Source organism: Streptomyces sp. NPDC018693 (assembly GCF_044391385.1).
Classification (GTDB): Bacteria; Actinomycetota; Actinomycetes; order Streptomycetales; family Streptomycetaceae; genus Streptomyces.
This window is the reverse complement of record NZ_JBIRZZ010000005.1, coordinates 452476-509240: the sequence shown is the minus strand read 5'-3', so window position 1 is coordinate 509240 and position 56765 is coordinate 452476. Positions and strand designations below refer to the sequence as shown.

Genomic DNA, 56765 nt, shown 5'->3' with positions numbered 1-56765 from the left:
GGACGCAGCCGGCCGCGTACCGCCGTCGTCGCCACCGGGGTGTGACTCCATCGGGTCACCGACACCACCGTTGATACCGAGATCGCCGGCGCCGCCGTCGGTGCGGCTGCCGTCGCCGTAGCTCGGCACCAGCCAGCCCTCGATGTCACCGGCACCACTCGCCACGGCCACCGCCCTGACGGCCGTCGTGGCGGCGGTCTTCGCCGTCGTAGTGGTACCGGAGCGGGTCAAGGCGAAGTCCTCGATCCCGTCGCCGTTCAGGTCGGCGAAGCTCCCGAAGGTGCCCTGGAACGGGTCGTCGGAGCGGATCACCCGGACCTCGCCGGTGGTGAACTCGACCCGAACCGTGTCGGCCTTGCCGTCACCGGTGATGTCGGCGAAGGCGACCTGCGCGCCGCGCGCCTCACCCGGGGTGGCGAAACCCGAGATCCTGGTCCAGCCGCCCTCGGTCGGCATGCCCTTGCCCTTGTTCTGCCAGGCGGTCGGGAAGCTCATCCGGTCCAGCGTGATCAGGTCGTCGCGACCGTCACCGTCGAGGTCGGTGAAGTACAACTCCGGCTCGTAGCCGAGGTTGTTCGCGACGATCGTCGCACTGCCCCAGCTGACCTTGTCACCACTGCTGGTGTTCCGCGACATCCGCATCGCGGCGATGCCGGTCGGCGAGTCGGCCGCCGGCAGGATCCGGACGTAGTCGTCCTTGCCGTCACCGTCCAGGTCGGCGAAGTAGACCAGCGCCGGGTTGTTCCCCCGGTCGGCCGGGCTGATGTCGCCCAGCGAGACGGCTTCCTTGGTCGGGTCGTCGTTGCGCCAGCCGGTGACCTTGCCGTCCGTACCGACCACCGCGTAGTCGGCCTTGCCGTCGCCGTTCAGGTCGGGGAAGGCGATCTTCGAGCCGGTCGCGGCGGCGTCCCGGATCTTGCCGATCGGCTTCCATACGTACGAGCGGTTGCTGATCAGGCCCTGCAGGACCGCGATCCGGGTGCCCGCGCCGAAGGCTTCCGCGATCTTCTTGTAGCCGGCGTCGGTCGGGTAGATCTCGTTGGTGATGTCCTCCGTGGTCACCGCGCCCAGGTCGACCAGCACCAGCCGTGCGCCGGCCTGGATCTTGGCGTAGGCCATCGTGCGGAGCGCGCGGTTGTAAGCGTCGATTCGAGCCTGGTACGTCGGGTTCGTCGACGGCGGCAGGGTCCCGAGCAGGATCGTGGTCGTCGGCGAGGTCCGGTGGATCGCGTCCACGAAGCCCTGCATCTTCTCGGCCGTCGCGGCGCCATCGGCACCGCCGGTCAGGTCGGCCGTGCCCGCGAGCAGGGTCATCATGTTCGGGCGCAGTGTCTGCAGCGCGGGGATCGTCCGGGCCTTGATGTCGTCGATGCCCTTGCCGTCGAAGCCCATGTGGTCGGGGTCCCCGCGCGTGCCGTTCTTCAGCTCGCCGACGAAGTCCGTGCGCTTGAAGATGAGGCTGGCACCGATCACCCCCGCGGTGGTCATGCCCTTGACGATGGTGCCCAGGTAGTCCCGGAAGCCGGTCTCGTCGGTGCTGTTCACACCGGCCGTGATCCCGTCGCCGACCGCCATCACCCGGGCCTCGTCGATCTCCGGGCCGGCGGCGGGCGACGGAGTGGGCCCGGCCGCTCTGAGCTGGTTGGCCCGGACCGGCCAGTGGTCGGAGGTGCCCTCGCCGGTGACCGTGACAGGCAGATTGAGGGTCTGGTGGGTGGTGACGAAGTAGTCCAGCTCACCTCCATGGACGTGGGTCGCCAGACCCGAGCTGTGGATCCGCATGTCCTGCGACGGGAAGCTCGCCCGCTGGCCGAGGTCCTCCGGGTCGACGTTGAAGTCGCCACCGACCGTCGCGTGGTAGGTCACGCCACGCTGGGTCGCGAGGGCCCTGATCCGGTCGTGAACGGCCCTCATCATCGGCCCGGAGTCACCGCCACCGCCGGACAGACCGTGGAAGGTGAAGTACCACTCGTTGCCGAACCGCGCCCCGAGCGCGTTCCGGCCGGCGTCGATCGGGTTGCCGACGACGATCAGCTCGTCGGGCGTGTCGCGCAGGACGAGCGCGATGTTGACCCGGCCGCCGATCCGACGCGGGTTGGTCGCGTCGTCGGCGGTCTGCAGGTAGTAGACCTCACGGGTCGGATAGGGGGAGCGGCCACTGCTGTTGACGTCCCACCTGTGGTGCAACACGGTGTACTGATGCGTGGCGCCCGTGCTGTCGGTCGTGGTGAAGGTCTGGGAAGGCTGCGCGACGCTGTTCTCGGGCGGCTGCGGGCCGACCTCCTGAAGCATCAGGATCGGCGACTCCTGCGCAAGCCCCACGACCGTGTTGGTCCACTTGCTGCCCGTCTGGTCGTCGTTGTTGGCCCCCTGCATGTTCCAGGAGATCAAGTGCGTGCTGCCCGCAGGGAAATCGGCGGCGGAGGCCGGAACGACAACAAGTGCGGTTGCCAGCCCGGCCATCACCACCACTGCGGCGAATAAGCGGCGGAACAAGAGTTCCCCCCGTTTCTCACATCCAACAGATCGGGAGCAACCGGATCGCTGGAAACTAATTGACCTCTCAACTATAAGCCTCGATCGTTCATGAGGCCCCGTCAGCTTGCCGATCGGGCCTTTGCGGCGAGGCGGAGGATGCGGCGGCGGCCGGTGGTGACGAGTTGGGCGGCGGCGGAGAGAGGGCGGAGCCGCGGGCGGCGGGGCTCCCAGAGCCGGGCCTTTGCCGCTGGATGATCTCCAGCCAGATGTGGTTCTGCTCGGCGTCGTGCAGCGGCAGACTACGCAGACCAGTGGCGCGGGCGGCGCGGATGCGGTCCTCGACCCGGGTCCGCTGCCGGCAGGTCAACCGCATGCCGTTCGGCGTGGATGAAGCGCAACTGGGCGCCGGGGTGTGGCCGTTCCTTGCGCACGCAGCCACAGCCCCTTCGGCCGGCCGGTCAGGCAGTCGCCGGCGAGTTCGCCTACCCAGGCGCCGTCGCGGATGTCGCCGTCGGGTTCAACGGCCGGCGTCCAGGCCGAGGCAGGGACCTTCGAGACGGCCTGGTTGATGGCGTCGGCGAGCGATGGTCATGCCGACCGAGTACGACAGCCACCGCCCGCGCCGGGTGAACCGGGCGACGAACTCGTGGGTGCCGCCGCCGGAGTCGGTTGAGGGTCCGGCGTCCCCGCCGGAGGTGTTTCGGCATCTGGGCCGGGGCCAGTTTCGTGACTTCGACGTGGTCGGCGGCAGGGTCGGAGCCCGCGTTGGCAGGCCGCAGCAGGCCCACGAGCGGCTCGCCGGAGCCGCCCCGGGCATGTGGTCGACGAACCCCGTCAGCGGGTGGTGGCCGAAGGCCGTCTTCCAGGTCGCGGCGTCGTCCCGCGTCCGGCATCGCATCACCAGCCAACTTACAGACATGTTCGCGCACTTCGGCGCGAGCGGTGCGCGGCGCGGCCAAGACCCGCTTGCCGCACGACGCCAGCTGGCCGGCCAGGCGGGAGACCGTCGGGTCGGAGGCCACCGTCCGAACACGGCCGGCTCGGCCCGCAGCAGCGCCACATCGGCCAGGCAGTCCCCGCCCAACGCGGCCGCGAGCGCCAGATCCAGCAGGATCTTGCCCGGATCGTGCACCGCCCGGCATTCCGCCACGGCTCAAGCGCCGCCGATATCGCCGCATCCGGACCGGACTTGCGGACCGTCTCGGCAAGCAACACCGCCCCGGCCTGCGAAACCACTCCTCGACCGCCGCCCTCCCACCTCGTGAAAGCGCGAGGCGAGGAGATCCACCGCCGCACCGACGTCGTCAGCATTACCGGTATGAGCACGAAGACATGTCCGGACCGTCGCAGAGCGGGCGGGACGCCCGGATCCCTGGCCGCCCAAGCAACCGTCGCCGTCGGGTGGCCGAACGCCGACCCGGCACGCCGTCACTTGGCCGAGCGGCTTCGGCGTCGGCGGCCACGGCACAGATGCCACCGCAGCGCTGTGGCAACCCCGGGCGGCAGCGGGGGCAGGCGTGCGCTGCGCATGCCGCTGAAGGGACTGGATGCGCATCATCCGCCCGGCACCGGCGGCCCCCATCGTTTGCCGCCCTGCGGGCAGCCGGCCGCCCCGGGCTGCGGACCGAGTCAGGCGCCGAGCGCGGTGAAGCCTCCGACGATGGCGCCGTAGCCGATGTGGGCGACGACGGTGACCACGGGAGTGCTCAGTCCGTAGTTGAGCATCAGGAAGCCGGGGGGTTCCAGAAGGGCCACCTCGGGAGCGCTGGTGAGCGGGCTGCCCATCCGGGGGTGGACGAGCGGCAGGAGAACGCTGACCAGCGCGGTGCCGGCGAACAGGCCGTGCAAGAGACCGAACATGGCGCCCTGCCACCATCCGGCCATGCCGATCGCGAGGAAGACGGCGTAGTACATGAAGGCGAAGATCTCGCCGTTGAGGAAGTGCATCAGGTAGCCGAGGGCCTTGGCGCGCGTGCGGTTGACGGTCACCGCCGTGCCGAGCAGGAAGGGCAGGTCCATCCGCGTCAGACGCATCTCGCCGGCGGCGCGCAACGCAGTGGTCAGCACCAGCGTGCCGACGAACGCCCCGGCGGCCGTCCCCCACGCGCTCACCCGCTCGCCTCCCTGTCGGCGGCGCTGACGGCATGGGCGGCGCTGATCAGCGCCAGGTGGCTCAGACCCTGGGGCAGGTTTCCCAGGAAGTCACCGGTGGCCGGATCGATCTCCTCGCTGTACAGGCCCACGTCGTTGGCGAGTTGGATGAGGTCGTCCATCAGTTCGACGGCCTGGGCGAGCTGTCCGGTGCCGGCAAGGGCTTCGGCAAGCCAGAAGGAGCAGGCGAGGAAGGCACCCTCGGGCCCGTTCAGGCCGTCTTCGCCGGAGTAGCGGTCGACGAACGGCCCGTGCCGCAGATCTTGCCCCACCGCCGTGATCGTGGCCCGCATCCGCTGAACGTCACCGTCGTAGCCGTAGAGGTGACCGAGGAGGACGGCGGCGTCCAGGTCCTCGCTGCCGGCGGAGCGCACGTAGCAGTTGCGGTGTGGCAAGACGCAGCGGGTCTCGATGAATGTGGCGACCTCTTGGCGGGCGACCTGCCAGCGGGCCAGGTGCCGGTCGGGAATCAGGCCGTGTTCGGCGAGGTGTGCCGCACGGTCGAGGGCGACCCAGCACATCATCTTCGACTGGGTGAAGTGGCGCGGTGCGCTGCGTACTTCCCAGATCCCCGAGTCGGGCTCCTGCCAGGTGGCGCAGACGAGGTCGGCGAGTTCAGCGAGGCGCCGGGCTACGTCGGCGTCCAGCCTTCCGGCGGCCTGGGCGTACAGCCAGGCGGTCTGCATCAGCTCGCCGTAGGTGTCGAGCTGGACCTGATCGGCAGCCGCGTTGCCGATGCGGACCGGCGTCGAGCCGCGGTAGCCCTCCCACGGCAGGGTCTCCTCCCTGGTGTGGGCACCTCCGTCCAGCCGGTAGAGGACCTGCAGGCGGGGGTGGGTGAGCTGGGAGGCGTGCATCAGCCACCAGAAGTAGGCATGTGCTTCCGCGGGGCAGCCGAGCCGGAGAAAGGCGGCCAGGGTGAAGGCCGAGTCACGCACCCACGAGAAGCGGTAGTCCCAGTTCCGCTCGCCGCCGACGTGTTCCGGCAGCGATGTCGTGACCGCGGCCGCGACCGCACCCGACGGGGCGAACACCAGCAACCTCAGCGTGAGCAGGCTGCGCATCACCGCCTCATGCCACCTGCCGGTGGAGATCCGGTCGTCCGCCCAACGGCGCCAGGAAGCGCACGTACGCTCCAGGCGTGCCTCACATTCGGCCCGGGCCGGCAGGACCAGCGGCTCCTGATGAGCGAAGGGCATGGCGATCAGAGCGCTCCGGCCCGGCGTCGCAAGGAAGCTGCCGCTGATCGCATCCCCCTCAAGTCGGGGTTCGCCGGCATCCCAGGCGCAGATGGCGAGCGCGTCGCTGCCTGCCGTCGCAACCGGGACTCCGGCGCGCCGAGCCAACCGCGTGGTGCGGGTGCCATAGCCGAATCGAGGCTGCGCCCTCCACCGCATCGGCACCCGCCCGGACACACCGTCGATACGCCGTTGCAGCTCGCGCATCGGGGCGAGCAGGCCATCGTCGTGCAGACTCAACGCGTCGGTGACCCGGACGATGCCCTGCGGCGTGACGAACGTGGTCTCCAGGACGTTCGTCCCCGGCACATAGCGGCGCTCGCTGCGGTACGGCACCGCCGGCTCCAGGAGGAACCGGCCGCCGCGGTCGGCGTCAAGCATGGCACCGAACACCGGCGGCGAGTCCAGATCCGGCAACCCGAGCCAGTCGACCGACCCGTCGCGGGCGATCAGTGCCGCGGTCCGTCCGTCGCCGATCACCGCGTAGTCGCGCAGCGGAACGTAGCCATCGGTCCGCGAGACCACCGGGCGATGGCGATCGGTTCTGGGAGAAGCTCCCATGACTTCACCATCTCATCGGGCCTGCTCCATCGCTCCGCACGAAGCCGATCATGATTCCACGCGGAGGGGTGGCCGGGCGGGTGGGGCGGTGAGGCTCCACCCGCCGGACGGGCTCAGTGCGCTCGTCGTCCGTCCACGGCCGCTACCGCTTGGCGTGGTAACGCTGGGCGAGCCGTGCCAGCGCGACGGCGCCGAGGAGCAGTCCGAAGTCGCGCAGGGCCACGTCGTAGTGGTCCGGGATGGTCAGCAGGTTGACGATGATGCCCGCCAGCCATCCCGCCACCAGCCAGCCCCCGAAGCGCGGAGCCAGCGCCACGGCGACACCGGCCACGATCTCGACCACGCCCACGGCGTACATGGCCGCCTGGGCGCTGCCAGGAACGATGTCGTCGATCCACGGCGCGAGGTAGGTGGGCCAGTCCACGAGCAGGTTGGCGAACTTGTCCAGCCCGAACAGGATCGGCGCCACCGTGAAGCCGGTACGCAGGATCACGAACGCCTGGTAGCCGGGGTCGGCGAGCTCCGCCCGCCGCGAGGTGCGGGTTGTGGTGTGTGTGGTTACGGAGGACATGGCTTGCCATCTCCTTCTATCGACAACGTTCATTTCCTATAGAAGACCACTCTCGCTCTTTAGTCAATGACCGTGGGTTTTACACTGGTGTTCGTGGACACTCCCAAGGAAGTACGCGACTCCGACGTCTCCGCCGTCGCCGCCCTCGACGAGCCGACCCGCAGGAGGCTGTACGACCACGTCGTGCGCCAGCCGAGCCCGGTAAGCCGTGACGAGGCGGCGGCCGCCCTCGGGCTGGCCCGGAAGACCGCCGCGTTCCACCTGGACCGACTGGCCGACGAATTTCTGCTCGACGTCGTCTACGAGCGCCGCAGCGGACGCTCCGGGCCGGGCGCGGGAAGGCCGGCCAAGCTTTATCGCCGCTCGGCGAAGCAGATCGCCGTCACCCTGCCGGACCGCCGCTACGAGCTGGCCGGGAGGCTGCTCGCCCAAGCCGTGGAGGAGTCCGACGCGACCGGCGAGCCGGTGCGCGAGGTGTTGCACCGCAAGGCCGACGAACTCGGCACACAACTGGGCGAGCAGAACAGGACGAACGTCTTCGACCTGCTGGAGAAGTACGGCTTCGAGCCACGCCGCGAGGGCGATGTCATCGTTCTCTCCAACTGCCCCTTCCACACGCTGGCCCAGGAACACACCCAGACCGTGTGCGGCATGAACCTCCACCTGCTGAGCGGCATCCTCAACGGCCTGGACGCGGCAGGACTCGAGGCATGCCTGGCACCCGGTCCCGGACGCTGCTGCGTCCGGCTGCAGCCGGCGGCCTGAGGAAAGCTTCGTCCGTCAGCGGGCGACTTCCCGGTTCGTCAGCACCGGCAGGGCCCGCACCAGAGCGCCGCGGGTGCCCGGGTCGCCGGGGTGGAGTGGTGGCGCGGCTACCGTGGGTGCACTGCGTAGGTCAGGTGCGTCACCCGCGACGACGGCTCCGAACGGACCGGCTCCAGCGCGACCCTGGACGCGTCCACGCCCTCGAACAGACGGATTCCGGAGCCGAACAGCACGGGCGACAGCGCGATCGAGAACTCGTCGACCAGGCCGGCGTTCACGTACTCCAGGATCGTCGCGCCGCCGCCCGCGATGCGGACGTCGCGGTCGCCGGCGGCTTCACGGGCCTGGTCGAGCGCGGTCTCGATGCCATCGTTGACGAAGTGGAACGTGGTCCCGCCCGGCCGCTCCCAGGGATCACGCTTGGTGTGCGTCACGACGAAGACCGGCGTGTGGAACGGCGCCTCCTCCGGCCACATCTGCTCACCGGCGTCGAACATGCGCTTGCCCATGACGCTCGCGCCGGTGCGCTCGAACGTCTCCCGCACGATGTCGTTGTCGCGCCCCTCCTCGCCGCCCTCGCCCAGCTTCAGGTTCTCCCGGAAGAACCGCTGCGGGAAGATCCACTGCTGGAGTTCCCTCCACCGCTGCCCCATCAAGTCCCCGAGGGAATCGGGCGCGAGGAACCCGTCCAGCGACATCGACACGCTGAAGAACACCTTCCCGGCCATCAGCCCTCCACCCCCTTCCGAACGATCTCGGTGACGTAGGCCGCCAGGTTGCTCAGGGTCTGCCGGCCGCCCTCGATCGCGTGGTACTTCTCGACCGCCTCGTCGCGCAGTTCCTTGGTGGGGAACACGGTGCGCATCACGATCCGGGTCGCCGCGCCGTCCGGCGCGAAGGTCAGGACCGACTGGAAGGCGTTCGGGTCGTCGCGGTACTCACCGTGCAGCAGCACGATCCGCTCCGGCGGGGCGATCCGCAGCCAGCGGATCCACTCGGAGTAGTCGGTCCCGTCCGGCCCGTGCAGCACGAAGTCCCACTCCCCGCCCTCGCGGAACTCGAAGGACCGCGTGGTGGTGGTGAACCCCTCCGGACCCCACCACCGCGACAGGTGCCGGACCTCGGTGAACGCCTCGAACACCAGCTCCCGCGGGGCGTCGATGACCCGGGTGATCACGATCTCCCGGTCGGCCGTCGCCGGCTCCGCCCCAGTTTCGTGCCTTGCTGTCCCTGCCATCGGTCATTCCTCCTGCCGTGTCTGCTTGAGGTCCTGCACGTAGGTGTCCAGCCGGTCGAAACTCTCGTTCCAGAACCGCTCGAATCCGCCGACCCACTCGTGGACGGGCCGCAGCCCGCGGGCATCCAGGCCGTAGAGGCGCTGCTTGCCCGCCTCGCGGACCCGCACCAGCCCCACCTCCCGGAGCACCCGCAGGTGCTTGGACGCCCGCGGCTGGCTCATCCCCAGCTCCTCGGCCAGGTCGGTCACCGGCCGCTCACCCGCCCGCAGCAGCGCCAGGATGTCCCGGCGCTGCGGCTCGGCGATCGCATTGAACGCGTCCGACGTCGTCGCTGCTCGTGCCATGCCCCCCATCATATTCCCATATCGGAATATGATCAAGCCGGTTGGGAATCGGGCAAGGACTTGTCGGATGGCGATTGCAGGCGGTGGGGATCGTCGTCAGGTCGGTGACCCACAGCCGGTTCGGTCCAGACGGCATGGGCGCGGGGCGAGCCGTGGATGCCGCCGGAGTCGGTGCGGATGTGCCGGATCCGCTCGGTCAGTACGGCATCCTGACGCTTGTGCGTCCTCGTCGAGGAGCGCGGTCACCTGGCCCCGGTCGGGTCGAGTTGCGCCGCTCCCTGCGCAGCGCGGCGGGCTCGGCGCGTTCGTCGGCGGTCAGCCGGTCCGTCACGCTCGCCGGCATCCGCCTCGGCCTGCCGGATCCAGCCCCGCAGAGCCTCGGGATGCACACCGAGCTGGATGGCCAGGCGCTCGATCTGCGGCTTCGGGTCGACGTCCGATACATCCGCACCGCACGCTCACGCAACTCCAACGAGTACTTCCTGGGCCAGCCAGGGTCGGAGCCATCTGACCCCCTGTCACCGTCCTCCACATCTCGGGGGAACCTCAGACACGAACATGCAGCCGCCGGGGCCCGGCTCGGGGTACGAACCGCCGAGCGTGTCGGGTGATCAGATGCCGGGGCCGTGCGCTCGGCGGGTCTTGTCGCGTAGCAGGTCGTGGACCTGCTGGGTGGTGCCGCCCACTTCCCACTTCGCGTTGTCTCCCGAAGGTCACGCACCCGCGCCGAAGAGCGGCTCGACCGCCGGAGGATCACGAGCCCGACGGCCGGGAGTGCCGGCTCGGCTCGCACCTCGCCCGAGCAGCGGAGATGATGGAATAGTCGCTTTTGCGGGGTTTTGTCACAATCGGTTGAAGGGAGCGCTGGATGCCCTTCACAGCGGAACTGCGCGGTCTGCTTCCCCTGCGCCCAGCCGGACTCCTGACCCGCCCCGTCGACATCGGGGTCGCCCGCCGCCTGGCGGCCTCCCTCGGACCCGATGACTCCATTCACGACGACCCGCGCGGGACACGGCGCACTGTCTCCGATCTCCTGGTGTTCCACCTCGATGCGGGAGCGCGGCCCGCGGTGGTCAAGCACCCCCGCAGCAGGCGCGCGGCCGCGTCGCTGGAGCACGAATGCGCCGCCGTACGGCAACTGGCCTGTGACGAGCGCCTGGGCCCGTGGCGGCGCCTGCTGCCCGAGGTGGAGCAGTGCCGCCTGGAGGGACCGTTGCCCGTGGTGGTGCAGAGCTGCCTGCCCGGCGTGGAAGCCGACGCGCTGCTGCGGCGTTCCCCGCAACTGGCCCGCCGGGTCACGCGGTCCGCTCTCGGGGCGATCCGCGAGCTGCACCGGGCCACCGGGCGGACGGAAGAGGTGACGGCCCGTGTGGGCGACTGGGTCGACCCCCGGCTGGCCGTCCTGGCCGACGAGGTCCGCTGGTGTCGCCGCGGCAAGGGCGCGGAAGCCATGGCCATCCTGCGCGAGCACATGGTCCGTGCCCTGGCCGGACGTCGGCTGCTGGTGGCGTGGACGCACGGCGATTTCCATCCGGGGAACGTTCTGCTGGATCGGGGACAGGCGGAGCTGAGCGGGGTGATCGACTGGGGAGGCGCCATCCCCGACGGTCCGTCCCTGCTCGACTGCCACACGTTCGTCCTGACCTTGCGGCACCAGCTCGGACGGCAGCAGTTCGGGCGGGTTGTCGCCGACGCGCTGCGGGACGCCTCGCTCCTGCCCGAGGACCGGCAGATGCTCGCAGAGGCGAGCGCGCTGCCCTCCGATGCCGAGAGCGAGATCGCGTTCACGTTGTTGACGTGGCTGTGGCATGTCGCGGGAAACGTCGCCAAATCGGCGCGGTACGGGCGCAGTCACCGCTGGGTCGCCGACAACGTGGTGCCCGTGCTCAGCGAGGTGGCCACGCACCCGCCCCGCTGACGGCCTGGCGGCGACGCTACGAAATGCCCGGCCCCGCCCCCCTGCATACGATCGATCCATGGAGGCAGGTGGGCCTTCAGCCGCAAGCTTCGTTCCGGAACCCACGCCCTGCGGGAGAGAAGGCCGTGAACACACCTGCTGAACTCCTGGACCACACTCCGGCCGGCACCGCCCGCATCACGACTCCGGCACCACGGGAGACCTGGTGGGAGGTGTGCGGACAGGACGCGGACGCACATGTCAGCCAGACGCCGGCCTGGATGGACTGCCTGTGCGGCACAGGGCCGTACCGGGACGCGAGCCGGCTGTACGAGTTCGAGGGCGGGAGCCGGATCGTCGTGCCCCTTGTCCGCAGAAGACGGCGTGCGGCTTGGGCGGACGCGGAGGAGTCCTGGCCGGCCGACTGGGGCATCGGAGGACCGCTGTCCTCCGGCGGAGTCGGTCCGCCTGAGGCGAGGGCGGTCTTCGAGGACCTCGCCCGGCGGCCGGCTCTGCGGGTCGGCGTGCGTTTCCGGCCGGAGGGCAGCGACCTCTGGGAGGCGGCCGCGCCCGGGGGTTTCTGGCGGGAGCACCACATGACACAGACGGTGGACCTCGACGGCGGATTCGGGACCGTCTGGGAGCGTCGCTTCCGCCCGCACGTGCGGCGCGAGGTCCGCAAGGCGGAACGCTCGAAGGCCGAGGTCGAGGTCGATCGCACCGGTCGGCTCGTTCCGGAGTTCTACCGCCTGTACGAGCAGTCGATCGAACGCTGGGCCGCACAGCAGCACGAACCCCTGGCTCTGGCGCGGTGGCGCAGGAGAAGGGCGTTTCCCAGGAGCCGGCTGGAAGCGGTGGCCGCTCGCTTCGGCGAGTCGTGCGCCATCTGGATGGCCTGGAGCCACGGGGAACCGGCCGCCGCCATCGTCGTACTGGGCCATGGCAGTCACGCGCGGCTGTGGCGTGCTGCCATGAACCGGGACCTGGCCCACCCGCTCCGGGTCAATCCGCTGCTGCAGAGGCTGGCGATCGAGGACGCCTGCGCCGCGGGCTACCGGTACTACGACATGGGTGAGTCGCGCCCCGGATCGTCTCTCGCTTCCTTCAAGGCGGGGTTCGGCGCGGCGAGTCGCTCCTCACCCCGTTACGTCCGTGAGCGGCTTCCCGTCTCCGCGGCCCAGCACCGGCTGCGCAGGGGCGTCAAGAAGGTACTGCGCTTCCAGGACGCGTGACGCGCCTTCCCGGGACCGGCGCGCGGGTCAGGCGCTGTCCTTCCAGACGTCGAGGGGCTTGGCCTCGGCGCTGTGGCCCAGCGGATCGAGGTCGTAGGCGTCGAGCAGGGTGCGCAGCAGCCCGTACAGGTTGTTCGGCTGGTCGTGGTCGCCGGGCCGGACCCGCTCGCCGACCAGGATGGTCGGAATGTGGTTGTCCTCGTCCCCTCCGCCCTCGTCCTCGTCCCAGGTGACGACCAGCAGACTGTTGTGCGTCATCGCCCAGCGGACGTAGTCCCCGATGTTCTGCCGCAGCCAGGTGTCGGCCCGTCGGACGCTGCCGTCGTGCATGTCGTTGTCGAGGTTCGGGATGACGAAGGACACCGTCGGCAGGTGCGAGAAGTCCCGTGGGAAGTCGGTCCACGGACGGTTGATCGAGGCCGGCAGCTGGGTGAAGTTGACCCAGGGGCTGTGCCGCCGCACGTAGGGACCGCTCGTGCAGCCGGTGTAGCCGACGTGCGGCAGGCTCTCCGCGTATCCGACGAATGTCAGGTCGGCCCGGATCAGTTCGGAGGCCAGGTTGCGGCCGGTGAACTCGTTGGGGCAGTCGTTTCCGTCGACACCCTGTGTGGAGCCGGAGAACAGGGCGAGATAGTTGGGCTGGCTCGGGTGGGTGATGGCGTAGAACTGAGTCAGATTGGCACCCTGCCGGGCGAGTTCGTTCAGGTACGGGGCTTCGGGCGACCCGATGACGTCCTCGTAGTTCCGGTTCTCCTCGATGACCACCACGACGTGGTCCGGCCGGGGGACGGCGCTGCCCTTGTCCGACGCGCCGCACCCCACGGTCGGCGGGAGCGCCGCCAGGGCGGCCGACGCGGCGATGAGCGTCATCTTCGTACGGCGCGGAAGCCGCCGGCAGGACGTCACTCGTAGTCTCACTGCTCTCCCTCTGACGATCGGTCGGTCCGACCGGTGAGGACCGACCCGACGCGCGTCTCCCCCGCACCGGACGGTCTGGCCACACTGCCAGTCACATCGAACAGCAGTAACGTACGGTTTGGCAGCATATGTCCCTGATCGGCCGATATAGGTCGCTGGTGAACCGACGAATGGAGCACGCGTGTTCCGACGACGGACGGGAGCGCCGCCGGACTCCTCCCCCGGTGCGGTCGTCGTACCCCTCGTGCGGGAGGCGTCCCCGTGGACAAGCACTCGACGCTGACGGACGGCCAGGGCACGCCGGAAGCCGGCGTCGAGTCGCGGCGACCGAGTGCGTTCGCCGCCACCGCGCGGGGTCCGCGCCGTACCACAGCAGCCCAGTGGGCGGTCCGGGCCGCGCTGCCCGTCGCGCTCATCCTGTGGTTGGCGTCCCTGCGCGGGGTGAACCTCCGCGGAATGAACGACTACGGCCTGCTGCAGGTGCTGCCGGTGCTCTTCTGGGTCGGCCTGGGCCTGCTCGCCGTGGGGTTCTGTGTCGCCCTGTCCGACCGGCGGACACCCGGTGGCTGGTACGCGGCCTACGTTCTCGGCCTGATCGCGATCGTCCACGCCACTCCCTCGCTGCTGTACCCCACACTCCGCTACGGCTGGGCGTGGAAGCATGTCGCGGTCGTCGACGCGATGGTGCGCAACGGCGGCAGCGTGCCGGGCGCGGAGAAGCTCGACGTCTACGACCAGTGGCCCGGCTTCTTCCATCTCAACGCCTTCCTGGTGCAGACAACGGGCCTGGAGTCGTCGCTCGGCTACGCGGTCTGGACCCCACCCGTCCTGAACGCGTTGCTGCTCGCCCCCCTGCTGCTGCTCTACCGGTCCGTGACCCGTGACCGGAGACTGATCTGGGGGGCGGCATGGGTCTACTACTCCTGCTCCTGGGTGGGGCAGGACTACTTCGCGCCGCAGGCGTTCGCTTTCCTGCTCTTCGTCACGATGATCGCTCTCGTCATGGGGCAGTTGCCGTCGTCGGAGCGCGGAGCCGCGGATTCCAGGCCGACGGGGTGGTCCGTCGGCAGGCTCGTCACGGTGCTGCTGGTCCAGGCCGCGATCGTCTGTTCGCATCCGCTCACGCCGCTGATGGTGATCAGCGCGCTGGTGGCGCTGTCGCTCGTGCGCCGCAACAGACGTGTGGTGCTGCCCGTCCTGGCTTCCGCGGTGCTGCTGACCGTGCTGTGGGACGCGACGGTCGCGCGGCCGTATGTCTCCGCACACCTCAGCGAGTTCACGGGGGCGCTGCTGGAGCCGGACGCCAATGCGGTCTCCGGGCTGGCGGCGCTCGGTACCGCGGCCCCTGGCCAGGTGCTGGTCTCCTGGATCGACCGCGGCCTGTCCGCCGCGGTGTTCCTCATGGCGGCCCTCGCCTTCGCGATCCGGCCCTGGATCCGCCGCACGGGGATCTGGCTGCTGGTACTCGCCCCGCTGCCGATCCTGGTGGCCAACTCCTACGGCGGCGAGATGATCTTCCGCGCCTATCTGTTCGCGCTGCCCGCGGCCGCTTTCCTGATCTCGGCACTGCTGTTCCAGTGGGGAAGGCGGCCGCGGCTGCGGGCGGTGGTCGTCCTCCCGGTACTCCTGGCGATGCTCGGCGGGCTGCTGTTCGGCTATTACGGGAAGGAGGCCGCGAACTACTTCACCCAAGACGAGGTGGCCGCCGTTCGCTTCGTCACGGCCACGACGCCACCCGGCTCACTGATCGTCTCACTCACCGCGGACGTTCCCGGCCTGGAGATGAACTACGACAAGCACCCGCGGATCCAACTCGACGAACAGGACATCGAGGACAGGCGACGACTGGTCAGGAACCCGCTCGAGGGACTGGAACCGTTCATCGAGGGTGCCACCGAGCGTGAGCCGGCCTACATCGTTCTCAGCCGCGCCCAGGCCGCAGCGTGCTATCTCTACGGGACACTGCCCGCGGACACGATGCAGCGGCTGGAGTCCGCGATGTCGCAGACATGGGGATTTGTGCGCGTTTACCACAACAAGGACGCCGTGGTCTACCGGTACCAGAACCCGGACGCGAGGCAGGAGCCATGAGCACGCTGCGTACGGCGCTACGACCCCACTGGGGATGGCCGCTTCGTGTGGGCCTCGCCCTGTCCGGCTGGCTCGCCCTGGCCGTGACCGGCGCCCTGCCGGACGCGGCCGTCCTGCGCGTGCTGATCACCACGGCGTTCCTCGTGCCGGCCCCGGGGCTGGCAGCCGTGCGGTGGGTCCGGCCGGCCGCGAGGGGAGAGCGGGGCCGGCCGGTCGTCCTGGAGGCCGCCTTCCTGGCCCTGATCCTCAGCATGTGCCTGGCACTTCTCACCGTGGAGCCCTTCTATCTCAGCGGCTCGTTCACCACGACGCGAGCGCTGGCCGTCCTGGCAGTCGTCACCTCCGCCCTGGCTCTGCTGCCCGTTCCCGCACGCGCCCGGCACCGGGCAGTACCCGTCGTCGAGGAGGGGGCGTCCGCCGGGCCGGCCACCGATCCCCCGTCCGGGCCCGCGGCGGACGGAGCGGAGGCCACCCTGGAGGCGGTTCCAGGCATCCGCTCCGCGCCGACAAGGGGTCCCGCCCCGCGAAGCCGGGGAAGGTCCGCCGGCCGCCTTCCCGTGGCCGTCGTCGGAGCCGGCCCGTACGGGCTGGCCACCGCCTGCCATCTGCGCGCCGCCCGCATGCCGATGAGAATCTTCGGCGAGGTCATGGAGTCGTGGCGGGTCCACATGCCGCAGGGCATGTTCCTGAGGACCACCGCTGCGGCGTCGGCGATCGCGGCGCCCGAACGCGGACACACGTTCGCGGACTTCCGCACGGCGCAGGGCATGCCCCCGGCCGACGACCGCCGGCCGGTGCCCCTGGCGGAGTACGTCGACTACGGACGGTGGTTCCAGGAACGCCTGGTACCCGAGCTGGAACCGTCGCGGGTGCGGCGGATCCAGCCGGCCGACGGCGGCTTCGGCCTGCTGCTCGACTCCGGTGAGGAACTGCTCGCCGCCTCCGTGGTGCTCGCCACCGGCGCCGTTCCCTTCGCCTACGTCCCCCGCGAACTGCACGAGTGCGTCAAGGCGGGCATGGCCTCGCACACCAGCGCACACCCGGATCTCAGTGCGCTCGCCGGCCTGCGAGTGGCTGTCCTGGGAGCGGGCCAGTCCGCCCTGGAGAGCGCGACGCTGCTGCACGAGGTGGGGGCCCACCCCACGCTGATCGCCCGCAGCGCGACCGTGGTCTTCGAGTCCCCCCCGCCGCCGGACGGAACGAGCGGCCACCCTCGTCCCGCGCAGCAACCGCTGAAGCCGGACTCGCCCCTTGGGCGCGGATGGCTGCGGCTGGCCTGCCACCACGGCGGCGCGGCGTACCGCCGTCTTCCGGCACCCGCGCGCCTGCACCTGTTGCGCACCGTGCCGAAGCCGTCCGGCGCCTGGTGGCTGAGGGAACGGGCGCAGGGCCGGTTTCCGGTTCTGTGCGGCCGGACGCTCCTGTCCGCGCTGCCCCGAGGCGGGACGGTGCGTCTGCGCCTGACGGACGCGCACGGACGCTCGGAGACCCTGGTGGCGGACCACGTCCTGGCCGCCACGGGCTACCGGGTCAACGTGCACCGGCTGGGGATGCTGGAGCCCGGCCTCGGACAGGCGGTGCGGACCTTCGCCGGCGCACCGCTGCTCTCGTCAGGTCTTGAGTCCTCGGTGCCGGGCCTGTACTTCACCGGTCTGGCGGCCGGTCCCACGTTCGGTCCCTCGCTGAGATTCGTCAGCGGCACCGGGTTCGCCGCCAGGCGCCTCACCGGCGCGGTCGTGGCCCGCAACACGGAGCGACCGTGAGGTTCCGCCGACCGGGAACGGCGCTGGCGGCAGCCACGGCGCTGCTGCTGGCGACGGCCTGTTCCGACGGTGATCCGAAGCCGCCCCCGCCGCCGGTCATAGAGGGCTGGAAACTGGCCTTCCACGACGAGTTCGACGGCTCGGAACTCAACACGGGCCGGTGGGCCACCTGCTACGACTGGAATCGCGAGGGGTGCACCAACAGCGGCAACGACGAGGAGCAGTGGTATCTGCCCGGCCAGGTGTCCGTGGGGCGGGGTGTCCTGACCCTGACGGCGGAACGACGCACCACACAGGGCAGCGACGGCGAGACGTACCCGTGGAGGTCCGGCATGATCTCGACCGGCCGCGACCACTGGGACGCCCGTCCGCGGCGGACCTTCACCTACGGGTACTTCGAGGCGTCCATCAAGATTCCCGCACAGGCCGGTATGTTCCCGGCCTTCTGGATGATGCCGGTCTCCCGGTTCACGCCCCCGGAGTTGGACATCATGGAGTTCCTCGGGGACACCCGGCAGGTCTTCATGTACACCCACTGGCGAACCCCCGAGGGCGACCGCAGCGCGCGGGGCACCTACGGACCGGTCGCCTTCCCGGCCGAGTACCACGTGTTCGCCCTGCTGTGGACCCCCGACGAACTGACCTGGTACGTGGACGGTGTCCGGCGGTTCCGGGTGACGGAGCCCGAGCGCATCCCGCACGTCCCCATGGAGGTCCTGGTCAATCTCGCCGTAGGAGTGCCGCAGTCCCCGCCCCGTGACGTGGACCGGGCCGAGATGAAGGTGGACTGGGTGCGCGTCTGGCAGAGGTGACGGGCCGTCTTCAGCACGCCGTGTAGGGCCGGTTGACGGCGGCCCGCAGGCGGCGGTAGGTCCGCCAGGCGCGCGTTCGCGGCCCCTCGTCGAACGGGGCCACCCGGGCTCCCGCACCACCCGTCCACGACAGGAACCGCTTGCGGCCGGTGTCGGCCCGCACCATCAGCCGGGCGATGCGCAGCGGCTCGTCCGCGTCCGAACTGAACCCGTCGCGGACGGCGGCCGCCGAGGTGAAGCCGGCCGCACCGACCGCGCGGCGCACCGCAGGGCTCGAATACCCGTGCGGGTAGGCGAAGGAATCGACGCGATGCCCGAGCACGTCCTGGAGCTGCTCCCTGCAGCCCTCGATCTCCTCCCGGACACGGTGCCGGGGCAGGGCGTCCAGTTGCGGATGGGTCCGGGAGTGCCCGCCGATCTCGACGCCCATCGAGTCCAGCTCCACGACCTCACGCCACGTCAGCATGGCGGCGGGCGGGAAGCGGCTTGCGCCGTCCGCCGCAGCGACGGGCTCGCGCAGGGCGTCCGTGGTGACGTACAGGGTCGCCGGCAGTTCCCGTTCGGCCAGCAGCGGAGCCACGGTGGTACGGAAGTCGGCGAACCCGTCGTCGAAGGTCAGCACGGCGGACCGGGGTGGCACGGGCGGACCGCCGTACAGCGCCGCCACGAGGTCCCGCAGTGGGACGACCGTCAGCCCGCTGTCCTGCAGAAGGGTGAGCTGCTCGGCGAAGACCCGAGGCGTCACCGTGAACGGCGCGATCCACGAGGGCGGGTCCGCGGACACCGAGTGGTACACGAAGACGGGGACGGGTTCGCGGGTCATGTCCGGCTTCCCTTCGCCGGTACGGTGTCGCCGGACTCCGTGACCGTGTCCGGGGCGGGACCGGCGGAACGCCGGGCGCGCACACGGCCCACGGCGTATCCCGTGGTGGTGGCCCCCACACCGAGGGACAGCGCCGCGAGGGTGCGCGCGGGCGAGGGTGCTCCCGGGTGCAGTGCCCGCAGGAGGGCACGAGGGATCGTGGACCTGAGGTACGTGCGCTCGCTGGTCAGGGCGGCGATGCCGTTGCTGTGCCGGGCGACCAGTGCCTTGGACAGCCCTTCGGCGTAGCAGCGTGACCTGAAGTACGACCAGCTCGCACGGGACGCGGGAACCCGGTGCCGGACCGCCGCCGACGGGTCGTACACCAGTACGGCGTCGGGGTCGCGGGAGGCGATCCGCATGCACAGTTCCGTCTCCTCGCAGCCGAGCGGCCGGGTCCCCACCCGTCCGAGGTCGGTGCGGAAGCCGCCGGCAGCGAGCAGTTCCGCCCTGCGGAAGGACATGTTGGCTCCGATGAAGTTGCGCACCTGCGCGGGCTGTTCGGGCAGCCCGCGGTACGAGCAGCCGACCACCCAGTCGAACTCCGGCGGGAACCAGTCCGGCCTGCCGGTGTGCCACCAGGGAAGGACGAGCCCTCCGACGCCCACGACGTGGGGGTCCTCGTACCGGTTCAGGAGCCGCTCGGTCCACGAGGGGTGAGCGGTCGCGTCGTCGTCGAGGAAGGCGACCACCTCCCCGGCGGCCGCTTCCACACCCGTGTTGCGCGCGCCGGACAGGCCCTTGCGGTACCTGTTGGGAAGGACACGCACTGCGGACAGCCGGCTGCGGGCGATCCGGAGCAGTTCCGGGCAGTGGTCGACGACCAGCACGATGTCGTCCGCCGAAAGGCGCTGCGAGTGCACCGAGGAGAGGGCGGCCTGCAGATCGGTCCAGCGGTCGAGTGTGTAGGCGCATATGACGACCGACAGGCGCGGCGTGGTCTTCATACTGTCCTCCCTCAGGTGGAAACCAGCCATCGAGATCGCCAGATCAGCAACGGCGCGGCGATGAGGCATTCAGCCATGAGCCAGGCGAGCCCTGCTCCGGTCACGCCGAGCACCGGCAGGAGGAGTCCCGCCAGTCCGAGCACCAGGACGCACAGCGCGACCTGGAGCCCGACGACCAGACGCATGCGCCTGCGTGCTCGCAGCACGTCCACGGCCAGGCTGAAGACCAGATTGGGAAGCGCGGACAGGGCCAGCAGGCGGAGCAGCGTGGTGCCGTGCTCGGAGTAGCCGGCCCCGAACAGGGCGAGCATCCACGGCGCGCCCGCCACGATCACGACGACGCCGCTCAGCAGCAGCATCCCTGTGTGGCGGAGCACCCGCCGCCCCTGCTCGACGAGACGGTCGGGGCGGCGCACCGTCTCGACGACCAGCGAGCTGCCCATGTTGCGCACGACCAGGAACAGCAGGTAGCCGATGATCCAGGCGAGTGAGTAGTAGGCGCTCTGCTCCGCGCCCAGGGTGTTGAGCACCAGCAGCGGCGGGAGCGTGTAGGCGGCCATCCGGAACAGGGAGCCGAAGTAGTCGGCTGCGGCGTAGCTCAGCAGACGGGGCGGTCGCGAAGCCTCCCGGTTCTCCCGCTCGTGGCGGGGCACCGCCCGCCGCAGCAGGAGGTAGTTGGCGAACAGGAGGGAGACGACCAGAGACCCGGCCCAGGACAACAGGATCCCGGAGCGGATCGCCAGGACGGCCCCGCCCGCGAGCAGCAGGATCTTCGACACGGCGAAGACCATGTTCTCCGCCACCACCCAGCCGGGGCGGCGCATCGCCGTCAGCGCACCGTCCTGCAGGACGAAGATGGTGTATCCGGCTGTCGCGACCACGAACCAGACGCCGACCGCGGGGTTGCGGAGGAAGCCGAGGCCGGGCACAAGCGTGGGAATCAGGGCCAGGAAGGCGACAGCGACCAGGGCGCTCCACGAGGCGCTGACGGCGTAGCAGGTGAGGACCAGCTTGCGGGTGTGCCGTCCGGAGCACGGCAGGAAGCGGATCAGGAAGTCGTTGAGGTTGAGCTGGCCGATGTTGGCCAGCAGCAGAGAGGCCGAGAGAGCCGAGTAGCACACTCCCACGATCTCGTCGTCGTACCAGTGGGTGGCCAGCAACCAGAAGACCGAGCCCACCCCCGCGTTGACGAGTGAACTGATCGCCAGCAGATGGCCGTTGCGGACCAGGGGTTCGCTCGGCAGTACGCGGGCGATCCCCGCCCGCACGGCGCCGGCCAGGGGCCGCCGCCGGCCGGAGCCGGTCGAGGAGGCCGGCGGCTCGACCGCCCTGGAGCCGTCGAGTTCGTGTGAGAGGTACACGGTCCCTCCTCACGCACGGCCGCTGCCGGCGCGGTACAGACGGCGGCCGCGCAGATAGCCGTAGGGTCCGTACAGCAGCCCGCGCAGCTCCAGCAACGCGCGACGTCGGGACCCTTCGGTGCCCGCACTGCCATGGTCGCGTGCCCGGCGCAGGGCGTACCTGATGCCCCGGGGCAGCCTGACCAGCAGGCCCGGGATCATGCGGGGCTCATGGATCAGGGCGCCGGTGAGGTAGGCGCCGAGTCCGGCGCCGTAACCGAATGCCTGGGCATCCACGGCGTCCGGTGTGCGGCGATGGCGGTGCCAGACGACCGCGTCGGGCTGGTAGGCCAGGGTGTCGCCCGCCGCCAGCACGCGGAAGAAGGCGAGCAGATCGTCTCCGCCGTGTGCCGGGGTCCCGGTGCCGGTGGCCGGGTCGAACCCGCCCAGCGCGCGCAGGGACGCGACGCGGAAGGCCATGTTGGCTCCGGAGCCGAAGCGCCCGGCGGTGAAGGGGAACAGCGGGTCGTCCTGCCGCTCGTGCAGGGACCATCTGCGGGGCGTGAACCCCTTGGCGAACCCACCGTGGTGTTCCAGGGCCGCCTGGGCCTCCGTCCGCAGTTCGGCCGGGACGATGAGGCCGGTGACACAGCTGACTCCGGGGCCCTGGGCGAAGCTCTCGGCGATGGCGGACAGCCATCGCGAATCGACCAGGGTGTCGTCGTCGGTGAAGGCGGCGATGCTGCCGCGAGCGTTGGCCAGTCCGCGATTGTGCGCGTGTGCCAGGCCGGCCACGGGCTCGCGGAGGTAACGAACCCGTCCTTTGTACTGGTCCAGGACCAGCCGCTCGGCGGCGTCATCGGTCGGGGCGTTGTCCACGACGATCACCTCGAACGACGGATAGTCCAGGCGGAGCAGGGAATTCAGGCACTGCCGCAGCATGTCCGGCCGGTTGTGCGTGGCGACGATCACGCTGACCGGTGGCGGGCAGGCGGGTCGCGGAGCGGATCGGCCGCGGGGATGCGGCGAGCGCGTGGCGCGCGTGCCGCGGTCGTCGTGCGATGCGAGGTCGGGCGGGGCAAGGGGGCAGGTCGCACGGCAGTCCGCGCGCGGCGGGCCGGCCTGCTCGCCGAGTGCGGGAGACAGGGCGAGGGGGGTGGCGAACCGCCGCCGTGCCGTGTCGGCCATGCACCGCCACAGGGCACTTGGCCCAGCCCTGCGGGCCGGGTCACCGGATGCCGCGAGCAGGCCGAGCGGGTGGCCGCGCAGCCGTACCAGGGCCAGTACCGGTCCTCGCGGGTGGATCGGTCCGTCGCCACCGGGCGCACGGAACTCGTACGGCCGAGCCAGATCCATGTCGACGACCGCCACCGGTTCGTACGGAGCGCCGGCGGGTACCGCGCCCGTGCGTGAGCGCGCCCCGGTGACCGACCGCGGCATGGCTCTCACCCCGTGCTCCGCGCCGCGGACGATACGCCGGGCCGCTCGGACACCAGCGTGCGCAGTACTCGCCTGCCGTCGGAGATGGCGTGCAGGTTCGAACGGCCGCTGCGGCGCGGCAGTTCCAGACTGGGCACCTCGGCGATGCGCAGGCCCGAGCGCAGCGCGTGCGCCACCATCTCGGTCTCGATCTCGAAACCGGAGGAGTGCAGGTCGAGATCGTCCAGGAAGCTGCGGCGGAAGGCGCAGAACCCGTAGCACAGATCCGTCAGCGAGGCGTGGTAGAGGTGGTTCACGGCGGCGAGAAGGACCCGATTGCCCAGTCGCCGGAAGCGCGTGATGTCCAGCGAGCCACCGCCCGCGATGAATCTCGACCCCTTCACGAAGTCATAGCCGTTGTCGAGGAAGTGCAGGTAGTGCGGGATTTCCGCGGGCGCCATGCTGCCGTCCGCGTCCATCATCACGATGTAGTCGCCGCTCGCGGAGTGGAAACCGGTGCGCAGTGCGGTGCCCTTCCCGGGACCGCTCTGGCGGACGTTGTGGACGGTGGGCAGGCAATGCGTGGCCATGTGCACCGTGGCGTCGCTGGAGTCACCGTCGACCAGGATCACCTCGTCGACACAGTCCGGGATCTGCTCGAAGACCCACGGAATGTTGCGCGCCTCGTTGCGGGCGGGCACGACGAGGCTGACGGTGGCGCGGGGCGGGGGACGGTCCGCAGCCCGGCGCAGGGGGTGGGTGGGCCGGTCCGTGGACCGATGTCCGGCCTGCTGCCCGCGACCGGCACCGTCCGAGTGGGCGACGAGAACGGGGTGCGCGGTCACATGAGAGTCGCTGTTCATGGAGGCGTCTCCGGGGTGAATCGGGCGGGTGTCCGCAGCGCCGTCGGCCGGCGGACATCGCGCCGCTGCGAGGAGGCGAGCGGTCAGATGCCATCCGGGGCTGCGAGTGTTGCGGCTGCTCGCCTACGCCATACGTTTATGACGTATACGTACATCTTTGACCCGTTTTGGCGAGGGGTCAAGTGGGCCCTTCGGACCAGGTCAGGGGGCCACGACAAGGCATCGGGAGATGTCGCCCGAGGGCGCCCGGGGAGGCGTACAGCCGACCCCGCCGTCCTCGGCGTTGTACGCTCGAAGCACGGCAAGGTGCACGACGGCGTAGTCCTGATCATGAGTTCACCCATCGAGGATTACGCCCTCATCGGCGACCTGGAGACCGCCGCGTTGGTCGGCGGTGACGGGTCCATCGACTGGCTGTGTCTGCCCCGCTTCGACTCACCGGTCTGCCTGGCCGCGCTCCTGGGCACACGGGACAACGGATTCTGGCGGGTGGCTCCGCTTGCCGGTGGCCGGTGCACACGTCGGGCGTACCGACCGGACACGCTGATCCTGGAGACGGAGTGGGAGAGCGCCACCGGCGCGGTACGGGTCATCGACTTCATGCCACCGCGTACGCAGTCGCCGTGCGTGGTCCGCGTCGTCGAGGGAGTGTCGGGCACGCCACGCGTGCGCAGCGAGCTGCGGCTGCGCTTCCACCAGGGGCGGATCGTCCCGTGGATCCGCACCGGTGATTCCGGAACGGTCGCGGTCGCCGGCCCGGACGCCGTCTGGGTACGCGCCGACGGGCCGCCGACGCCGGCCGTCCACCCCGACCCGAACGTCCTGGACTTCGACGTCCCGGCCGGGCAGCGGCTGGCCCTGACCCTGGCGTGGTCGCCGTCGCACCTGCCCGAGGCGCCGACGGCTCTCTCCGTCCCGGCGGAAACGGCACTGAAGGAGACCGTCGACTTCTGGCGGCGCTGGACCGCCCGCTGCCGCTACCAGGGGCCGTGGCGCGAGGCCGTGGTGCGGTCCCTCATCACCCTCAAGGCGCTCACCTACGCCCCCACCGGCGGCATCGTCGCCGCACCGACCACCTCGCTACCCGGGTGTGTCGGCGGCGTACGGAACTGGGACCACCGGTACTGCTGGCTGCGCGACTCCACCCTCGCCCTGACCTGCCTGCTGCACAGCGGCTACCGCGACGAGGCCACGGCATGGCTGGACTGGCTGATGCGGGCCATCGCCGGCGACCCCGCGGATCTGCAGGCCGTGTACGGGGTCGGGGGCCAGCGTCTCCTGCCGGAGACGGAAGCCCCCTGGCTGATCGGCTACGAGGGGTCACAGCCGGTCCGGTTCGGGAACTCCGCGGTGGGTCAGTTCCAGCTGGACGTCTACGGGGAGATCCTCGACACGCTGTGGCAGTCGCTGCGGGCCGGGATCCCCCTGCCGGCTCATGTGTGGAGCCTGGTGGAATCCCTGATGGGCTACCTCCACCGGCACTGGCGCGAGCCGGACCACGGACTGTGGCAGGTACGCGGGCCGGGCCGCCAGTTCGTCCATTCCAAGGTCATGGTGTGGGTCGCCGCCGATCGCGCCGTGCGCATGGCGGAACTGCTGGGCAAGAACGGGCCCTCCGGCGACTGGCGGGCCCTGAGGGACGAGGTGCACCGGCAGGTGTGCCGGGAAGGCTGGGATCCGCGGCGGCGCTCCTTCGTGCAGTCCTACGGTTCGTCGGCCCTGGACGCCTCGGCCCTGATGATTCCGCGGCTCGGCTTCCTGCCCGCCCATGACGGGCGGGTACACGCCACCGTACGGGCGATGCGCGCACTGACCCAGCAAGGCTTCCTGCGACGGTACGCGGCGAACGGTGACGGCCCGCACGCCCTTGACGACATTCCCGGACGTGAGGGCGCGTTCGTGGCGTGCTCCTTGTGGTATGCCGACGCCCTCTGCGCGACCGGGCATCCGCAGCGGGCCAGAGACGTGTTCGAGCGCGTGCTCGCCGTACGCAGCGACGTGGGCCTGCTCTCGGAGCAGTGGGACCCCGACGCGGGCCGCCAACTGGGCAACGCGCCCGAGGCGATCAGCCACATCGCCCTGGTGGAGACGGCGCTCACTCTGTCGTCGGCACCATGCCCGGGGCCCCGGGGCCCGGCGGCCCCGGACCGGCGTTCGCCCGGAACGGCTGGAGCCGGCGGGCCGGGCGGACGAACACCTGAATGACGCTGCTCCGGCCATCGGCGGCGCCGGATGCCCTCAGGTGCCGCGACGGTCCCTGTGCCGCAGGACGGCCTCTCCCTCGTCCACCGTCATCGGCCGGGCGAACAGGAATCCCTGCCCGAACCGGCAACCGATGCCCGCCAGCAGCTCCCGCTGCTCCGGTTCCTCGATCCCCTCGGCGATCACCTCGAGCCCGAGGGTGTCGGCGAGGCGCACGATCCCCTCGACCAGGGCCATCTGCTGGGAGTCCCGTGATATGTCGTCGATATAAGTTTTGTCGATCTTCAGTACGTCGATGGGGAAGTCCCGGAGATAGCGCAGCGAGGCGTAGCCCGTGCCGAAGTCGTCGATCGCGATCCGCACGCCCACACCCTTCAGCTCCCGGATCAGGGCGTCGATCTGGTCGGTCCGCCGCATCAGCACCGACTCGGTGAGTTCCAGTTGCAGCGTGCCCGGAGCCAGCCGGGCGGTGTCCAGGGCGCCGCACACCTCGTGCAGGAAGCTCATGTCCTGCCACTGCCGGGCGGACACGTTGACGCTGAGATAGGGCGGTGAGTGCACCCGGACACGTCGCTGCAGCCGGGCGATGTCGGCGGTGGCATGGTGCAGCACCCAGGCGCCCAGCCCCGAGATGCGCCCGGACTCCTCGGCCAGGGGAATGAACTGCCCCGGCGGGACCGGTCCGGTGGACAGCCGCGGCCAGCGGGCCAGTGCCTCGAAACCCACCACCTCACCTCCGGCGATGTCCACGACCGGCTGGTAGCACAGGGAGAACTCCCCTCTGGCGATCGCTCCGTCCAGCTGAGCCTGCAGGTCGTGGCGCTCCACCAGACGGAGGCGCTGCTGGGGCTGGAAGCGCCGCCACTGCCGTTTCCCGGCCGCCTTGGCGGCGTACAGGGCCAGGTCCGAGAGGGCCAGGAGCTCCTCGGCGTCCGTGGTGTCCTGGGCCGTGGCCACGCCCACGCTGGCGGAGACGCTCACCGTGTCCCCCGACAGCTGGAAAGGCCGGTTCAGGGTCTGGATCACCTGCGCGGCCAGCAGCTCGGCGTCGAGGGGCTGCTTGGCGTCCTCCATCAGCACGGCGAACTCGTCGCCGCCGAGCCGCGCCGCCGTGTCGGTCCGGCGCAGCGCCCCCGACAGGCGCTCCGCCACGGCGCGCAGCAACTGGTCTCCGGCCGGGTGCCCGAGCGTGTCATTGACGATCTTGAAGTCGTCCAGATCGATGAAGAGCAGACAGGTGATCGCCGACTCCCGACGACCACGCAGCAGCGCGCGCTGGGTCCGCTCCAGCAGCAGCGTGCGGTTGGGCAGTCCGGTCAGGGAGTCGTGGAAGGCGCGCTGCGTGAGCTCGTGCTCCAGCCGGCGCTGCTCGGTGACGTCCCGCAGTGTGACGACCAGACCGCCCACGGTCCGGTCCTGCCGCAGGTCGCGGCAGCGCACCTCCACCTCGATGCGGTCGGAGTCCCGCACCACCCACCAGTGGTCGTGCGCCTCCTGCCGTCCCTCGCTCAGCAGGGCCGTCAGGGTCCGGCTCACCCGCTCCCGGTCCCGGGAGTCCACCAGTGCCTGCAGTTCGCTCCCGACCAGGCGGGCGCTGCCGAACACGGCACGCGCGGACGGGCTGGCGTACCGGACGGTCGTGTCGTCGACGATGAGGATGACGTCCGACGCGTTGTGCACCAGGGTGCGGAAGTACGCCTCGCTCTCCTTGCGAGTGATCTCCCGCCGCAGTGCGATGCGTTCCGCCGCCAGCGCCGCGTGCGAGGCCAGGATCTCCAGCGAACCGCGCATTTCGGCGAGATGCCGCTCGGGACCCGCCGCGAGCACCAGGCCGGAGGTCTCGCTGCCGGCCGGCCGGCCGGGCCGGACCATGGGGCAGAGCAGGGCTGTCGGCACGTTCCCGAGCTGTGCGGTGATGTCCGGCCCGAGTGCGGTGACGGGCACCATGAGGCTGCGGTGCCGGGTGACGCAGCCAGGTCCTCTCCGCGCAGGCTCACCGTTGGCCAGGCGAGTGGACAGCTCGTGCGCGTGCTGGGCCGACAGGACCATGGACGCGTGCCGGACCTTCGGTCCGAACAGCGCGGTGACCGCCGCCTGGCAGGCGTGGGCCACCTCCTCGGGCCAGAACGCCCCGACCAGTGAGGCGGCCGCCGTGCGCAGTGCCTGCTCCCGTGCCACGGCCTTGCGGTACGCGGCGACCATCAACGCGAGCCGCAGGATCACCAGTACGAACAGCGCACCGGACGACGCGCCCAGCACCGTGGCGTCGTGCACGCTGCCCGCCATCTCCTCGTGGATCAGGACCGCGGGCGGGATCAGACTGGCCACGGTGAGCAGCAGGAGCCGGCGCCAGGGCGGCAGCAGGGACTGGGCGTGGGCCTGCGACGCGGTCAGCTGCGCCATGGAGGGGTGCAGCGCGGCCAGTCCCCAGGCGGTACAGAAGACGATCCAGCCGGTGCCGAGCAGGGTGCCGGGCCGCCATGTGTCGTTCAGTTGCAGGATCCCGTAGGTGATGTCGACACAGAGCAGCGTGGACGCGCCCAGAACGAGCAGGAGGACGGCACGGTTGCGGCCGGACACCGGACGGGGTGCGAGGAGCTGGAGCAGCATCGCCAGCACCAGGACGTCCCCCAGCAGGTAGATGATGCTGGTTTCGCGCTGCCAGGCGGGACTCTCCAGGCGGGCCAGCGGCTGCACCAGGTAGACCCACACCGGCAGGGCGAGGCCGGCGGTGACGATCAGTGCGTCGAGAAGGCCGGGCAGATCGCGGCCCACCCAGCGGTGGCGCACCAGGCCGTACAGCCCGGCGGTGAAGAGGAGGTAGGCGGCGAGGTAGCAGGCGTCGGACGGGGGCCGGGCCGGGGCGGACGCATGGAAGTACGCCTCCTGCACGATGTACAAGGTGCCGCCCGCCGCGAAGGCTAGCAGTCCGGCCGCGAGCACCCACCACGGCCAGCGGTGCGCAGGCCGATGGACATGCGTACCGGCCACGACGGCGGCGACGCCTGCCAGGCCGATGACGGCCCACAGCGGCGCACGCAGGTCCGGGACGGTCATGTATACGCCGGTTATGGTGATGACCAGCGCAATGTGGCAGGCCATCAGGCGGCGGGCCGGCAACAAGGGCAAGCACCCCGAATCGCTGGAGGCCGAAGTGCGCGGTACGCGTCGCATGGGGCTTCCTTCGATCGTAGGCACGAGGGTCGCCGCGCCGCATGTCGTCCCGTGGCCGGTGGGAGCCGCTGTGGCGCGCTACTGCCTCGTCACCGGCCGCCGGGCGGAGTCGGCGTAGCCATCCGGGTTGAGCCGGTGGAAGCGCCAGGCGTCCCGGCACATCTCGGTGAGGTCCCGCAGGGGGCGCCAGCCCCATGCGTGCCGCACGGCGGACGGATCGGGGACGAGTTCGGCGACGTCGCCGGGGCGGCGGGGCTCGACGTCGTACGGGATGGGTCTGCCGCTGGCCCGGGAGAAGGCGGCGACCACGTCCAGGACCGAGCTGCCCTGGCCGGCGCCCAGGTTGTAGATGTGCATGCCCGGCCCGTCGGTGAGGTGGTCGAGGGCCAGTCGGTGCGCTTCAACGGCGTCCATGACGTGCAGATAGTCCCGCACGGGAGTGCCGTCCCGGGTCGGATAGTCGCCACCGAAGATCCCTAGCCGCCCGCGACGGCCGCTGGCCACCTGGGCCGCGTACCGCATCAGGTTGTCGGTTGTGCGGCGGGGATCCTCGCCGAGCAGTCCGCTGGGGTGGGCCCCGGCGGGGGTGGAGTAGCGCAGACACATCACGGTGTACTCGGGGCGGCTCCGGCAGACGTCCGCGAGGATCTGCTCGCAGATCCATTTGGAGGCGGCGTAGGGGGTCCTGGGCCGTGCGGGGGTGGTCTCGTCGAGCGGCCCGTGACCGGCGTCGCCGTAGACGGAGCACGACGAGGGATACACGAGCCGGTGCACCCCGTGGTCCTGCATGGCCCGCAGCAGGGTGGTCGTGCCCCCGACGTTGGTGTCGTGGAACTGGACGGGCATCCATGTCGACATCCCTGTGGCCTTGTGCGCGGCAAAGTGCACGACGGCGTCCACGGAGTGTCGGTCGAAGACGGCCGACAGGGCGTGCCGATCACGGATGTCCAGTTCGTAGACGGCGCCGACGAAGCGGCCCGCTATGCGCTCCACGCGGGCGAAGACCTGTGGCCTGCTGTTGACGTAGTTGTCGATCACGATCACTTCGTAGCCGTGATCGAGGAGATCCACGCAGGTATGGCTGCCGAGGAAGCCGGCCCCGCCCGTGACGAGCACCGTCGACGGGGCCCACGCCGGCTCCGATCCGGCTCGCGGGCGCAGCTCTGTGTCCACCGCGCCTCACCCGCCCTACCATCCATGTCCTACCTTGTACGTTTACGCCGTATATGCTCCACTTTGCTCCCGGGCCTCGCGGTAGTCAAGACGCCGCGTGCCTCGATCGGGGCATGCGGGGCCGGTGTGTCCCCGAGGCCGAAGCTGCCCACAAAGCGCCTCAGTGAGCCAACCGGTGCACGCATCACAAGACCGCAGGTGCGGCCCGTCCGTGGCCGAAGACGGTGCTCGAACCGGGCTTCACGATCACTGGGCAGGTGTTCCACAGCTCCACTCCCGCCCTGATCAGTTCCAGTGCCGCGCGTTGCTCCGCGGGAGTCCATGCGGCGCACTCATCTCCGAACAGCTTCTCGTAGGCGCTGTCATGCACCTCGCTCTGCGGGGGCAGCAGGTGGACCCCGCCGAGTCCTCGGGCCAGATCCTCGAAGAAGTTCCAAGCCTCCAGCACCGCACCCGAGGGAACGCGCCGACGCGTCGGGTCCTCCAGCCACTGCTGGACACGGACGAGTTCCAGAATGTCGGCCTCAGAAGTGGCCAGCCTCCGCCCCCGTCGGCTCGCATACACGCGTGCCTGGCGAACCGTCAGGAACACCGGCACCCGGCAGCGATCAGCCTCCGGCAACGCCACCACCTGATCAAGTTCGTCGCCCTCGCCACCGATCCACAGAACCACCACGCTGCGACCGAGCCCGCGCACCCGATACGCATGGAGATCTCCGCGCCTGCCGCGGCGTCCGGCCTCAAACACATCTGCCGTACCAGTCTTTGTCACGCCCTCACACTGACAGGTGCCAGGCCCTGGAGTGGCGCGTTGCCGCACGCGTCGGGCGGCGAGGAGCAGACCGCCGACCGCACCGGTGTCCGTGGCGGCGGGGGCTCTGAGCGATCCGACCCCGCAGGAGCAGGAGCGACTGCGGGAATTGGCCGGGGTGATCTGGACGCCGGAACTGGCGGCCGGATGGAACATGAACTCCGAGGTCGCTGACGTCCTGTCGACGGTTACGGGGCAGATCCTGCGTTGCAGCGAGAGGTTCTCCCTCGTACCGCGTCCGCCCGGCTTCGTCCCGGGACTCGGCTACCTCGTCAGTCACTGGAAGAACCTCCGCGATTATTTCCTCGCCGTGAAGGACAACCGGACCTACCGCGCCTGTGTGGTCACCAGCGCGGCCAACCACCGGTCAGCGATCGAGATGGCCTCACTCGGCATCTGAGAAGACAGGAATGGCCCTCAAGGGCATGAGCCGGGTCAGGGACTGCGGTGACCTGCGGATCGCCCGGCCTTCTGGTCAGCCGAAGAGGGCGTCGTACAGGCTGGTGAGTCCGGCCACCCAGATCGCCAGGAACGCGACGACCGCGACCAGGCATCCGGCCCCTGCCAGGAAGCCGGTGAAGGTGTTCCGTCCGCTGTCCTCCTCCGCCTCGGCCGGGACCGAGTCCCAGTCGACGGGGCGCCCCAGGGCGTCGGAGCAGGCCGTGCGCACGGCCGCGAGTTGCTCTCCGGCGAAGGCCGTTGCCGCGAGCGACTCGGGGCCGTGCCAGGCGAGGGCGCGCATGCGCTGCGGAGCTGTGGGGTACCGCGTCTCGAAGGCGGTGGTCTCCGCCGGGTCCCGGTCCGCTTCGAGGTACATCCAGCGACCGGCCTCCGCGGGCTCACCGTAGAGGCGGTAGATCTCGGCCAGGCGGCGGCGCAGGGTCAGGTCGTCCGGAAAGGACGACACCAGGCCGCGCAGGCGCTGGCGGGCGACGGGTATCCGGCCTGCGGCCAGGTCCGCGTCGACTCGGTCAAGGGTGTCTCTCAGCGCCATGAACGCATGATCGGGTACGGATGTCGCCCTCGTCGGCCCGTTTTGCCCGCTCGTTCCTGGTTTCCCCGTTTTCCCCCTCCCGTTGTTGTTCTATTGCAACGCGAACAGTCGGTCTAGGGGGGTTCGGATGAGCCGCCTGCGCAGAGGCGTCCTGACGGCCGGGCCGACGGCTTCATGGGCCGTCGCGCTCGGGTATCCGCTGGCCGCCACCGTCGTCGTCAACTCGGATGTCCTGGACCCGGTGCCACCGGCGCTCTGGTCCGGTGGCTGATCGGCTCCGGGCCGCGCCCGGCCCCCGCCTAACCGGCTCCCCCGCTGCCGTCGGCCGCCAGTGTCCGGGTCACCGTCGACCGGCGCGGGCTCACCGTCGCCTCGGACACGACGATGAGCAGGAGCATCGTCCCGCGTGCCAGGTCGGGGGCGGTGGTGTCGGTCGTCGTCACACAGCCAAGTCAGGAAGGCCACCGGTGCCGGGAAATCCGTCTTCGGTCTCGCCGCGGCCGGCCAAGGTGTGCGCCTGTGACACCAGGTGTGACATGACGGTCGGCGGGAGGGACGGGTTGGTGGCGGCGGCTTCCGCCACGTGGTCTTCGGCGTCGGCGAGGAGTTCGACGATGGTGGGCGGTGGCAGTGCCGGATGGGCGGCGGCCAAGGGGCGGGCCCGTGGGTCCGCCAGGCACGGGAGCAGCGCGGAGGCCGTCGCGTTGCGGTGGCGGGCGATCTCGCGCAGCGCCTTGCGGACCGGCGGCTGATGCCGGGTCAGGTCGTGCAGCAGCGCCGGTGACGCGTCAGGGTTGGCCGCCGCCTTCGCGGCGACCCGGGCTCCGTGCCGGTCGGTCATGGCGCGCAGCCGGGCGTCGCAGAGGCCGGGGTGCGGTGCGATGGAGGCGAGTACCTTCGCGTCGGGGTCCGTGGCGAGCGTGTCCCGGATCTCGGGCGGCAGATCGCGGCGGGCGGCCACGAGCATCCGTAGCGTCGGATTCGGTGAGGTGGCCAGCTCCCTGATCTCGGAGAGCGTGGCGGCGGCGATCCGCGGCAGCAGGGTCGGGCCGATTCTGGTGGCGCCGGTCAGGTCCGCGAGCACGTCGAGCGGCACGTGCGGATGGTGCGCGAGCCCGCGCTGCACGTCGTCGCTCCGGTCGGTGGCCAGGGCGCGGATCAGGGGCTCGTCGAGCCCGGCGTTCTCCGCGAGTTCGGCGCGGACGCCGGGGGCGGGATCGCGGGCGAGTCGCTCGTACACCGCCGGTGGCAGGCCGGGGCGGGCGGCCAGCAGGCGGCGCAGCAGCGTCGACGGGTGGTCGGCGAAGGCGATGGCGGCTGCGGCGGGGGTGGCCGGGTTTTGCAATGCCCTGGCGTACATGTTGTGCAGGGTCGACTCGTGGGAGCCGTCGCACGACGCGTTCGGCGGCAGATCGCAGTCGGTCCGCGGGCAGTTCGGGTCGTGCCTGAAGGGAATCCGCTCACGGTCGCAGACCAGGCATCCGCGTGCCGGGGGCAAGTCCGCCCCCGTGATCAGCGCCGCCAGTACGGCCGGTGGCGTGCGTTCGTTGGCGGCCACCGCGCTACGGACCTCCGCGTGCGGGTGCGCCGCGAGCCGGGCGGCTGTCTCCGGCGGCGCCCACAGGGCGAGTTCCGTGACGACCCGTACGTCGGCGTCGGAGGCGAGGGTCTCCACCACATCGGGCGGAAGGTCAGGACATGCGGCCAGCTTCTCCCGGTGCTCGACGACCGGGTCCGTCGCGAAGCGGCGTGCCCACTCGGGGGTGCCGGCGCCCTCGTCGAGGAGGGCGAGCGCGGCATCCGGTCGGGTCTCGGGATCGACGTCGGCGCAGGTCAGCCTGGTCTTGTGGGCCAGCTGGACCGCGGTGTCCGGGACGCGCAGAGCCAGAGCGACGGCCTGTGCCCGGCTGAGATCTGCGCGATCGGCCAGGACTTCGGCGACTTCGACGCCGGCGAGGCCGATCAGCTGGTCGACCAGTTCCCCCGGCAGGGCCGGGTTGGCGGCGAGACCGCACAGCACAGGATGCAGGTTCACAGGAGCATCCTGCCTGGGCGGCTCCCCTACGACACCTCGTTTTCGAACGGCCTCACCGCGCTCATGCCCCGCCCAGTCCGCGACGAGCCGGATCGTGCGGTCGATGTGCTCCTCGTGCAGGTAGTGGCCGGAGTCCGGCCAGTGTTCGACGCGGGAGCCGGTCGCAGGGAGGGTGCCGCGTGCCCAGTGCGCCACTTCCCCGGACGTCCAACGGTGATCCTCGTTGGTGTACATGCCGGTAGGACTGGGCGATGACGCGGTCGGGGGTGCCCGGCAGAGCTCGTGGTCCGGAAGTCTTGTGCGCTCGGTGGGTGGGGGACGGAGCGGCTTGTGCACGGGTGGTCACTGACCTCGTTCACAGGCTCCGGTGGCGCAGGCGGTGAGCCACTGGTCGAAGTCGGTGTCGTAGCGGGTGCCGATGTCGGTGGTGTAGACGGCGTGTCCGCCCGCGTAGTCCCCGGCGCGGAAGTGGTCGAGGATGCGCTGGATGTCCTCCGGGTGCCGCTCGGCCATGTAGCGCACCGCGAGGTAGCCCCAGGGGTAGGTGCGGATCACGTCGCTGTTGGCGTAGGTGTTCTGGAACAGGGTGCTCAGCCGGTACGTGTGCTTGCCGGCCTCCGTGATGGCCTGCTCGTCGGGCAGGCCGCGGTAGCCGTAGGAGACGTACTCGGCGACGCCCTCGATCCACCAGACGTCCGGGACGGAGGTCTGCTGGGTGAAGTCGCCCTTCAAGTTGTAGCGGGCGTCGAGGTAGTGCGTGTACTCGTGGTTGAGGTTCCAGATCCCGGCCGTGTGGCTGTCGTCGTGCTTCTTCTGGTACATGAGGGCGAGGGGCTGGTTGGCGGGGTCGGACGGGTTCCCGATCAGGGTGATGCCGCCGTTGTCGGTGCTGACGCCGAACATCGCTCCGGCGTAGGTGCGGTAGTCGGCGCGGCTGGCGAAGACGACGAGGTGGACGGTCGACAGGTACTGGTCGGGTATGGGGCCGTCGTCCCTCACGAGGTCGTGGAAGTAGGCGTCCTGGCCGAGGATGTTCGCGCATACGGCGGCCAGTTCGGCCGCGGTGAGGGCCTGGGCCCGGATGGTGCGGGACGCGTCGCAGGGGTGGGTGATCGGCAGGACCGCTCTGGACAGGCGGCCGGGCAGGTCGCAGATGTCGTAGTAGGAGCAGTGGGGGCGGTCGTAGTGGTCGGTCTGGGTGGCGACCGCGACCCACAGTGCGGCGGTGGGACCGGTGATCCGTGAGGCGTCCAGGAGGTTCTTGGCCAGCGGGCGGACGGTGTCGCGCAGCGCCGGGTGTTCGACGTAGCGGGCGAGGTTCGTCCCGGCGTTGGAGTTGAGGTGGGCGCGGTCGGTCCCGAGCAGGTCCAGGTGTTCGAGCGCGAAGGCGTGCAGGGTGCGGGCGATGCCCGGGTCGGCGGTGACCGCGGCCACGTAGCGCGGGTTCCAGTTGCCGCGCCAGAGCGGGGTGTGGACGCTGTTGACGGCCGCGATCATGCCGGCGATGCCGTCGTAGGAGCTGTCGTAGCTTTCGAGGAGTCGCTGGTAGACCTTGAGGTAGCGGGCCTGCTGGTCGGCGCTGTCGGTGAGGACGACGGCCTCGCTCAGGATGTCGCCGTTGGCCGGGGTGACGTCCTGGGAGCGGCGGTTGGCGAAGAAGGCGTCGAGGGCGCCGGTGGTGGCCCGGGTCAGGCGGGTGCCGTAGGGACCGACGTCGGCGGGGTGGTTGAACTGCACGTAGTAGCCGGCGCGCAGAAAGAGTACGAGCTGCTGGATCCGTGAGGTGTTGTCACCGCGGTAGCGGCGCGCCTCCTGCTGGAAGGCGCGGGCGACGGTGACCATCTGGGGCTGCCGGAAGACGCGGTGCGCGTCGGTGCCGGTGACCGCGAAGAGGGTGTTGACGCAGTCGGTGGTCGCGGCCTTGACGAAGGCGACGAGGGCGGTCCCCGTCCGGCTGCCGAAGGCGGCGGGATCGCAGGAGGCGGCCGTCCTGGGCTCGGTGTGCGGGCGGAGGGGCGTGGACGTCGGTCTCTGGGGCCGCAGTCGGTCCGCGGTGAGGGGGCGGTCCTGTACGGCGGGACGGTCGGTGGTGGCGTTCGTGTTCGGGCCGGACGGCGGCGGGGTCGAGGTCACCGTCCGGGTCACGGTCACCCGGCCGGCGCCGTCCTGGGCCGGGGGTGCCGCCGTCGCCGGTGCCGACAGCAGGCCGACGGCCGTGACGCAGACGGCGAAGGCGCCGGCCGTGCGTCGGGGCAGCGCCAAGCGGTTGCGCATCGGGTCTCCTCCACGGGTGGCTGCGCCTCGAAGGGGTGGTGAGGCGTGTGCGGCACCGTCTCAACGGGGGCCCGCCGGCACAATGCCGTGTGACATAGCACATGGCGTCGACCAGCCATAACAGCCGGGCGCCGAACAGCCATAAGACCCGTGGTGGCGGCCGGACTACACGCCGCTCGCGCTGCGGGTGCGGTCCGCCCAGAGCCGCAGGTGCGGGGAGATGTCCGCGAGTTCGCGGTACGCGGCCGTCGCCGACCGGAACAGCGCGTCCGCCACGTCCTCGGCGACGGCGTCGCGCCGCCACGTCAGTACGTAGCGACACCACAGGGGCGTTCCGGCGAGCGGTCTGATCACCACGTCCGGGATCGGGCGCAGTGTGGCCTGGACGAGGGACACACCGAGGCCGTCGGCGATCATGCGCTGCAACTGCGTCTGGTCGCCGAGGAACTCGTGCACCGCCACCGGGGCGAAGCCGGCCGCCTCGCACGCCGTGTAGAAGACGCCGGGCCAGCCCGCCCCGTCGTCCGGCGTCACGAACCAGGCGTCGTCGGCCAGCTCGGCGAGCGGCACCTGGGCGCGCCGTGCCAGCCGGTGCCGGGAAGGCAGCGCCACGAAGGTGGGCTCGGTGGCGATCCCGCGATGGGTGACCGCGTCCGAGTGCCGCAGCTCCATTCCCGGGTAGTCCGCGGCGACGGCCGCGTCCACCGTGCCCTCCTCCAGCAGTTCGACGATCCGTGAGGAGGCGTACACGCTGCTCACCGCGACCGGCAGGTCCGGCAGCCGGGCCCGGAGCCGTGACACCATGCCGGACAGCACCGGGGAGTTGGTGGCCGCGACCCGCAGCGGGCGCCGCGCCCGCGCCGCGTCGGCCGGACGGCGGCCGATCGCGGCGGCGCGGGCCAGGACGTCGCGCGCCTGCGCGACGACCTCCCTGCCGTACGGGGTCGGCCGTACGCCGGTCGCGCCGCGCACGAAGAGGGGCTCGCCGAAGTGGCGTTCGATGCGCCGGAGTTGGGTGCTGACGGCCGGCTGGGTGTAGCCCAGGTCGGCCGCGGCCCGGCCCACGCTGCCGGCGTCGGCCACCGCGCACACCACCCGCAGATGCCGCAGCTCCAGCTCCATCCGCCCGCTCCCCCGTCCGTTCCCTCGTGTCCCGTGTCCAGCGGTCAGGAAGGGTTCCATCACGCCGTCGTCCGCACAAGGCGGGGCTGCGCCACGTTCTCGGCAAGCCCTCGATATCGAGCATGCGTGCGACACGCGTAGGCGTCATCAGATGTGCGCGAACCGTCATGGGCAACGACCGGGTGGACTGCGGCGGCGGCTCCGCGGACAGCGTCTGGGCAACCGAGGCACGTTCCAGACCGGGGCGCGTTCGACGGGGAGGGCTCCGACCACTTCTCGTGGTCCCTGATCGCGCGGTGCGCAGCCATCCCCTGCTTCTCCGCGCCCTGTGGGCCCTCCCCGTCGCGTTCAGCTCATCACGGCGCCCGCCACGCCCGCCAGGGCCGTACGGCCCTGGCGGGCTCCCTCATGTCTCCTTGAAGAACCTGACGCTTTCGGAAGGCGCCCGCGGACCCGGCCGACCGGGGAACATTTCCGTGCCGGTCAGCGCTGCTCCTGATACCCGCGAGGGTATGTGAACCGGAGGAGTGTGGAGAGCGATGGCGACGACAGGACATGACCGGCCCCCGGCCGCGGAGGGCACCTCTCTCGTGACCGCCTGCGGGCGCAGGATCGCCGTGCGGTGCCTGCGGCTCGCGCCCGCGGACCGGCCCATCAGCCGGGTCGCCCTGGACGTGGGCCGGGACCAGGGCGATGAGCCCGGGGTGTGGGCGGCGCTCACCGCGGACGAAGCGCGCGACCTGGCCCGGCTGCTCCTCCGGCACGCCCGTGTCGCCGAGCACGTCGGGCGGTCGTAGTACGGGCTCCGGAGCGGCGGGCTCAGCGGCCGCGCAGGGTCGCGAGCGCGGCGTCCAGGTCGGCCGCGCGCGGGCGGTTGTGGGGCAGCTTGCCCAGCACGACGGCCATGCCGCAGGTGTTCGTGAGCGCGGAGAAGACGAGACCGCCCGCGATGCCCGCCGACAGCAGCTGGAAGGCCGGGTGCACCAGGAGACCGAGGACGAGGCCGAGCAGGACCAGCGCGCCGGCGGTGAAGCGCACCTGGCGTTCCATGCTCCAGCCGGACCGGGTGTCGCAGGCGGCGGGCTGGTCCAGGTCGTGTCCCCCGGCGGCCCAGGCTCCGGTGCCGCCGGCGAGCGTGGCGGTGGGGATGCCCTGTTCGGCCAGCATCCTGCAGGCGTTCTCGGAGCGGGCCCCGGAGGCGCAGACGACGAGGACGTCACCGCGCTCGGCGGCGTGCCGGATCTCCGGCAGGGCGCGGCGGACCTGGTCCAGGGGGATGTTCAGCGCGCCGGGGAGGTGACCGGAGGCGTACTCGGCGGGTGTGCGGACGTCGATGACGGTGAGTTCGTGCAGCCGGGTGCGGGCCTGGTCGGCACCGAGGGTGGCGGGGGTGGGGGAATTGACCATGGCAGGTGTGATCCTTTGTTCGTCGACGTGTCCCGAACCGGGACGTACATTACCCCTAGGGGTATTTCTTCGCGAGGAGTGATCGTGGAACTGGAGCTCGAGGGTGCGGACCTGAAGGCCGTGCTGAACCGGCTTCGCCGGGCGCAGGGCCAGATCTCCGGTGTGATCCGGATGATCGAGGAGGGCCGTGACTGCGAGGACGTGGTCACGCAGCTCGCCGCGGCCTCGCGCGCGCTCGACCGGGCCGGGTTCGCGATCATCGCCACCGGTCTGCAGCAGTGCGTGGCGGACATGGAGTCCGGCCGCAAGAACGGTGAGGACACGGCGGAGATGCGCGCCCGGCTGGAGAAGCTGTTCCTGTCGCTGGCGTGAGCGGGCGGCGTGGCACACCTCACACCGCCGCGTCGACCAGCATGAGCGCGTCCACTGCCAGCAGGGCCAGGGCGAAGACGCGCTGGAGCGTGGGCCCGGAGACCTTGGCCGCCGGCCGTTTCCCGTCCCACGCGCCGAGGATCGCGGCGCCGACGAACCGCGCGACGACCGCCCGGTCCAGTCGGTCGACCGTGCCGACGCGCGCGGCCGGCGCGGCCAGCGCGTTGACGGTGATGGCCAGCAGGCTGGTGCCCACCGCCTGACGCATGCGCAGGCCGAGCACGCCCACCAGCGCCGCTACGGCGAGAAGGCCGCCGCCGACCCCCGAGGACGCCGGTGACGTCGCCGAGCCCGGCCCCCGCGGCCGCCGCCCGGCCCGGCCGCACCGGCGCGACGGTGTCCGGGGCCCGGCCGATCCGCACGGAGCGCGGCGAACGCCGCCGTCAGCGCGGCCTCCGGGAGGCGCCCGGCGAGCGCGCCGCCCAGGATCGCCGGGCCGATGCCCCCGACCGCGAACAGCAGCCCCGTACGCCATCGGACGTGTCCGTCGCGGGCGTGCGCGAACAGGGCGGTGGCCGAGGTGACCGTGACGACGGCGGACACGGTGACGGGCGTGACCGGCGCGAGGCGATCGCGCCGGCGCCCACCGGTGCTTTCGGGGGCTACCCCGGCCCACCCCTCCGGGTCACCCCCGACACCACGCACCCCGGCTCCGGGGGCGGCGTGGCCGTCGGTGGAAGGGCCCGGTGGTCCCTCGATCCGGGTCTGGAGGACCCCGGCAGGCGTGATCGCTGAAGTTAGGCTTCCCTTACTGGCGTTGAGGGAGGCGCGGATGCGTGGTGGCGTGGAGGCCCGGACGGCGGCCGTGGCGCGGGAGGGCGCCGGGTGTGCCCTGGACGAGTTGGCGCCCGGGGACCGGGCCACGGTCGTCGCGGTCGTCGCGGACGGGGCACCGGAGCTGGCTCGTCGGCTCGGGGACCTCGGGTTCACGCCCGGGACGGTGGTGGAGGTGGTGCGCCGGGCACCGCTGCGCGACCCGGTCGTCTACCGGGTCAAGGACTACGAGGTCTGCCTGCGCCGGGCGCAGGCCGCCCGGGTGCGCATGAGCGGGCCGCATCGGTGACCGCGGACTGCCACGGCGCCGGCGGTGAGCGCACGACCACGGCCGGCGCGCCGCGCATCGCCCTGGTCGGCAGCCCCAACTCGGGCAAGAGCAGCGTCTTCAACGGTCTCACCGGCCTCAACGCCAAGACCGGCAACTACCCCGGCGTGACCGTCTCCCGGTCGGTCGGCACCTGCCGGGCCGGCGGGCGCACGTGTGTGGTCGAGGATCTGCCCGGCACCTACAGCCTGGACCCGATCAGCCCGGACGAGCGGATCCTCGTCGACGCCCTCGACGGCCGGCTGGCGGGCACGGCTCCGCCGGACGCGCTGCTGGTCGTGGTGGACGCCACCACCCTGCGCCGCTCGCTGGGGCTCGTGGCGCAGGTCCTCGCCCGTGGCCTGCCCACCTGTGTGGTGGTCACGTTCACCGATGAACTCGCCCGCCGCCAAGGTCGTCTCGACGTCGACGCGCTCGCCGAGGCGCTGGGTGTGCCGGTGGAAGCGGTGGTCGCCCACCGCGGCCATGGCATCGTAGGACTGCGTGAACGGCTGGCCGGGTGGCGGGACTGGCCGGTTCCGGTGCTGGCGCCGCCCGCGGATCCGGCCGAGCGGGACGCCTGGGCGGAGTCGGTGCTCGCCTTCGCCGACTACCGGGCCCCGGAGCGCCATCGTGTGACCCGGCGTGTCGACGCCGTGCTGCTGCACCCCTGGTGGGGCACGCTCGTGTTCTTCGCGGTGATGATGCTGTTCTTCCAGACCGTCTTCACGCTGGCCGCCCCGCTGCAGGACGGCGTGGAGTCGCTGTTCGGACGGCTGGCGGGTCTGGTCGCCGACCGTGTCGGCAGTCCGTGGCTCGCCAGTCTGCTCGGTGACGCCCTCATCGGCGGTGTCGGCGGAGTGCTGGTGTTCGTGCCGCAGATCCTGTTGCTGTTCCTGCTGCTCGCGCTGCTCGAAGGCGTCGGTTACATGGCGCGGGCCGCGTTCCTGATGGACCGGGTGATGGCCCGGGCCGGGCTGGAGGGGCGCGCGTTCGTGGCGCTGCTGTCGTCGTTCGCCTGCGCGATCCCCGGCGTCATGGCGACCCGTACGCTGCCGTCGGCCAGGGACCGGATCGCGACGATGATGGCGGCGCCGCTGATGACCTGTTCGGCCCGGCTGCCGGTCTACGTCCTGCTCATCGGGCTGCTCGTCGACCCGTCCGACCGGATCGGGCCGTTCGGCGCGCAGGGCGTGGTCATGTTCGGCCTGTACCTGCTCGGTGCCGTCTCGGCCATGGTGGCGGCCTGGGTGTTCAAGAAGCTCGGCGACCGGCGGGGTGCGCCGGTGCCGTTCCACATGGAGATGCCGCCGTACCGGCTGCCCGCGCCGCGTGCGGTGCTGATGGCGATGTGGTCGGCCGCGCGGGCCTTCCTGCGCAAGTGCACCACGGTCATCGTGGCCACCACCCTCGGGCTGTGGCTGCTGCTGAACCTGCCGCTGCACTCGGCCGCGCAGATGCGGGCGGCCGGCGTCGACACGACCGACTCGGCGGCCGTGTCCGCCTACACCGTGGACCACAGCTACGCCGCCGGTCTGGGGCGGCTGGTCGGTCCCGTCTTCGACCCGCTGGGCTTCGACTGGCGCGTCAACGTCGGTGTGCTGTCGGCCCAGTCGGCACGGGAGACGTTCGTCGCCACCCTCGGACAGGTCACCGCCGCCGAGAACCCCGAGGACCCGGCGCGGGCGCTGCGCGACATGACGTACCCCGACGGTCCGCGGGCCGGGCAACGGGTCTTCACACCGCCGGTGATCGCCGCTCTCCTCGTCTACTTCGCGTACGCGTTGCAGTGCATGGCCACGGTGGCGGTGATCCGCCGGGAGACCGGCACCTGGCGGTGGCCCGCGATCGCGTTCGGCTATCTGACCGGCCTGGCCTGGCTGTTGGCGTACGCGGCGAAGTCGGTCACCGCGGCGCTGGGCGGGTGAGGCGGCCGGTGGTTCCCCTGCATCCCCAGCGCGTTCCCGGCCGGCCCGACCGGCTGCGCTGGATCGTCCCCGCCGGTCTTCTCACCCGTACCGGCCGGATCACCGCGGCCCCCGCGCCGCTGGCCGCTCTGCTGGTCGACGGGACGCTGGCGGAGGTGACGGTGGAGCCGGCTGCCGTCGTCACCCGGCTCGGCGCGGGCCGCGGCTGGTCCGGCGAGGGCGCCCGGGTGCGCACCGCCCTGCACGCGGCGCTCGCCGACCCCGCCGGCTGGGTACCGGCCGACGAGGCCGGCCGCCCCGGTGAGGACGCGGCGCTGGAGGCCGCGGCACGGGAGCTGATCGCCGGTGCGGCCGGGCAGTTCGCCCGCTCCCACGGCGGCGCCATCGAACTGGTCGGCGTACGCAACGGTGTGGTCACCGTGCGGCTGGGAGGCGCCTGCCGGGCCTGTCCCGCCGCCTGGGGCACCCTGCACCAGCGTCTGGAGCGCCAGCTGCGCCGCCGGCACCCCGGACCGGTCGAGGTACGGGACATCGGACCGGCGAAGTGCCGTGATCCGTACGGCCAAGCGATGTGATCACTCGATCGTGAGTTCCGCCTCTTTCCCGCCCGGTGCGAGGCGACCCTGAGGACGTCGGTAGGTGACCGGTGGGTGGGGAGACGGCATGACAGGGGAAACGGGACGACCGTCGGGCCTGGACGGGCGGGCGGTGCTGCTGGTGGCCGGTCTGGCCGATCTGGCGGTGGGCACGCTGGGTTCGGCGCTGGGGACGGTGCGCGGGCTGCTGCGCCGTTCGGACACGGCGGAACTGGTCGCGGAGGCGGAGCAGGAGCTGACGGCGCGCGGTCGTCTGGTGCTGGACCGGTGCGCCACCGCGCCACCGGCCCATCTGGAGGTCCTCGCCCGGCACGTTCTGGCCCGGCGGGCCGCTGACGATGTCTGAGCGGTGGGATCCGGCCGCGTTCAAGAGCCGCGTCGACGCTGTGCTGCGCGGCTTCGTCGCCCGGGAGGCCGACCGGTTCGCCGAGGTCGACCCGGCTCTGGGGCCGGTGGCCGAGCAGGTCGAGGCGGCGGTCGCGGACGGCAAGCGGCTGCGGGCCGCGTTCTGCTACTGGGGCTGGCGTGCGGCCGGCCAGCCCGACAGTGACGCGCTGGTGCGGGCGGCGGCCGCCATGGAGTTGGTGCACGCCGCCGCCGTCGTGCACGACGACCTGATCGACGACAGCCCGCTGCGGCATGGCCGGCCCACCGCGCACGTCGCGCTGCGCGCAGTGTTACGCGGTCGGCCGCGGGCCGTCACCGCCGCGAGGTCGCTGGCCATGCTGGTCGGGGATCTGCTGATGTCGCTGGCCGGGCAGCTGTTCGCCGGATGTGGGCTGCCCGCCGTGTATCTGGCTCGGGCCCGCCCGTTGTGGTCGGTGCTGGCCCGGGAGCTGATCGCGGGTGAGTGCCTGGAGATCCTGCGGACCGGCGCGGCACCCGACACGGCGGCCTCGCTGAAGGTGGTCCGGTACAAGACGGCCAAGTACACCGTCGAGCATCCCCTGCTCATCGGCGGCGCCCTGGCCGGGGCCGGCGAGCGGCTGCGTGAGGGCTATTCGGCGTACGGTCTGCCGCTGGGCGAGGCGTTCCAGCTGCGGGACGACCTGCTCGGCCTGTTCGGTGACGCGGCGGACACCGGCAAGGCCAACGCCGACGATCTGCGCGGGCACCGGCCCACCGCCCTGCTGGCCGAGACCTGGCGGACCGCCGGTCCGGACGAGCGGCAGCAGTTGCGTGCCCTGCTGGGCCGGCGCGACCTGGACGGGGAGGCGCTGGGCGCGGTTCGTGAGCTGATGCGCGCGCTGAAGGCTCCCGACCGGGTAGAGGCCATGATCGCGGCGCGGGTCGAGGAGGCCCTGGGAGTGCTCGGCGGGCTGGGCGTACCCGCGCACGCCGCCACGGTCCTGACCGCGTTGGCGCACTCGGCGACCGTCCGCCTGTCCTGACCCTCCTGACCCTCCTGACCCAGGCAGTCCGCCTGTCCTGCCCCCCGGAAAGACGAGGACCTCTGCCATGCCCTACACCGAGGCATCCATGAACACCCTGCGGCAGTCCGGTGACGACCTCGCCGACGCCACCGTCGCCGCGCTCTTCGAACGCGGGGAGGTGGGCAGGTTCAACACCCTGATGCGGTACGTCTCCACGGCAGGCGCACCCCTGCCGGAGGGGCTGCCCGATGTCGCCCGGGAGTACCTGCGGGCCACGAGCGCGCCGCCGGACTGGGTGGACTGGGCGGAGATGGAGAAGGCCCGGCTGTTCTTCATCGACAACAGCGTGCACATCTCCACCGCGCTGTCTTTTGCCTCCATGCCCGCCTGCTATGTCGTGCCGCACGTGGCGAAGCTGCTGTCGACGACCCACGGGCTGAAGTACCCCTCCAAACGGATGGCGGAGACCGGCCAGTTCACCGTGTACCTGATGCAGCCCGGCGCGTTCGAGGCGGGCAGCCGCTTCGTCCCCGCCGCGCAGAAGGTCCGGTTGCTGCACGCCTCCATCCGCCACCATCTCCGGCGGGAGAACCGCTGGGACGCCGGTGCGCTCGGGGTGCCGATCTGTCAGGAGGACATGATCGGCGGGCAGATGCTCTTCTCGCTGCTCGTGCTCGACTCCCTGCACCGCCTCGGGATCCATCTGTCCACCGAGGGAGCGGAGGCGTACTACTACGCGTGGCGGGTGGTCGGTGCCATGCTCGGCGTCGACCAGGACGCCGTCCCCAAGTCCCTGGAGGAGGCACGGGAGTTCCTCGACCTGTACATGGTGCGCCACATGGGGCCGTCCGTGGAGGGCGCGCACCTCACGCGGCAGCTCATCGACCTCTACGAGGAGGTCGTGCCCGGCACCCTCTTCGACCCGGTCGTGTCCGCGCTGATCCGTCACCTCGTCGGTGACACCTGCGCCGACTGGCTGGAGGTTCCCCGCACGCCCTGGGACACGGTGGTCAGGGCCGTGCCGCACCTGCTCGGCGTGCTGGAGACCATCGAGGACCGGTCCCCGCTCGGCGCCTGGGCCCTGGACCGTCTCGGCCACCTCACGACGGTCCTCGAACTGTCCTCCCTCACCCGGGGACGCGTCATGCACTACGCCATCCCGGAACAGCTCAAGAAGGACTACGGCGTGTCCGGCGCGGTGCCTCGTCACCGTCGTTGGACGCCTCCCGCCGCCACGGTCCCGGGCGGCGGGCCGGCGGCGTGATGCCCCGTACGGGGCATCAGGGGTGTCCGGCGGCCGGGTCCCTCACAGGGGTGACAGCCCGTCGCCTCCCGGCCTGGGGCCGCGAGGGGGCAGCCCCGTGAGGGGCGGGGCCTGCATGACGCGTGCGAGGTCCCGCTGTATGCGCTCCGCCTCCGCGCGGGCCTGCATGGGGATGTCGCCGCGTTCGGAGACGAGCCGGTCGTAGATCGGGGTGAGGCTGTACACGGGTGGGTCTGCTTTCGTGGATGATCGGCCCGGCGTTCGCCACTGAGCCGACAGGGTGGGTCACAGCGCTTCGCTGCAGGTCGGGTGATGAGGCGAAGTCGAAGGTGGTGCCTGCCGCCGAGAGGCCGGTCTCGCGGTTCCCGGCACGGACCTGGTGGCGTACTCACCGAACTCGGTCGTGCGTTCCGGCACGGAATTCTCCCTCCTCCGACGAGGCAATCTATCGCGTCCGCCGGCGGCGCTCCCGGTCCGTCCACGCACACGGCCGCCCGACGGGCTCGGGGCGCCCGCGGTCAGGCGGGCGCACTGGGCGCCACCGGTGGGGTGGGCGGGCCGGGGCGCGCCGCGCGGGGTGCGGAGGTGGTCGCCCGCTTGGCCGGGCTCGGCTGCGCTCCGGGCCCGTCCGGTGCATGCTGAGGGCATGAATGGGCTGCCTCCCGTGGTCGTGCTTCCGCCGTCGCAGGACGGCGGACGGCAGGTGACGGTCAACGGTGAGCCCGTCGGCACCGCGTACAGCCTCTTCGAGGTGCTGGATCTGCTGCACTCCGTCGGACTGCCCGCCACCGACACGGCGATCGACGACCCCGAGCTGATCGAGTGGCGCGGCGGAGGGCCGTACGACTGGAACGGCACCACGTGACGGGACCGCGGCGGTGGCTGGGCCTCGGGCTGCTCGCCGCGGCCATGGTGACCGCCTGCTTCCTGCTGCCGCTCGACGGATTCGGTCCGCACCGTCCCGCCCTGAGCTGGACCGTCCTCGGCTGTGTGCTGGGGGCGATCGCCGTGTTGCTGCTGCGCCAGATCCGGGACGTCCTGCTCGACAGGCCCGGTATCCGCCCCGGCATCGTCATTGCGCTGCTGATGTGCCTGTCGGTGCTGGTCTTCTCGGCGGGGTACTTCGTCCTGGCCGGGCGGCCGGGCGAGTTCGCCGGGTTGCGCACCCGCCTGGACGCCCTGTACTTCACCATGGTCACTCTGGCGACCGTCGGCTTCGGCGACATCACCCCCACCGGTCAGGCGGCGCGGGTCGTGACCGTCGTACAGATCCTGTACTCCTTCGTGTTCCTCACGGCCGCGGCGACCGCGCTGAGCCGGCGGGTGCGCAGCCGGTTGGGCGGGCGTCTGCGACGCGACGCCCGGTGAACGGTCCGCGCACGCTCCACACCGGTCCTCCTCACAGGTCCAGGGCGCGGTGCAGGCCCGGGCGGTCGGTGCCCACTTTGGTGAAGACGGCGCAGAGCAGTTCGCAGACCTGCTGCTCGTCGATCCTCATCTCGGCGGCGATCGCCGCGTTGTCCAAGCCTCGTACCGCGTGCCGTGCGGCGTCGAACTCCCGCTCCGTCAGAGTGTCCTGCCCCTTGGCCTGGGGACGCCGCGGTCGCAGGCCGACGGAGGTGAGCTGCTCACGGGCGCGACGGACCAGAGGGGCGGCGTCGCAGGTCACGGCGGTCTCCAGACCCCGGTAGAGCTGGAGCGCGGCCCGCTCCACGCGGCCGAGGGCGCGCAGCGTGGTCCCGTGATCGATGAGCGCGTGGGCGAGTTCGTACGCGGCGGGCGACTGTTCCAGGTGGCCGACGGCCTGCTCCAGGAGGTCGGCCACCTGAATCGGGTCGGCGGCGGCCGCGGCGGAGACGCGCAGGGCGGTTCCGATGGCGCTGGCCGTCCCGAAGGTACGGGCGCGGGCCAGGGCCTCGTCCGCGGTGGCCCGAGCCGCGTCACCCCGCCCTGCGGCGGCCTGCGCCAGGGCCAGATCGAGCTGCCACGGGCTCCATGCGGGGTTCCGTGAGGCTCGGCGGTCGAGCCGGGCACCGGCCGCGGTGAGCTGACGCTCCGCCTCGTCGATGCGGCCCTGGGCCAGCAGCAGTTTGCCGTGGACGGCCTGGGGGTCGGGGTAGACCACGACTTCGGGACGGAGTGCGGCGAGATCGTACATGTCCGCGATGTCCTGGGCCCCCGCAATGTCGCCGCGGGCGATGAGGGTTTCGACAAGGGTGCCGATGGCGTACGACTGGGCGGGGACTCCGTGGCCGACGCGGTCGGCGATCTGGAGGCCGTTGCGTACGAAGTCCTCCGCCTCGGTGAGGATTCCGCGACGGTAGCTGACATAGCCGAAGAGCGTGTAGGCGAACGACAGGTGGGAGCCGCGCCAGCCCTTCTTCTCGAACTCCGCGATCCCCGCGTTGAACAGCTCCTCGGCGCGGCCCGGCTGGTCGCAGTACATCAGCACCAGCGCGACACCGGCCGGCACTTCGAAACCCAGGTCCTGATCGACCCAGGTCATTCCGCAGCGCAGGGCCTCTTCGGCGTAGCGCAGGGCGTCGGCTGCGGACTCGCCGCGCAGGACGGCGTCCCAGGCTCGTATGCCGAGGATGTGCCGTTCGGCCAGGCCACGTCCGCTGATGTGCTCGGCGTACCGGGCGAGGGCGCGGGAGCGGGCGGGTGCGTCGTCGTCGACACGGACCGAGTTCCATTTGAAGAGTTCGGCCTTCATGCGCTGCCGGGTGTGGGAACTGGTGGCCTGCTGGGCCGCGTCCTCAAGGAGTTCGATGGCGCGCTGCATCTGCCCCGAGTGCACCAGGGCCTGTGCGAGACGGTAGGTGATGGCCTCCCGCAGGCCGGGTTCCACCTTGGGTTCCTCCAGCGCCGCCTGCAGCTGGTTGACGGCGGCGGCGGGATCGTTGGGCACATTGGCGGATCCGAGCTCGAAGAGGACCTCGGCGCGCTCCTCCATGTCCGGGGGTTCACGCAGGGCACGGGCGAGACAGCGGCGTGCGGGCTCGGGTGCGCCGGCCGAGAAGCTGTCCCGGGCGGCCCGGCGCAGGTGGCGTACGACCCAGGGGTCTCCCTCGGGGTGTGTCTCCAGCAGGTGCCGTGCCACTTCGGTGGGTTCGGCGCCGGCCTCGACGAGGGCGTGCGCGGCCATTCCGTGCATGCTGACACGCGTGCTCGGGGAGATCGCCCCGTACACCGCGTTGGCGATCAGCGGGTGGTTGAACTCGACGACCTGCTCCCGCTTGGTGTTGGTCACGACCGTCAGGAAGCGGGCGTCCTGGAGCTGTTCGACGGCCTTCCTCGCGGCGAGTTCACCGAAAGGGGAGACGGTTTCGAGGAGCTTCATCGGGATGCCGCTGGTGCCGAGGACCGCGGCCATGCCTGCCACCTGGATCGTCGCGGCACCCAGTTGCATGAGCCGGTCGACGATGCCGCTGCTTTTCACGGCGGAGGCCAGGTCGCGCAGCTGGGGGATGCTGCCCTCATGTGCCTTGAGGCCGCGTTCCTTGCTCTTCTGGAGCAGTTCGACCACTTCGTAGGGGCTGCCCGCGGTGATGGCCCACAGCTCCCGGCAGAAGATCTCATCCGCGTCCCCGTCGAGGATCCTGTGGACGACGCTCGCCACCGCGCCCGAGGTGAGCGGGGCGAGTTCGTGGGGACGGGCGCCGTGGCGGCCTGTCAGCTCCTCCAGTGCCGGGCCGGCGGAAGTGATCTCGTCGGGGCGGCAGGCCACGACGATGAGCACGGCCAGCTCCTCCGCCCGGGTGGCGAAGGCGGACAGCCAGGCCAGGGACTCGAGGTCGGCCCAGTGCGCGTCGTCCAGCACGAGCACGAGCGGGCTGCCGTGGCGCACCGAAAGCCGGGTGACGACCCAGTCGAGTCCGTCACGGACGCCCTGGGGGTCGGGGTGGGTGTCTCCGGTGGGTGCGTCCAGCCCGATGGCGGGTGCCACGATGGGGTACCAGTTCCCCAGCAGGACGCGGTACTCGCCCTCGTCCATGGGGGCGAACAGCGGCCGGATGAGCTGGCGCATGACCCGGAAGGGCACCTGGGACTCCTGTTCGCCGCCGCGGGCGAACAGGACGGTGCAGCCGAACTCCGCGGCCTGGTGGCGGAGTTCGTTGAGCACGGTCGTCTTGCCGACCCCGGCGGGACCCTCGAAGGCGAGCACTCCGCCGCGCCGTGCGGTCCGTTCGCCTCCCGCCGTTCCGCACAGCGTCTCCAGGGCGCGCTGGATCGCAAGCAGTTCGGATTCCCGTTCGAGGAGGGGGTGTTCCCCTCCTCCCCGGGCTGCCACGGACTCTGTCATCGTTGCCCCCTCCGGCAGGTGCGGCCGAGTGTAGGGGCAGGGGGGCGGCCCAGGACGGTTCAAGGCCCTTCTTTCGCGAAGTTCGCCACCCGCACGAGGGTAATCGGGCATTATGCGCTGACACCTGCCTGCCGCCATCCGGCACTCGATCATTTCGGTCGTGGAGGGGCCGGATGGGCGGCAGGACGTCTCACTGTCGCGCCAGCGGAATCATGGGCAGCACATCGGGCGTCGGGATTCCGGCGGGGCGTTCCCGTACGGCGACGCCGCGCGGGTGCACCAGCCGCCAGCGGGAGACCACGCTCGCCACCACGACCAGCATTTCCGCCATCGCGAAGGAATCGCCGATGCACTTGTGCTGGCCCGCTCCGAACGGGAGGAAGCCGCTGAGACGCGGGAGCCGTGTCGCGTCCGGACGGGACCACCGGTCCGGATCGAAGGCAGTGGGGTCGGGGAAGTACGTGGGATCCCGGTGCAGGGCGTAGGGGCTGTAGGCGAGTTCCGCGCCGGCGGGGATCGGCACTCCGCCGAGGGTGAGCGGGGTGAGCGCCTTCCTGGTGAACACCAGGGCCGAGTGCAGCCGCAGTGTCTCGTGAAGGACGCCGGCGGTGTAGGTGAGCCGGGGCAGGTCGTCGGCGCGGACGCGCCGCCCGCCGGTCACCGTGTCGACCTCCGCCTGCACCCGCTTCTCCACCTCCGGGTGGCGGGCGAGTTCGTGGAAGACCCAGGCCATGGTCGTGGCCGCGGTCTCGGTGCCCCCGAAGAGGATGGTGATCAGCTCGTCCCGGAGCTGCGCGGTGCTCATCGTCTCGCCGGTCTCCGGGTCGGTGCTGGCGAGGAGCAGGGAGAGCAGGTCGTGCCGGACGGGCTGTGCGGGGTCCTGCGGTTCGGCGCCGTACTCCTCGACGACCTCGTCGATGATGGCGCGCAGTCGGGCGGACGCCGCGTCGAAGCGCCTGTTCAGCGGGATGGGCAGCCGGTCCGTGGCCTTCGGCATGAGGGTGCGGACGAGCATGTCCTCGAGAATGATCGGGAAGGACCGGTGCACCTCCTCGACGGCGCGCTGCCCCACATCGCCGGAGAAGATCATGTCGGCGATCGAGGACAGGGCGAAGCGCCGCAGCTCCAGATCGACGGCGATCTGCCGCCCGGGGGTCCAGGAGGCTGCCAGTTCGTCCGCCTGCCGGCACATCCGCTCGGCGTGGTCCGTGATGTGGGAGCGGTGGAAGGCGGGCTGCATCATGCGGCGCTGCCGGCGGTGGAAGGCACCGTCGACGGTGGCGAGACCGTTGCCGAACAGCGGACGCATCCTCTCGAAGATCCTGCCGCGGCCGATGTGCTGTGCCTCGTCCACCAGCACGGTGTGGACGAGTTCGGCGTGGGTGAGGAAGTGGAGCGGCCAGGTGCCGACATCGACGCGTACGACGTCGCCGACTGCTCGCAGGGACTGCAGAAAGGCGATGGGGCGCCGCCACAGCTGCAGGGAATGGCCCAGGACGGGCAGGCGGCCCGGTGCCACCGGGGCTGTGGCACCGGCTGCACGCCGGGCGGGGCGGTGGGTGCGGTGCACGGGTACGTCTGCCTCCCTCAGGCCGCCGGAACGAGATCGGGTCGGGTGTAGGCGGCCTCCAGGCCGGCGGCGAAGCGTTCGTCGCGGTAGCGGGTGCAGTCGTGGCGTTGCCAGAGGTCGGAGCCGATCATCCAGTCCTCGTAGGAGCGGACGCGCAGTTCGGCGGCGGCGCGCTGTGCCGGGTCGGTCACGCCCAGGGCGTCGAGGACGGCGGGCAGTTCGCGGGCCGTGGCGAGGAAGTCCTCGACGCGGTACCTGATGCGGTCCTCGACGGCTCGTACGGCCTCGTGGAGCGACCAGTCCTGCCAGGAGGCGAGCAGGGCGACGAGGTTGTTGGTGTCCCCGCAGGAGTACTCCTTGGGGAGGGAGAAGACATCGTTGCCCCAGGAGATGACGTCGATCGCGCTCCAGGCGAGTTCCTGGACGGCGGGGCTGTCGTGCACCTTCGGTGGTATGTCGATGCCGAGGGCGGCCTCCACCATGTCCATCATCGGCAGCAGCTGGGAGCTGTGGCGGCGGGTCAGGACGTAGCCGGCGACGGGCGGGCGGTAGCCCGGGCGGCGGTTGCGGGCCTCCTGGTCCAGGGAGCGCAGCATGAGGGGAACATGGGTCCGGTAGCGGGCACGGGCGTTCGGGGGCATGCCGGCGAGGATGCGGTCGCACAGCTCGACGAAGGTGTCGACCAGGGGGCTGCGGGCCGACCTGGGCAGGAGGTCGGTGCGGCCGTGGGTCAGGTAGCCGGTGATGGCGTCGGAGACGGGCCGCCAGGTGTCGACGCGGCCCGACCTGATGAGCAGGTCGTGCTGGTCGTCGAGGACGAAGGACCAGGCCATCCACTGGGAGAGCAGGACGATGTCCTCGTAGGAGGCGCCCACGGCGACGCGGGCGGACAGGTGACCGAATCCGATGCCCGCGAACTGTTCGGTGGCCTCCTCCACCAGGCCCCGGTCCACCGCCCAAGAGGTCGCTTCGTCGTTGGCCCGGTCCGCGCGCGGATCCTTCGCTTTCTCAAAGGGAAGATAAAATTCCGGAATGGTGAAAGAGTCGAGATGGGGCATTGATCTCCCTCCAGAGGAAATCCTGGTCCGCCATTCCCCGCTCACACGCCTCGTGGCTTACGGTCGGTTCACCCTCGGCGCCCCGCGTTGCCGCACAGAACGCCGATGCGCAATTTGAAGCCATTCGCAACCATTAACCCGTAGGACGAACCAGCCTGTCAATATAATGCGAAGCGACTATGGATCACGAAATCCGGCATTTGCCGGACGGATTTCATAGGGGCATATGCACGGAGGTCGTCCGGGGACGGGATCGCCCGCCGTTCCAGTGGTCGCCCCGGTCGCTGAGCCGCCGCCGCTCGGCGGTGAGCCACAGCAGGCGTGCGCGGCGGGCTGACGGCAGATCAGGTCGCGCCGCCGCAGGGCCTCCGGGACGGCGTGGCGAGGCCGCGACGCGCCGACCGCTCCCCCCGCGGGCATGTCTCCATAGCCGGGAAATAGGAGAGGAACCGTTACTGCGTCGGCGGAATCCGGTAGACGGAGACATGGGAACGCGACTCGGCGGTGAATTCGGTGCCGGACCAGTCCGCGTGCCTGCTCTCGAGTTCGAACCCGGCCAGTTGGGCCATGAGGTCGAGCTCGGCCGGCCAGACATAGCGGTGGGGGGTGCGGTGCAGCCGGGCCTCGCCCGTCTCGTCGTACCGGAAGTGGTGGGAGACCACCTGCTGGTTCAGGACGTCGTAGGTGTCCAGGCCGATGTAGCCGGGCTCGGTGCTCCAGACGGTGGCTGTCCGACCCGGTGGGAGACTGCGCAGCTCGGGCACCCAGAGCTCGATGAGGAACCGGCCTCCGGGGCCGAGGTGGCGGGCGGCGTTGCGGAAGCACTCGACCTGCTCGGCCTGGGTGAGCAGGTTGGAGATGGTGTTGTAGACGAGGTAGACGAGGGTGTACGCGCCGGGGGCGACCGTGGTCGCCATGTCGCCCATGAGCACGGGGAGCGTGGCCTCGTCGGCCTTGGTCCGCAGCCGCTCCACCATCGGCGCCGACAGCTCGATGCCGGTGACGGGGACCCCCCGCTGGGCGAGCGGGACGGCCACCCGGCCGGTGCCCACGGCGAACTCCAGCGCGGCTCCCTCGCCCGCGAGCTCGGCGAGGCGTTCCACGGTCGGGCCCAGCACGTCGGGCGCGAACATGCCGGTGCCCGGTGTGTCGTAGTCCCGGGCGGTGGCGGCGTCCCAGATGTCCTCCTGTCGCATTCCGTCAACACTGGTCAAGGACGGACGGGTTGTCCAACGCTTTTCACTCCCCGGGAGCGCCGCCGCCCGTGGCGGTTCAGTGGACCGAGAATCCGCCGTCGACGAAGATCGACTGTCCGGTGATGTAGGCGGAGGCGGGGCCGGCGAGGAACACGGCCGCGCCCGCGAAGTCCTCGGCCAGTCCGTTGCGCCCGACGAGCGTGCGCCGGGCCAGCGCGGCCACCTTCTCCGGGTCGGACGACAGCCGCGCGTTGAGCGGTGTCATCACGAAGCCCGGTACGAGGGTGTTGCAGGTGACGCCGTACGGCGACCATGCCTCGGCCTGCGAACGCGCCAGCGACTCCAACGCGCCCTTCGACACACCGTAGGCGCCGCTCTGCACGAAGGCCCGGTGGGCCTGCTGGGAGGTGATGTGGATGATCCGGCCGTGTCCTCGCTCGGCCATGCCGGGCCCGAACCGCTGGCCCAGCAGGTAGGGCGCCTCCAGGTTGACGGCCATGGTGGCGTCCCAGACGTCCTCTCCCAACTCGCCCATCGGCGGACGGAGGTTGATGCCGGCGCAGTTGACGAGGATGTCGGGCTCGCCGGCCACCGCGGCCGCGTCCTCGGCCGCCCTGCGCACGCCGTCACGAGTGCTCAGGTCGGCCCTGACCCAGGCGGCCCGGCAGCCCTCGGCCACCAGTTCGTCGACCGTGGACGCCAGCTCGGCCTCTCCGCGCGCGACCACCACCACGCGCGCGCCGGCGCGCGCCAGGGCCCCGCTGATGGCCCGTCCGATACCGGAGCTGCCACCGGTCACGACGGCCACCCGGCCGTCCAGTGAGAAGAGTCCGGAGAGGTAAGCCTGCGTGATCATGCCCGAAGCGTAATCGGCGACGCCGGGGAGGTACGGGCGGGCGTTGGGGTCCGCGCCCTCTGCGCCGATCCGCCGAACGCTATCGCGGTCCTGTCTGCCGAGTGACGGGGCATGAGGCGGGCACCGAACCGTAGGCCGTCCGGCTGACGCATCGGCCCGGCAGGTCTGCGTCCGACGTGTGCGCGACCAGCATGTGGCGAGGGACCGGCATGGCCGCGCCTCAGGGGGTACTTGTCGCGGACGGGCAGCGAAGGGAGCGGTGATGCCGGTGGGCGGGTTCGGCTCGGCTCTCGCCCTGCTGGGTGTCGCGCTGTTCGGGGTGGGCACCGTGTATGCCGCGGCGTGGTGGGTGCGGACCGTGTCCGAGCCGCTGGACGCGCAGCCGTTCGGGTGCGGGCTGGAGCCGGTCGAGCACGCGGTGAGCAGGTTCCATGTGCGCTGGTACGCGGTGACGATGCTGTTCCTCGCCTTCGACATGGAGATGGTCTTCATGTACCCCTGGGTGAAGGTGATCTCCGCCATGGGGCCGAGCGCCGTGGTCGAGATGTTCACGTTTCTCGCGGTGCTGCTCGCGGGCGTGGTGTACGCCTGGCGGGAGGGGGCCCTGCGATGGACCTGACCGGCGCGGTACTGCGGGTGGCCGCGGCCCGCCCGCACGTGCTGCCGGCCGTGATGCCCGGCTCCACGGCGGTACGGCTCGCGGCCGAGCGTGAACTACGGAGGCGCGGCTGGCCCGTCGCGCTCACCCCGGCCGACGCCGACGTCCTGCTCGTCCTGGGCACGCCGGTGCCGGCCATGGCCGGCGCGGTCGCACGGCTGGCGAGGGACATGCCCGCTCCGCGCGCCACGGTCCATGTCTCCTCCCCCGACCAAGTGGCTTCGGCCCTGGAGACGGGGCGCAGCCGCTTGAGGGACGGCGCCCTGCGAGGCCGTGGTGGCCAGGGCGGTCCACGTGGTCACGGAGGACACGGCGAGAGCATGGGCATGCCCGGTGGACTCCCCATGGCGGAACAGGCCGGGGACCGTGACGGACTGAAGCTGGACCAGCTGCATCTCTCCCTCGGTCCCCTGCTCGGCGACTGGCCGGCGGCGCTGACGGTCCGGGTGACGGTGCAGGGCGACGTGATCCAGGAAGCGGAGATCGACTCCCTCGGACCCAGCGCCGGCGGGGTCTTCTGGAACGAGCCGTGGCAGCGAGCGGAGGCGGGCGGCCGGGTCACGACAGGGCAGGCGGCGCGTCGTCGGGCCGCTGGTCATCTCGACAGTGTGGCGCGGCTGGTGGGAGTGGCGGGCTGGCCGGCCGCGGCCATGGCGGCACGGCGACTGCGCGACGATCTGCTGGACGGCGGCGACGCCTCGGTGGTCGGGCCGCGAGCCGCCCGGCTGGCGCGGCGGGTGGGCCGCTCCCGCACGCTGTACTGGCTCACGCGTGGCATCGCCCCACTGTCCCGGGCGGACGCGCACGCGGCCGGGGTGCGCGGTCCGGTGGCCGACGCCGACGGGGATGTGCCTGCCCGTTACCGCGCCTGGCTGGCGGCGGTCGAGGAGGACCTGGCCCGCCTGAACGACGGATCACCCCTGGACCGCACCGCCCTCACCGCGGCGCGTCCGTCGACGGCCGGGCTGCTGCGGCTGCTCCCCGGCCTGCTGGAGGGCGCCGAACTGGCCGCCGCGCGGCTGACGGTGGCGAGCCTCGACCCGGATACCGACGAACTGATGGGCGCGGAGGTGAGCGGTGGTTGAAGCTGCGCCCTGGTGGGCCGTGCTGAGCACACCCGCCACGCTGCTCACCCCGGGCGAGGCCGGGCAGTCCAACGGGGCCGCCGCGCAGACGACCGTGGAAGGTCTGGACACGGGCGTCGACCAACTGACGGGCCGCCAGGGCAGCGCGGCCACCGGCGCCACGCTGCTCACCCCGGGCGAGGCCGGGCAGCCCAGCGGGGCCGCCGCGCGGATGACCGGGGCCGGTCTGGGTCCGGATGTCGAACAAGTGACGGGCCGCCGGGGCAGCGCGGAGGTGGACGGTGGTTGAAGCTGCGCCCGGGTGGGCCGTGCTGATCGCACCGGTCGTGCTGCTGGCTCTGGCGTTGCTGGCGGCCGGCGGCGATGCGCTGTTGGCCGCCGGGGAGGGCGGGCGGCCGGTGGGGGGCGCCGTGGTGCGGCCGGTGCGGGAGGTGGTGCGGTTGCTGGCCGTCCAGCCTCGGCGTCGTAGCGCGGCCGATGTGCTGCTGTGGCGGCTCGGGGTGGTGACGGTGCCGGTGTCGGCCGTGCTGGCCGTGCTGGTCGTGCCGTTCGGCCGGTACACGGTGGCCGATCTGTCGGTGGGCGTCGTGTGGTTCAACGCGATGGAGGTCGCCACCTGGGCGGGACTGTGGCTGGCCGGCTGGGGGCCGAACGCGGCCTTCTCCCTGGTCGGCGGGTAC

At 71.3% G+C, this 56765-nt stretch carries 51 protein-coding genes and 3 pseudogenes (2 of these 54 only partly in view); 23 read left to right on the top strand and 31 right to left on the bottom strand.

What is annotated here, in order from left to right; translation table 11 throughout:
- From ACH5AC_RS17340 to ACH5AC_RS17320, 5 genes and pseudogenes are all read right to left on the bottom strand, one after another.
- Positions 1-2463: the 5' portion of a glycosyl hydrolase family 18 protein gene (locus tag ACH5AC_RS17340; RefSeq protein ID WP_398862673.1), read on the bottom strand. 2169 nt of this gene lie to the left of the window's left edge; 2463 of the gene's 4632 nt are visible here — the first part of the coding sequence; it begins with the start codon at positions 2461-2463; its stop codon lies beyond the left edge, outside the window.
- A gap of 158 nt (positions 2464-2621) precedes the next feature.
- Positions 2622-3789: pseudogene (locus ACH5AC_RS17335) on the bottom strand (transposase); the annotation flags it as partial.
- A 318-nt stretch (positions 3790-4107) separates the two neighbouring features.
- Positions 4108-4590: a hypothetical protein gene (locus tag ACH5AC_RS17330; RefSeq protein WP_398862672.1), complete on the bottom strand. Its 483-nt coding sequence runs from the start codon at positions 4588-4590 to the stop codon at positions 4108-4110.
- Positions 4587-6392: a glycoside hydrolase family 15 protein gene (locus ACH5AC_RS17325; RefSeq protein WP_398862670.1), complete on the bottom strand. Its 1806-nt coding sequence runs from the start codon at positions 6390-6392 to the stop codon at positions 4587-4589. Before ACH5AC_RS17325 ends, ACH5AC_RS17330 begins: the two co-directional genes overlap by 4 nt.
- Positions 6393-6570: 178 nt before the next feature.
- Entirely contained in the window at positions 6571-6999 is a 429-nt protein-coding gene (locus ACH5AC_RS17320; protein WP_398862669.1) for a hypothetical protein, read from the bottom strand.
- Positions 7000-7086: 87 nt separating this feature from the next.
- Between ACH5AC_RS17320 and ACH5AC_RS17315 the strand changes: the two genes are divergently transcribed.
- Positions 7087-7764, top strand: a complete 678-nt coding sequence (locus ACH5AC_RS17315; RefSeq protein ID WP_398862707.1) for a helix-turn-helix transcriptional regulator — start codon at positions 7087-7089, stop codon at positions 7762-7764.
- A gap of 107 nt (positions 7765-7871) precedes the next feature.
- Here ACH5AC_RS17315 and ACH5AC_RS17310 read toward each other — a convergent pair whose 3' ends face one another.
- The 4 genes and pseudogenes from ACH5AC_RS17310 to ACH5AC_RS17295 form a co-directional block, all read right to left on the bottom strand.
- Positions 7872-8492 (bottom strand): dihydrofolate reductase family protein, encoded by a 621-nt coding sequence (locus ACH5AC_RS17310; protein ID WP_398862668.1) that lies wholly within the window; start codon positions 8490-8492, stop codon positions 7872-7874.
- On the bottom strand, positions 8492-9001 hold the full coding sequence (locus ACH5AC_RS17305) for an SRPBCC family protein (RefSeq protein ID WP_398862667.1): 510 nt from the start codon (positions 8999-9001) through the stop codon (positions 8492-8494). The genes ACH5AC_RS17310 and ACH5AC_RS17305 overlap by 1 nt, the downstream gene beginning before the upstream one ends.
- A 3-nt stretch (positions 9002-9004) precedes the next feature.
- Positions 9005-9346 carry an ArsR/SmtB family transcription factor gene (locus tag ACH5AC_RS17300; RefSeq protein WP_398862666.1) on the bottom strand — a complete coding sequence of 114 codons (342 nt, stop codon included), beginning with the start codon at positions 9344-9346 and terminating at the stop codon, positions 9005-9007.
- Between the two features lie 242 nt (positions 9347-9588).
- Positions 9589-9768, bottom strand: a pseudogene (locus ACH5AC_RS17295) (transposase); the annotation flags it as partial.
- A gap of 446 nt (positions 9769-10214) precedes the next feature.
- On the opposite strand from ACH5AC_RS17295, the gene ACH5AC_RS17290 reads away from it, so the two are divergent.
- On the top strand, positions 10215-11264 hold the full coding sequence (locus ACH5AC_RS17290; protein WP_398862665.1) for a phosphotransferase family protein: 1050 nt from the start codon (positions 10215-10217) through the stop codon (positions 11262-11264).
- Positions 11265-11389: 125 nt separating this feature from the next.
- Positions 11390-12475 carry a GNAT family N-acetyltransferase gene (locus ACH5AC_RS17285; RefSeq protein WP_398862664.1) on the top strand — a complete coding sequence of 362 codons (1086 nt, stop codon included), beginning with the start codon at positions 11390-11392 and terminating at the stop codon, positions 12473-12475.
- 27 nt (positions 12476-12502) lie between these two features.
- Here ACH5AC_RS17285 and ACH5AC_RS17280 read toward each other — a convergent pair whose 3' ends face one another.
- Positions 12503-13345 carry an alkaline phosphatase family protein gene (locus ACH5AC_RS17280; protein WP_398862663.1) on the bottom strand — a complete coding sequence of 281 codons (843 nt, stop codon included), beginning with the start codon at positions 13343-13345 and terminating at the stop codon, positions 12503-12505.
- A 309-nt stretch (positions 13346-13654) separates the two neighbouring features.
- Here ACH5AC_RS17280 and ACH5AC_RS17275 point away from each other — a divergent pair, with 309 nt between their 5' ends.
- Genes ACH5AC_RS17275 through ACH5AC_RS17265 form a run of 3 tightly spaced genes read left to right on the top strand, consistent with a single transcriptional unit; the run spans position 13655 to position 18059 of the window.
- Positions 13655-15484, top strand: a complete 1830-nt coding sequence (locus ACH5AC_RS17275; RefSeq protein ID WP_398862662.1) for a glycosyltransferase — start codon at positions 13655-13657, stop codon at positions 15482-15484.
- Positions 15481-17247 (top strand): FAD-dependent oxidoreductase, encoded by a 1767-nt coding sequence (locus tag ACH5AC_RS17270; RefSeq protein ID WP_398862661.1) that lies wholly within the window; start codon positions 15481-15483, stop codon positions 17245-17247. The genes ACH5AC_RS17275 and ACH5AC_RS17270 overlap by 4 nt, the downstream gene beginning before the upstream one ends.
- On the top strand, positions 17244-18059 hold the full coding sequence (locus tag ACH5AC_RS17265) for a family 16 glycosylhydrolase (protein WP_398862660.1): 816 nt from the start codon (positions 17244-17246) through the stop codon (positions 18057-18059). Before ACH5AC_RS17270 ends, ACH5AC_RS17265 begins: the two co-directional genes overlap by 4 nt.
- Positions 18060-18069: 10 nt before the next feature.
- Here ACH5AC_RS17265 and ACH5AC_RS17260 read toward each other — a convergent pair whose 3' ends face one another.
- From ACH5AC_RS17260 to ACH5AC_RS17240, 5 genes are read right to left on the bottom strand one after another with little or no spacing between them, the layout of a single operon-like run.
- Complete coding sequence (locus ACH5AC_RS17260) at positions 18070-18882, bottom strand: polysaccharide deacetylase family protein (RefSeq protein ID WP_398862659.1); 813 nt, start codon at positions 18880-18882, stop codon at positions 18070-18072.
- Complete coding sequence (locus tag ACH5AC_RS17255; protein WP_398862658.1) at positions 18879-19868, bottom strand: glycosyltransferase family 2 protein; 990 nt, start codon at positions 19866-19868, stop codon at positions 18879-18881. Before ACH5AC_RS17255 ends, ACH5AC_RS17260 begins: the two co-directional genes overlap by 4 nt.
- Positions 19869-19879: 11 nt before the next feature.
- A complete protein-coding gene (locus tag ACH5AC_RS17250) occupies positions 19880-21229 on the bottom strand; it encodes a lipopolysaccharide biosynthesis protein (RefSeq protein WP_398862657.1) in 1350 nt (449 codons plus the stop codon).
- 9 nt (positions 21230-21238) lie between these two features.
- On the bottom strand, positions 21239-22648 hold the full coding sequence (locus ACH5AC_RS17245; protein WP_398862706.1) for a glycosyltransferase: 1410 nt from the start codon (positions 22646-22648) through the stop codon (positions 21239-21241).
- A 5-nt stretch (positions 22649-22653) separates the two neighbouring features.
- Positions 22654-23490 (bottom strand): glycosyltransferase family 2 protein, encoded by an 837-nt coding sequence (locus ACH5AC_RS17240; RefSeq protein ID WP_398862656.1) that lies wholly within the window; start codon positions 23488-23490, stop codon positions 22654-22656.
- Between the two features lie 330 nt (positions 23491-23820).
- On the opposite strand from ACH5AC_RS17240, the gene ACH5AC_RS17235 reads away from it, so the two are divergent.
- Positions 23821-25695 (top strand): glycoside hydrolase family 15 protein, encoded by a 1875-nt coding sequence (locus ACH5AC_RS17235; RefSeq protein ID WP_398862655.1) that lies wholly within the window; start codon positions 23821-23823, stop codon positions 25693-25695.
- Between the two features lie 33 nt (positions 25696-25728).
- Here the strand turns inward: ACH5AC_RS17235 and ACH5AC_RS17230 are convergent, their stop codons facing one another.
- From ACH5AC_RS17230 to ACH5AC_RS17220, 3 genes are all read right to left on the bottom strand, one after another.
- On the bottom strand, positions 25729-28749 hold the full coding sequence (locus ACH5AC_RS17230) for a putative bifunctional diguanylate cyclase/phosphodiesterase (RefSeq protein ID WP_398862654.1): 3021 nt from the start codon (positions 28747-28749) through the stop codon (positions 25729-25731).
- A gap of 195 nt (positions 28750-28944) precedes the next feature.
- Positions 28945-29982: a UDP-glucose 4-epimerase GalE gene (gene galE, locus ACH5AC_RS17225; protein WP_398862705.1), complete on the bottom strand. Its 1038-nt coding sequence runs from the start codon at positions 29980-29982 to the stop codon at positions 28945-28947.
- Positions 29983-30223: 241 nt separating this feature from the next.
- Positions 30224-30811 carry a hypothetical protein gene (locus ACH5AC_RS17220; protein WP_398862653.1) on the bottom strand — a complete coding sequence of 196 codons (588 nt, stop codon included), beginning with the start codon at positions 30809-30811 and terminating at the stop codon, positions 30224-30226.
- Between the two features lie 91 nt (positions 30812-30902).
- Here ACH5AC_RS17220 and ACH5AC_RS17215 point away from each other — a divergent pair, with 91 nt between their 5' ends.
- Positions 30903-31250: a hypothetical protein gene (locus tag ACH5AC_RS17215; RefSeq protein WP_398862652.1), complete on the top strand. Its 348-nt coding sequence runs from the start codon at positions 30903-30905 to the stop codon at positions 31248-31250.
- Positions 31251-31325: 75 nt separating this feature from the next.
- Here the strand turns inward: ACH5AC_RS17215 and ACH5AC_RS17210 are convergent, their stop codons facing one another.
- Positions 31326-31844: a DUF6584 family protein gene (locus ACH5AC_RS17210; protein ID WP_398862651.1), complete on the bottom strand. Its 519-nt coding sequence runs from the start codon at positions 31842-31844 to the stop codon at positions 31326-31328.
- Between the two features lie 127 nt (positions 31845-31971).
- Here ACH5AC_RS17210 and ACH5AC_RS17205 point away from each other — a divergent pair, with 127 nt between their 5' ends.
- Positions 31972-32115 (top strand): hypothetical protein, encoded by a 144-nt coding sequence (locus ACH5AC_RS17205; RefSeq protein ID WP_398862650.1) that lies wholly within the window; start codon positions 31972-31974, stop codon positions 32113-32115.
- Positions 32116-32143: 28 nt separating this feature from the next.
- Here ACH5AC_RS17205 and ACH5AC_RS17200 read toward each other — a convergent pair whose 3' ends face one another.
- The 4 genes from ACH5AC_RS17200 to ACH5AC_RS17185 form a co-directional block, all read right to left on the bottom strand.
- Positions 32144-32287, bottom strand: a complete 144-nt coding sequence (locus ACH5AC_RS17200) for a hypothetical protein (protein WP_398862649.1) — start codon at positions 32285-32287, stop codon at positions 32144-32146.
- Positions 32284-33873, bottom strand: coding sequence for a hypothetical protein (locus ACH5AC_RS17195; RefSeq protein WP_398862704.1), 1590 nt, complete (start codon positions 33871-33873; stop codon positions 32284-32286). The genes ACH5AC_RS17200 and ACH5AC_RS17195 overlap by 4 nt, the downstream gene beginning before the upstream one ends.
- Before the next feature lie 348 nt (positions 33874-34221).
- Entirely contained in the window at positions 34222-36153 is a 1932-nt protein-coding gene (locus ACH5AC_RS17190) for a collagenase (protein WP_398862648.1), read from the bottom strand.
- Positions 36154-36318: 165 nt separating this feature from the next.
- Positions 36319-37275 (bottom strand): LysR family transcriptional regulator, encoded by a 957-nt coding sequence (locus ACH5AC_RS17185; protein WP_398862647.1) that lies wholly within the window; start codon positions 37273-37275, stop codon positions 36319-36321.
- A gap of 539 nt (positions 37276-37814) precedes the next feature.
- Here ACH5AC_RS17185 and ACH5AC_RS17180 point away from each other — a divergent pair.
- Positions 37815-38072 (top strand): hypothetical protein, encoded by a 258-nt coding sequence (locus ACH5AC_RS17180; RefSeq protein ID WP_398862646.1) that lies wholly within the window; start codon positions 37815-37817, stop codon positions 38070-38072.
- 22 nt (positions 38073-38094) lie between these two features.
- Here ACH5AC_RS17180 and ACH5AC_RS17175 read toward each other — a convergent pair whose 3' ends face one another.
- A complete protein-coding gene (locus tag ACH5AC_RS17175) occupies positions 38095-38682 on the bottom strand; it encodes a rhodanese-like domain-containing protein (RefSeq protein WP_398862645.1) in 588 nt (195 codons plus the stop codon).
- Between the two features lie 84 nt (positions 38683-38766).
- On the opposite strand from ACH5AC_RS17175, the gene ACH5AC_RS17170 reads away from it, so the two are divergent.
- On the top strand, positions 38767-39054 hold the full coding sequence (locus ACH5AC_RS17170) for a metal-sensitive transcriptional regulator (protein ID WP_398862644.1): 288 nt from the start codon (positions 38767-38769) through the stop codon (positions 39052-39054).
- 19 nt (positions 39055-39073) lie between these two features.
- Here ACH5AC_RS17170 and ACH5AC_RS17165 read toward each other — a convergent pair.
- A pseudogene (locus ACH5AC_RS17165) lies at positions 39074-39675 on the bottom strand (TSUP family transporter); the annotation flags it as partial.
- Positions 39676-39886: 211 nt separating this feature from the next.
- On the opposite strand from ACH5AC_RS17165, the gene ACH5AC_RS17160 reads away from it, so the two are divergent.
- The 6 genes from ACH5AC_RS17160 to ACH5AC_RS17135 all read left to right on the top strand — a co-directional run bounded on the left by ACH5AC_RS17160 (position 39887) and on the right by ACH5AC_RS17135 (position 45356).
- Positions 39887-40177, top strand: coding sequence for a ferrous iron transport protein A (locus tag ACH5AC_RS17160; RefSeq protein WP_398862642.1), 291 nt, complete (start codon positions 39887-39889; stop codon positions 40175-40177).
- Positions 40174-42123: a ferrous iron transporter B gene (locus tag ACH5AC_RS17155; RefSeq protein WP_398862641.1), complete on the top strand. Its 1950-nt coding sequence runs from the start codon at positions 40174-40176 to the stop codon at positions 42121-42123. The genes ACH5AC_RS17160 and ACH5AC_RS17155 overlap by 4 nt, the downstream gene beginning before the upstream one ends.
- An 8-nt stretch (positions 42124-42131) precedes the next feature.
- Positions 42132-42698: a NifU family protein gene (locus ACH5AC_RS17150; RefSeq protein ID WP_398862640.1), complete on the top strand. Its 567-nt coding sequence runs from the start codon at positions 42132-42134 to the stop codon at positions 42696-42698.
- An 88-nt stretch (positions 42699-42786) separates the two neighbouring features.
- Positions 42787-43065, top strand: a complete 279-nt coding sequence (locus ACH5AC_RS17145; protein ID WP_398862639.1) for a polyprenyl synthetase — start codon at positions 42787-42789, stop codon at positions 43063-43065.
- Complete coding sequence (locus tag ACH5AC_RS17140) at positions 43058-44110, top strand: polyprenyl synthetase family protein (RefSeq protein ID WP_398862638.1); 1053 nt, start codon at positions 43058-43060, stop codon at positions 44108-44110. The genes ACH5AC_RS17145 and ACH5AC_RS17140 overlap by 8 nt, the downstream gene beginning before the upstream one ends.
- Positions 44111-44177: 67 nt before the next feature.
- Positions 44178-45356, top strand: coding sequence for an oxygenase MpaB family protein (locus ACH5AC_RS17135; RefSeq protein ID WP_398862637.1), 1179 nt, complete (start codon positions 44178-44180; stop codon positions 45354-45356).
- A 42-nt stretch (positions 45357-45398) separates the two neighbouring features.
- Here the strand turns inward: ACH5AC_RS17135 and ACH5AC_RS17130 are convergent, their stop codons facing one another.
- Complete coding sequence (locus tag ACH5AC_RS17130) at positions 45399-45581, bottom strand: hypothetical protein (RefSeq protein WP_398862636.1); 183 nt, start codon at positions 45579-45581, stop codon at positions 45399-45401.
- A 421-nt stretch (positions 45582-46002) separates the two neighbouring features.
- Between ACH5AC_RS17130 and ACH5AC_RS17125 the strand changes: the two genes are divergently transcribed.
- Both ACH5AC_RS17125 and ACH5AC_RS17120 read left to right on the top strand, forming a co-directional pair.
- Complete coding sequence (locus ACH5AC_RS17125; protein ID WP_398862635.1) at positions 46003-46221, top strand: hypothetical protein; 219 nt, start codon at positions 46003-46005, stop codon at positions 46219-46221.
- 44 nt (positions 46222-46265) lie between these two features.
- Positions 46266-46724 carry a potassium channel family protein gene (locus tag ACH5AC_RS17120; RefSeq protein ID WP_398862703.1) on the top strand — a complete coding sequence of 153 codons (459 nt, stop codon included), beginning with the start codon at positions 46266-46268 and terminating at the stop codon, positions 46722-46724.
- Between the two features lie 31 nt (positions 46725-46755).
- Here ACH5AC_RS17120 and ACH5AC_RS17115 read toward each other — a convergent pair whose 3' ends face one another.
- The 5 genes from ACH5AC_RS17115 to ACH5AC_RS17095 all read right to left on the bottom strand — a co-directional run bounded on the left by ACH5AC_RS17115 (position 46756) and on the right by ACH5AC_RS17095 (position 54342).
- Complete coding sequence (locus tag ACH5AC_RS17115) at positions 46756-49662, bottom strand: ATP-binding protein (RefSeq protein WP_398862634.1); 2907 nt, start codon at positions 49660-49662, stop codon at positions 46756-46758.
- 190 nt (positions 49663-49852) lie between these two features.
- Positions 49853-51232, bottom strand: coding sequence for a cytochrome P450 (locus tag ACH5AC_RS17110; protein WP_398862633.1), 1380 nt, complete (start codon positions 51230-51232; stop codon positions 49853-49855).
- 17 nt (positions 51233-51249) lie between these two features.
- Entirely contained in the window at positions 51250-52185 is a 936-nt protein-coding gene (locus tag ACH5AC_RS17105; protein ID WP_398862632.1) for a terpene synthase family protein, read from the bottom strand.
- 557 nt (positions 52186-52742) lie between these two features.
- Positions 52743-53486: a class I SAM-dependent DNA methyltransferase gene (locus tag ACH5AC_RS17100; RefSeq protein ID WP_398862631.1), complete on the bottom strand. Its 744-nt coding sequence runs from the start codon at positions 53484-53486 to the stop codon at positions 52743-52745.
- A 76-nt stretch (positions 53487-53562) separates the two neighbouring features.
- A complete protein-coding gene (locus tag ACH5AC_RS17095; protein WP_398862630.1) occupies positions 53563-54342 on the bottom strand; it encodes an SDR family NAD(P)-dependent oxidoreductase in 780 nt (259 codons plus the stop codon).
- A 268-nt stretch (positions 54343-54610) separates the two neighbouring features.
- Between ACH5AC_RS17095 and ACH5AC_RS17090 the strand changes: the two genes are divergently transcribed.
- The 4 genes in view from ACH5AC_RS17090 to ACH5AC_RS17075 are tightly spaced (each overlapping or abutting the next) and all read left to right on the top strand, a layout consistent with a single transcriptional unit that may run on beyond the window.
- Positions 54611-54961 (top strand): NADH-quinone oxidoreductase subunit A, encoded by a 351-nt coding sequence (locus ACH5AC_RS17090; protein ID WP_398862702.1) that lies wholly within the window; start codon positions 54611-54613, stop codon positions 54959-54961.
- Positions 54952-56085 (top strand): hypothetical protein, encoded by a 1134-nt coding sequence (locus ACH5AC_RS17085; RefSeq protein WP_398862629.1) that lies wholly within the window; start codon positions 54952-54954, stop codon positions 56083-56085. The genes ACH5AC_RS17090 and ACH5AC_RS17085 overlap by 10 nt, the downstream gene beginning before the upstream one ends.
- Positions 56078-56374, top strand: coding sequence for a hypothetical protein (locus tag ACH5AC_RS17080; RefSeq protein ID WP_398862628.1), 297 nt, complete (start codon positions 56078-56080; stop codon positions 56372-56374). The genes ACH5AC_RS17085 and ACH5AC_RS17080 overlap by 8 nt, the downstream gene beginning before the upstream one ends.
- On the top strand, positions 56367-56765 hold the 5' portion of the coding sequence (locus tag ACH5AC_RS17075; RefSeq protein ID WP_398862627.1) for an NADH-quinone oxidoreductase subunit H. It continues 528 nt past the right edge of the window; the window shows 399 of its 927 coding nt (coding positions 1-399); it begins with the start codon at positions 56367-56369; its stop codon lies beyond the right edge, outside the window. The genes ACH5AC_RS17080 and ACH5AC_RS17075 overlap by 8 nt, the downstream gene beginning before the upstream one ends.

Coding starts and splice junctions, on each gene's coding strand:
- ACH5AC_RS17120 (WP_398862703.1), top strand. CDS start 46,266: ATGGTGACCGCCTGCTTCCTGCTGCCGCTCGACGGATTCGGTCCGCAC.
- ACH5AC_RS17235 (WP_398862655.1), top strand. CDS start 23,821: ATGAGTTCACCCATCGAGGATTACGCCCTCATCGGCGACCTGGAGACC.
- ACH5AC_RS17180 (WP_398862646.1), top strand. CDS start 37,815: ATGGCGACGACAGGACATGACCGGCCCCCGGCCGCGGAGGGCACCTCT.
- ACH5AC_RS17290 (WP_398862665.1), top strand. CDS start 10,215: ATGCCCTTCACAGCGGAACTGCGCGGTCTGCTTCCCCTGCGCCCAGCC.
- ACH5AC_RS17305 (WP_398862667.1), bottom strand. CDS start 9,001: ATGGCAGGGACAGCAAGGCACGAAACTGGGGCGGAGCCGGCGACGGCC.
- ACH5AC_RS17320 (WP_398862669.1), bottom strand. CDS start 6,999: ATGTCCTCCGTAACCACACACACCACAACCCGCACCTCGCGGCGGGCG.
- ACH5AC_RS17185 (WP_398862647.1), bottom strand. CDS start 37,275: ATGGAGCTGGAGCTGCGGCATCTGCGGGTGGTGTGCGCGGTGGCCGAC.
- ACH5AC_RS17140 (WP_398862638.1), top strand. CDS start 43,058: ATGTCTGAGCGGTGGGATCCGGCCGCGTTCAAGAGCCGCGTCGACGCT.
- ACH5AC_RS17240 (WP_398862656.1), bottom strand. CDS start 23,490: ATGAACAGCGACTCTCATGTGACCGCGCACCCCGTTCTCGTCGCCCAC.
- ACH5AC_RS17280 (WP_398862663.1), bottom strand. CDS start 13,345: ATGACGCTCATCGCCGCGTCGGCCGCCCTGGCGGCGCTCCCGCCGACC.
- ACH5AC_RS17095 (WP_398862630.1), bottom strand. CDS start 54,342: ATGATCACGCAGGCTTACCTCTCCGGACTCTTCTCACTGGACGGCCGG.
- ACH5AC_RS17125 (WP_398862635.1), top strand. CDS start 46,003: ATGAATGGGCTGCCTCCCGTGGTCGTGCTTCCGCCGTCGCAGGACGGC.
- ACH5AC_RS17190 (WP_398862648.1), bottom strand. CDS start 36,153: ATGCGCAACCGCTTGGCGCTGCCCCGACGCACGGCCGGCGCCTTCGCC.
- ACH5AC_RS17230 (WP_398862654.1), bottom strand. CDS start 28,749: ATGACCGTCCCGGACCTGCGTGCGCCGCTGTGGGCCGTCATCGGCCTG.
- ACH5AC_RS17270 (WP_398862661.1), top strand. CDS start 15,481: ATGAGCACGCTGCGTACGGCGCTACGACCCCACTGGGGATGGCCGCTT.
- ACH5AC_RS17300 (WP_398862666.1), bottom strand. CDS start 9,346: ATGGCACGAGCAGCGACGACGTCGGACGCGTTCAATGCGATCGCCGAG.
- ACH5AC_RS17100 (WP_398862631.1), bottom strand. CDS start 53,486: ATGCGACAGGAGGACATCTGGGACGCCGCCACCGCCCGGGACTACGAC.
- ACH5AC_RS17115 (WP_398862634.1), bottom strand. CDS start 49,662: ATGACAGAGTCCGTGGCAGCCCGGGGAGGAGGGGAACACCCCCTCCTC.
- ACH5AC_RS17255 (WP_398862658.1), bottom strand. CDS start 19,868: ATGAAGACCACGCCGCGCCTGTCGGTCGTCATATGCGCCTACACACTC.
- ACH5AC_RS17310 (WP_398862668.1), bottom strand. CDS start 8,492: ATGGCCGGGAAGGTGTTCTTCAGCGTGTCGATGTCGCTGGACGGGTTC.
- ACH5AC_RS17260 (WP_398862659.1), bottom strand. CDS start 18,882: ATGACCCGCGAACCCGTCCCCGTCTTCGTGTACCACTCGGTGTCCGCG.
- ACH5AC_RS17205 (WP_398862650.1), top strand. CDS start 31,972: ATGAGCCGCCTGCGCAGAGGCGTCCTGACGGCCGGGCCGACGGCTTCA.
- ACH5AC_RS17085 (WP_398862629.1), top strand. CDS start 54,952: ATGGACCTGACCGGCGCGGTACTGCGGGTGGCCGCGGCCCGCCCGCAC.
- ACH5AC_RS17145 (WP_398862639.1), top strand. CDS start 42,787: ATGACAGGGGAAACGGGACGACCGTCGGGCCTGGACGGGCGGGCGGTG.
- ACH5AC_RS17135 (WP_398862637.1), top strand. CDS start 44,178: ATGCCCTACACCGAGGCATCCATGAACACCCTGCGGCAGTCCGGTGAC.
- ACH5AC_RS17160 (WP_398862642.1), top strand. CDS start 39,887: ATGCGTGGTGGCGTGGAGGCCCGGACGGCGGCCGTGGCGCGGGAGGGC.
- ACH5AC_RS17210 (WP_398862651.1), bottom strand. CDS start 31,844: ATGGCGCTGAGAGACACCCTTGACCGAGTCGACGCGGACCTGGCCGCA.
- ACH5AC_RS17245 (WP_398862706.1), bottom strand. CDS start 22,648: ATGCCGCGGTCGGTCACCGGGGCGCGCTCACGCACGGGCGCGGTACCC.
- ACH5AC_RS17175 (WP_398862645.1), bottom strand. CDS start 38,682: ATGGTCAATTCCCCCACCCCCGCCACCCTCGGTGCCGACCAGGCCCGC.